Source organism: Pseudomonadota bacterium (assembly GCA_036339585.1).
Lineage (GTDB): Bacteria > Pseudomonadota > Alphaproteobacteria > UBA8366 > UBA8366 > UBA8366.
Genome location: JAYZAS010000004.1, coordinates 345,169 through 402,839, shown reverse-complemented (window position 1 = coordinate 402,839; position 57,671 = coordinate 345,169). Strand labels below are relative to the sequence as shown.

At 45.4% G+C, this 57,671-nt stretch carries 59 protein-coding genes (2 of these 59 only partly in view); 32 read left to right on the top strand and 27 right to left on the bottom strand.

Annotation, left to right across the window (positions count from 1 at the left end):
* Positions 1 to 342, bottom strand: the 5' portion of a protein-coding gene (locus VX941_04855; GenBank protein MEE2932737.1) for a YggS family pyridoxal phosphate-dependent enzyme. The gene continues 333 nt to the left of window position 1, outside the view; 342 of the gene's 675 nt are visible here — the first part of the coding sequence; it begins with the start codon at positions 340 to 342; its stop codon lies beyond the left edge, outside the window.
* Between the two features lie 107 nt (positions 343 to 449).
* On the opposite strand from VX941_04855, the gene VX941_04850 reads away from it, so the two are divergent.
* From VX941_04850 to holA, 4 genes are all read left to right on the top strand, one after another.
* Complete coding sequence (locus VX941_04850; protein ID MEE2932736.1) at positions 450 to 962, top strand: DUF3576 domain-containing protein; 513 nt, start codon at positions 450 to 452, stop codon at positions 960 to 962.
* A gap of 84 nt (positions 963 to 1,046) precedes the next feature.
* The gene (gene leuS / locus VX941_04845) at positions 1,047 to 3,605 is read left to right on the top strand and encodes a leucine--tRNA ligase (protein MEE2932735.1); all 2,559 of its coding nucleotides are present in this window, start codon (positions 1,047 to 1,049) and stop codon (positions 3,603 to 3,605) included.
* Positions 3,592 to 4,119, top strand: coding sequence for an LPS assembly lipoprotein LptE (lptE, locus tag VX941_04840; protein ID MEE2932734.1), 528 nt, complete (start codon positions 3,592 to 3,594; stop codon positions 4,117 to 4,119). Before leuS ends, lptE begins: the two co-directional genes overlap by 14 nt.
* A gap of 27 nt (positions 4,120 to 4,146) precedes the next feature.
* Positions 4,147 to 5,172 (top strand): DNA polymerase III subunit delta, encoded by a 1,026-nt coding sequence (gene holA / locus VX941_04835; protein ID MEE2932733.1) that lies wholly within the window; start codon positions 4,147 to 4,149, stop codon positions 5,170 to 5,172.
* A gap of 33 nt (positions 5,173 to 5,205) precedes the next feature.
* On the opposite strand, the gene VX941_04830 is transcribed toward holA, so the two are convergent.
* The 5 genes from VX941_04830 to mnmE form a co-directional block, all read right to left on the bottom strand.
* Positions 5,206 to 6,099, bottom strand: a complete 894-nt coding sequence (locus VX941_04830; GenBank protein MEE2932732.1) for a ParB/RepB/Spo0J family partition protein — start codon at positions 6,097 to 6,099, stop codon at positions 5,206 to 5,208.
* Positions 6,096 to 6,914: a ParA family protein gene (locus VX941_04825; protein MEE2932731.1), complete on the bottom strand. Its 819-nt coding sequence runs from the start codon at positions 6,912 to 6,914 to the stop codon at positions 6,096 to 6,098. Before VX941_04825 ends, VX941_04830 begins: the two co-directional genes overlap by 4 nt.
* Positions 6,907 to 7,521 (bottom strand): 16S rRNA (guanine(527)-N(7))-methyltransferase RsmG, encoded by a 615-nt coding sequence (gene rsmG, locus VX941_04820; protein ID MEE2932730.1) that lies wholly within the window; start codon positions 7,519 to 7,521, stop codon positions 6,907 to 6,909. The genes VX941_04825 and rsmG overlap by 8 nt, the downstream gene beginning before the upstream one ends.
* 4 nt (positions 7,522 to 7,525) lie before the next feature.
* Complete coding sequence (gene mnmG / locus VX941_04815) at positions 7,526 to 9,400, bottom strand: tRNA uridine-5-carboxymethylaminomethyl(34) synthesis enzyme MnmG (GenBank protein MEE2932729.1); 1,875 nt, start codon at positions 9,398 to 9,400, stop codon at positions 7,526 to 7,528.
* A gap of 151 nt (positions 9,401 to 9,551) precedes the next feature.
* Positions 9,552 to 10,892 (bottom strand): tRNA uridine-5-carboxymethylaminomethyl(34) synthesis GTPase MnmE, encoded by a 1,341-nt coding sequence (gene mnmE / locus VX941_04810; GenBank protein MEE2932728.1) that lies wholly within the window; start codon positions 10,890 to 10,892, stop codon positions 9,552 to 9,554.
* 89 nt (positions 10,893 to 10,981) lie between these two features.
* Here mnmE and VX941_04805 point away from each other — a divergent pair, with 89 nt between their 5' ends.
* Complete coding sequence (locus tag VX941_04805; protein ID MEE2932727.1) at positions 10,982 to 11,683, top strand: dienelactone hydrolase family protein; 702 nt, start codon at positions 10,982 to 10,984, stop codon at positions 11,681 to 11,683.
* 12 nt (positions 11,684 to 11,695) lie between these two features.
* Positions 11,696 to 12,667, top strand: a complete 972-nt coding sequence (locus tag VX941_04800) for a quinone oxidoreductase (protein ID MEE2932726.1) — start codon at positions 11,696 to 11,698, stop codon at positions 12,665 to 12,667.
* 80 nt (positions 12,668 to 12,747) lie between these two features.
* Here the strand turns inward: VX941_04800 and rho are convergent, their stop codons facing one another.
* Positions 12,748 to 14,004: a transcription termination factor Rho gene (gene rho, locus VX941_04795; GenBank protein ID MEE2932725.1), complete on the bottom strand. Its 1,257-nt coding sequence runs from the start codon at positions 14,002 to 14,004 to the stop codon at positions 12,748 to 12,750.
* Positions 14,005 to 14,278: 274 nt separating this feature from the next.
* Positions 14,279 to 15,337, bottom strand: a complete 1,059-nt coding sequence (hemE, locus tag VX941_04790) for a uroporphyrinogen decarboxylase (protein ID MEE2932724.1) — start codon at positions 15,335 to 15,337, stop codon at positions 14,279 to 14,281.
* 432 nt (positions 15,338 to 15,769) lie between these two features.
* On the opposite strand from hemE, the gene VX941_04785 reads away from it, so the two are divergent.
* From VX941_04785 to dnaQ, 5 genes are all read left to right on the top strand, one after another.
* Positions 15,770 to 16,582, top strand: a complete 813-nt coding sequence (locus tag VX941_04785) for a pyruvate, water dikinase regulatory protein (GenBank protein MEE2932723.1) — start codon at positions 15,770 to 15,772, stop codon at positions 16,580 to 16,582.
* Between the two features lie 8 nt (positions 16,583 to 16,590).
* Positions 16,591 to 17,196, top strand: a complete 606-nt coding sequence (locus VX941_04780; GenBank protein MEE2932722.1) for a nucleoside triphosphate pyrophosphatase — start codon at positions 16,591 to 16,593, stop codon at positions 17,194 to 17,196.
* A complete protein-coding gene (locus VX941_04775) occupies positions 17,193 to 18,029 on the top strand; it encodes a shikimate dehydrogenase (GenBank protein ID MEE2932721.1) in 837 nt (278 codons plus the stop codon). The genes VX941_04780 and VX941_04775 overlap by 4 nt, the downstream gene beginning before the upstream one ends.
* Positions 18,030 to 18,052: 23 nt before the next feature.
* Positions 18,053 to 18,643 carry a dephospho-CoA kinase gene (gene coaE / locus VX941_04770; GenBank protein MEE2932720.1) on the top strand — a complete coding sequence of 197 codons (591 nt, stop codon included), beginning with the start codon at positions 18,053 to 18,055 and terminating at the stop codon, positions 18,641 to 18,643.
* Positions 18,644 to 18,723: 80 nt separating this feature from the next.
* Positions 18,724 to 19,395: a DNA polymerase III subunit epsilon gene (gene dnaQ, locus VX941_04765; GenBank protein MEE2932719.1), complete on the top strand. Its 672-nt coding sequence runs from the start codon at positions 18,724 to 18,726 to the stop codon at positions 19,393 to 19,395.
* On the opposite strand, the gene secB is transcribed toward dnaQ, so the two are convergent.
* From secB to VX941_04750, 3 genes are read right to left on the bottom strand one after another with little or no spacing between them, the layout of a single operon-like run.
* Positions 19,392 to 19,895, bottom strand: a complete 504-nt coding sequence (gene secB / locus VX941_04760) for a protein-export chaperone SecB (protein ID MEE2932718.1) — start codon at positions 19,893 to 19,895, stop codon at positions 19,392 to 19,394. The genes dnaQ and secB overlap by 4 nt on opposite strands.
* Before the next feature lie 30 nt (positions 19,896 to 19,925).
* The gene (locus VX941_04755) at positions 19,926 to 20,492 is read right to left on the bottom strand and encodes a histidine phosphatase family protein (protein MEE2932717.1); all 567 of its coding nucleotides are present in this window, start codon (positions 20,490 to 20,492) and stop codon (positions 19,926 to 19,928) included.
* Between the two features lie 31 nt (positions 20,493 to 20,523).
* Positions 20,524 to 21,048, bottom strand: a complete 525-nt coding sequence (locus VX941_04750) for an FxsA family protein (GenBank protein ID MEE2932716.1) — start codon at positions 21,046 to 21,048, stop codon at positions 20,524 to 20,526.
* 201 nt (positions 21,049 to 21,249) lie between these two features.
* Between VX941_04750 and VX941_04745 the strand changes: the two genes are divergently transcribed.
* The 4 genes from VX941_04745 (at position 21,250) to VX941_04730 (ending at position 24,232) form a co-directional block, all read left to right on the top strand.
* Positions 21,250 to 21,924: a Tim44/TimA family putative adaptor protein gene (locus VX941_04745; protein ID MEE2932715.1), complete on the top strand. Its 675-nt coding sequence runs from the start codon at positions 21,250 to 21,252 to the stop codon at positions 21,922 to 21,924.
* A gap of 67 nt (positions 21,925 to 21,991) precedes the next feature.
* On the top strand, positions 21,992 to 23,089 hold the full coding sequence (locus VX941_04740) for an MltA domain-containing protein (GenBank protein ID MEE2932714.1): 1,098 nt from the start codon (positions 21,992 to 21,994) through the stop codon (positions 23,087 to 23,089).
* 210 nt (positions 23,090 to 23,299) lie between these two features.
* A complete protein-coding gene (locus tag VX941_04735; GenBank protein MEE2932713.1) occupies positions 23,300 to 23,875 on the top strand; it encodes a Smr/MutS family protein in 576 nt (191 codons plus the stop codon).
* 48 nt (positions 23,876 to 23,923) lie between these two features.
* Positions 23,924 to 24,232 carry a helix-turn-helix transcriptional regulator gene (locus VX941_04730; protein ID MEE2932712.1) on the top strand — a complete coding sequence of 103 codons (309 nt, stop codon included), beginning with the start codon at positions 23,924 to 23,926 and terminating at the stop codon, positions 24,230 to 24,232.
* A 79-nt stretch (positions 24,233 to 24,311) separates the two neighbouring features.
* Here VX941_04730 and hslU read toward each other — a convergent pair whose 3' ends face one another.
* Entirely contained in the window at positions 24,312 to 25,622 is a 1,311-nt protein-coding gene (gene hslU, locus VX941_04725) for an ATP-dependent protease ATPase subunit HslU (protein MEE2932711.1), read from the bottom strand.
* Entirely contained in the window at positions 25,619 to 26,161 is a 543-nt protein-coding gene (hslV, locus tag VX941_04720; protein MEE2932710.1) for an ATP-dependent protease subunit HslV, read from the bottom strand. The genes hslU and hslV overlap by 4 nt, the downstream gene beginning before the upstream one ends.
* A gap of 210 nt (positions 26,162 to 26,371) precedes the next feature.
* Here hslV and hisB point away from each other — a divergent pair, with 210 nt between their 5' ends.
* The 6 genes from hisB to VX941_04690 all read left to right on the top strand — a co-directional run bounded on the left by hisB (position 26,372) and on the right by VX941_04690 (position 30,178).
* Positions 26,372 to 26,971, top strand: coding sequence for an imidazoleglycerol-phosphate dehydratase HisB (gene hisB, locus VX941_04715; protein ID MEE2932709.1), 600 nt, complete (start codon positions 26,372 to 26,374; stop codon positions 26,969 to 26,971).
* Positions 26,972 to 26,993: 22 nt separating this feature from the next.
* Positions 26,994 to 27,632: an imidazole glycerol phosphate synthase subunit HisH gene (hisH, locus tag VX941_04710; protein MEE2932708.1), complete on the top strand. Its 639-nt coding sequence runs from the start codon at positions 26,994 to 26,996 to the stop codon at positions 27,630 to 27,632.
* A gap of 46 nt (positions 27,633 to 27,678) precedes the next feature.
* Complete coding sequence (locus VX941_04705) at positions 27,679 to 28,236, top strand: GNAT family N-acetyltransferase (protein MEE2932707.1); 558 nt, start codon at positions 27,679 to 27,681, stop codon at positions 28,234 to 28,236.
* A complete protein-coding gene (hisA, locus tag VX941_04700) occupies positions 28,233 to 28,976 on the top strand; it encodes a 1-(5-phosphoribosyl)-5-[(5-phosphoribosylamino)methylideneamino]imidazole-4-carboxamide isomerase (protein ID MEE2932706.1) in 744 nt (247 codons plus the stop codon). The genes VX941_04705 and hisA overlap by 4 nt, the downstream gene beginning before the upstream one ends.
* A complete protein-coding gene (gene hisF / locus VX941_04695; GenBank protein ID MEE2932705.1) occupies positions 28,969 to 29,748 on the top strand; it encodes an imidazole glycerol phosphate synthase subunit HisF in 780 nt (259 codons plus the stop codon). Before hisA ends, hisF begins: the two co-directional genes overlap by 8 nt.
* 73 nt (positions 29,749 to 29,821) lie before the next feature.
* Entirely contained in the window at positions 29,822 to 30,178 is a 357-nt protein-coding gene (locus tag VX941_04690; GenBank protein ID MEE2932704.1) for a histidine triad nucleotide-binding protein, read from the top strand.
* Between the two features lie 7 nt (positions 30,179 to 30,185).
* Here the strand turns inward: VX941_04690 and VX941_04685 are convergent, their stop codons facing one another.
* Positions 30,186 to 31,007: an ion transporter gene (locus VX941_04685; protein ID MEE2932703.1), complete on the bottom strand. Its 822-nt coding sequence runs from the start codon at positions 31,005 to 31,007 to the stop codon at positions 30,186 to 30,188.
* Positions 31,008 to 31,317: 310 nt separating this feature from the next.
* Here VX941_04685 and VX941_04680 point away from each other — a divergent pair, with 310 nt between their 5' ends.
* The gene (locus tag VX941_04680; GenBank protein ID MEE2932702.1) at positions 31,318 to 32,442 is read left to right on the top strand and encodes a hypothetical protein; all 1,125 of its coding nucleotides are present in this window, start codon (positions 31,318 to 31,320) and stop codon (positions 32,440 to 32,442) included.
* Between the two features lie 30 nt (positions 32,443 to 32,472).
* Here the strand turns inward: VX941_04680 and gshB are convergent, their stop codons facing one another.
* The 4 genes from gshB to rsmI form a co-directional block, all read right to left on the bottom strand.
* Positions 32,473 to 33,417, bottom strand: a complete 945-nt coding sequence (gene gshB / locus VX941_04675; protein ID MEE2932701.1) for a glutathione synthase — start codon at positions 33,415 to 33,417, stop codon at positions 32,473 to 32,475.
* A gap of 88 nt (positions 33,418 to 33,505) precedes the next feature.
* Positions 33,506 to 34,345, bottom strand: coding sequence for a transglutaminase-like domain-containing protein (locus VX941_04670; protein ID MEE2932700.1), 840 nt, complete (start codon positions 34,343 to 34,345; stop codon positions 33,506 to 33,508).
* On the bottom strand, positions 34,346 to 34,924 hold the full coding sequence (locus VX941_04665; protein ID MEE2932699.1) for a BON domain-containing protein: 579 nt from the start codon (positions 34,922 to 34,924) through the stop codon (positions 34,346 to 34,348).
* Positions 34,925 to 35,276: 352 nt separating this feature from the next.
* Positions 35,277 to 36,155, bottom strand: a complete 879-nt coding sequence (gene rsmI, locus VX941_04660) for a 16S rRNA (cytidine(1402)-2'-O)-methyltransferase (GenBank protein MEE2932698.1) — start codon at positions 36,153 to 36,155, stop codon at positions 35,277 to 35,279.
* Positions 36,156 to 36,179: 24 nt separating this feature from the next.
* Between rsmI and VX941_04655 the strand changes: the two genes are divergently transcribed.
* On the top strand, positions 36,180 to 37,586 hold the full coding sequence (locus VX941_04655) for a penicillin-binding protein activator (protein ID MEE2932697.1): 1,407 nt from the start codon (positions 36,180 to 36,182) through the stop codon (positions 37,584 to 37,586).
* Here VX941_04655 and hemW read toward each other — a convergent pair.
* The 3 genes from hemW to rph are packed head-to-tail and all read right to left on the bottom strand — an operon-like array spanning position 37,583 to position 40,070.
* Positions 37,583 to 38,755 carry a radical SAM family heme chaperone HemW gene (gene hemW, locus VX941_04650; GenBank protein MEE2932696.1) on the bottom strand — a complete coding sequence of 391 codons (1,173 nt, stop codon included), beginning with the start codon at positions 38,753 to 38,755 and terminating at the stop codon, positions 37,583 to 37,585. The genes VX941_04655 and hemW overlap by 4 nt on opposite strands.
* Complete coding sequence (gene rdgB, locus VX941_04645; GenBank protein ID MEE2932695.1) at positions 38,755 to 39,351, bottom strand: RdgB/HAM1 family non-canonical purine NTP pyrophosphatase; 597 nt, start codon at positions 39,349 to 39,351, stop codon at positions 38,755 to 38,757. Before rdgB ends, hemW begins: the two co-directional genes overlap by 1 nt.
* A gap of 8 nt (positions 39,352 to 39,359) precedes the next feature.
* Positions 39,360 to 40,070, bottom strand: a complete 711-nt coding sequence (rph, locus tag VX941_04640; protein ID MEE2932694.1) for a ribonuclease PH — start codon at positions 40,068 to 40,070, stop codon at positions 39,360 to 39,362.
* Positions 40,071 to 40,199: 129 nt separating this feature from the next.
* Between rph and hrcA the strand changes: the two genes are divergently transcribed.
* The 5 genes from hrcA (at position 40,200) to dapB (ending at position 46,319) form a co-directional block, all read left to right on the top strand.
* Positions 40,200 to 41,234 (top strand): heat-inducible transcriptional repressor HrcA, encoded by a 1,035-nt coding sequence (hrcA, locus tag VX941_04635; protein ID MEE2932693.1) that lies wholly within the window; start codon positions 40,200 to 40,202, stop codon positions 41,232 to 41,234.
* A 13-nt stretch (positions 41,235 to 41,247) separates the two neighbouring features.
* Positions 41,248 to 41,898, top strand: a complete 651-nt coding sequence (grpE, locus tag VX941_04630; GenBank protein MEE2932692.1) for a nucleotide exchange factor GrpE — start codon at positions 41,248 to 41,250, stop codon at positions 41,896 to 41,898.
* Positions 41,899 to 42,247: 349 nt separating this feature from the next.
* Positions 42,248 to 44,200 carry a molecular chaperone DnaK gene (gene dnaK, locus VX941_04625; GenBank protein MEE2932691.1) on the top strand — a complete coding sequence of 651 codons (1,953 nt, stop codon included), beginning with the start codon at positions 42,248 to 42,250 and terminating at the stop codon, positions 44,198 to 44,200.
* Positions 44,201 to 44,294: 94 nt separating this feature from the next.
* On the top strand, positions 44,295 to 45,428 hold the full coding sequence (gene dnaJ / locus VX941_04620; protein ID MEE2932690.1) for a molecular chaperone DnaJ: 1,134 nt from the start codon (positions 44,295 to 44,297) through the stop codon (positions 45,426 to 45,428).
* Positions 45,429 to 45,515: 87 nt separating this feature from the next.
* A complete protein-coding gene (gene dapB, locus VX941_04615; protein ID MEE2932689.1) occupies positions 45,516 to 46,319 on the top strand; it encodes a 4-hydroxy-tetrahydrodipicolinate reductase in 804 nt (267 codons plus the stop codon).
* 8 nt (positions 46,320 to 46,327) lie between these two features.
* On the opposite strand, the gene VX941_04610 is transcribed toward dapB, so the two are convergent.
* From VX941_04610 to VX941_04590, 5 genes are all read right to left on the bottom strand, one after another.
* Entirely contained in the window at positions 46,328 to 47,218 is an 891-nt protein-coding gene (locus VX941_04610; protein MEE2932688.1) for an EamA family transporter, read from the bottom strand.
* A gap of 12 nt (positions 47,219 to 47,230) precedes the next feature.
* On the bottom strand, positions 47,231 to 47,725 hold the full coding sequence (locus VX941_04605; protein MEE2932687.1) for a DUF2244 domain-containing protein: 495 nt from the start codon (positions 47,723 to 47,725) through the stop codon (positions 47,231 to 47,233).
* Between the two features lie 17 nt (positions 47,726 to 47,742).
* Entirely contained in the window at positions 47,743 to 48,315 is a 573-nt protein-coding gene (locus VX941_04600) for a hypothetical protein (protein ID MEE2932686.1), read from the bottom strand.
* Between the two features lie 10 nt (positions 48,316 to 48,325).
* The gene (locus VX941_04595) at positions 48,326 to 48,775 is read right to left on the bottom strand and encodes a polymer-forming cytoskeletal protein (GenBank protein MEE2932685.1); all 450 of its coding nucleotides are present in this window, start codon (positions 48,773 to 48,775) and stop codon (positions 48,326 to 48,328) included.
* Positions 48,776 to 48,883: 108 nt separating this feature from the next.
* The gene (locus VX941_04590) at positions 48,884 to 49,597 is read right to left on the bottom strand and encodes an EI24 domain-containing protein (protein ID MEE2932684.1); all 714 of its coding nucleotides are present in this window, start codon (positions 49,595 to 49,597) and stop codon (positions 48,884 to 48,886) included.
* Positions 49,598 to 49,729: 132 nt separating this feature from the next.
* Between VX941_04590 and VX941_04585 the strand changes: the two genes are divergently transcribed.
* Both VX941_04585 and VX941_04580 read left to right on the top strand, forming a co-directional pair.
* Complete coding sequence (locus VX941_04585; protein MEE2932683.1) at positions 49,730 to 50,716, top strand: adenosine kinase; 987 nt, start codon at positions 49,730 to 49,732, stop codon at positions 50,714 to 50,716.
* An 83-nt stretch (positions 50,717 to 50,799) separates the two neighbouring features.
* Positions 50,800 to 52,032, top strand: coding sequence for an MFS transporter (locus VX941_04580; GenBank protein MEE2932682.1), 1,233 nt, complete (start codon positions 50,800 to 50,802; stop codon positions 52,030 to 52,032).
* 94 nt (positions 52,033 to 52,126) lie between these two features.
* Here the strand turns inward: VX941_04580 and VX941_04575 are convergent, their stop codons facing one another.
* Positions 52,127 to 54,388 (bottom strand): NADP-dependent malic enzyme, encoded by a 2,262-nt coding sequence (locus tag VX941_04575; protein ID MEE2932681.1) that lies wholly within the window; start codon positions 54,386 to 54,388, stop codon positions 52,127 to 52,129.
* A 195-nt stretch (positions 54,389 to 54,583) separates the two neighbouring features.
* Between VX941_04575 and mutS the strand changes: the two genes are divergently transcribed.
* On the top strand, positions 54,584 to 57,307 hold the full coding sequence (mutS, locus tag VX941_04570; protein ID MEE2932680.1) for a DNA mismatch repair protein MutS: 2,724 nt from the start codon (positions 54,584 to 54,586) through the stop codon (positions 57,305 to 57,307).
* A gap of 58 nt (positions 57,308 to 57,365) precedes the next feature.
* Positions 57,366 to 57,671, top strand: the 5' portion of a protein-coding gene (locus VX941_04565; GenBank protein ID MEE2932679.1) for a [protein-PII] uridylyltransferase. Its footprint extends 2,478 nt past the window's final position; the window shows 306 of its 2,784 coding nt (coding positions 1–306); the start codon lies at positions 57,366 to 57,368; its stop codon lies beyond the right edge, outside the window.

The following is a 57,671-nucleotide window of genomic DNA, read 5'->3' as shown; positions in this document are numbered from 1 at the left end:
TAATACCCTTGCAAGCCGCGGTCGGTCTAACGTTTCAATAACGTCAAAGAGCTGAACCGCAGCTTTAACCTTATTAGTTTGAAGCCCCCCGATCAAATGCAACTCCACCCCACGAAATTTCTTCCTTATAGCCGGCCATTTTGATTGCGCCTCTTGTACCCGGTTCTCACCGAAGCACCTATGTCCAGCATGCAAAAGGGGCTCTATCCTATCCGCGCCGAAGGTCTTCCCGACGGCTATTAATTCTATGGAACTAAGCTCACGCTCCGCTATATTTGCCGCTTTTTCTATATTCTGCTTTACATTTTGAACATTAACACAAACGTCTTCAGATCGGCTCATAGAAATCTCCATAGAAAACCCAACAATGTGCTACAGAAATTAAAAGATTTTCGCACCGGTTCAAAATTTTATAGATTTCAGAGCCGATTTTCCTGCATATAGACATCATGACAAAGTATAACATACTAATTTTGTTTTTCATTGTTCTGGTTTTGGGCTCCTGCTCTAGCGATAATGGTGGCACTAGCACCAAGGAATCTGAACCACTACAAGCAGCCGGCGGTGATAGCAGCAAAAACGGCGGGTTGATTGAGGCGGTATTTGGGTCCAACGAGGGGACTAGATCCGAAACCTCGTCAATTTCAGTTAATGGTTATTTATGGCGAGCATCGCTTGATACAATTTCTTTCCTACCACTCAATACTGCCGATCCGTTCGGTGGTGTTATTATCACTGATTGGTATACCCCCCCTGAGTCTCCTAATGAGCGCTTTAAAGTGAATATTTATATCCTTGACAAGGCACTGCGTGCCGATGGTTTACGGGTCACTGTTTTTCGCCAGAGACAGACACCGGGAGGAAGTTGGATCGAAGCAAAAGTTAACCAAAAAACTGGTACAGATCTTGAGAATGCGATTTTAAAACGAGCTCGGCAAATGCGAATAAAGCTAGGTCAATAATAAAATTCAAGGCACCTAATACTACAAGTTCACTTTGTCCCAAGACAGAATTTAAATTCAAAACGCTCCGCATAGGTGAAACTAATGAGCCGCTATAACTTCAAAATCACGGAAGAGAAGTGGCAGCGCATTTGGGCCGAAAACAAATGCTTCGATGTGACCGAAGATCATACCCGTGAAAAATATTATGTGATGGAAATGTTTCCTTATCCATCTGGCCGCATACACATGGGTCATGTTCGCAATTATACTCTCGGTGACGTGGTAGCGCGTTACAAAAGATCCCGTGGTTTTAATGTATTGCATCCTATGGGCTGGGATGCATTTGGTTTGCCTGCAGAAAACGCAGCGTTCGAAAATAAAGTCCACCCAGCAGATTGGACGCGTGAAAATATCGCTGCTATGCGACAGCAGCTAAAAAAAATGGGTCTTTCTATCGATTGGTCCCGGGAAGTTGCCACTTGCGACCCTGAGTATTACAAGCAAGGGCAGAGGTTATTTCTGGCTTTAATGGAAGCTGGCCTCGCTTATAGAAAGGAGAGCTGGGTTAATTGGGACCCGGAGGAAAACTCTGTTTTAGCTAACGAACAGGTGATCGACGGTAAAGGTTGGCGAACTGGGGTTCCTGTCGAGAAAAAATTGCTCAATCAGTGGTTTTTTAGGACTACAGCATTTGCAGATTCTCTTTTGGAGGGGCTTGCTCATCTTGATCGATGGCCCGACAAAGTGCGTCTTATGCAAGAAAACTGGATTGGTCGATCAGAGGGTGCCCGGGTCAGTTTCGGTTTAAGTAATGGCGTTTCGCTTAAAGTATTTACGACGAGGCCGGATACTTTATTCGGTGCCTCGTTTTGCGCGATAGCTGCAACCCATCCGTTAGCGCAAGACCTCTCCACAACAGACAGCCGGATTGCAGCATTCATTGAGGATTGTAATCGAGTTGGAACTAGCGAAGCATCTGTCGAGAATGCAGAAAAGATAGGTATTGAAACTGGCCTTACCGCCCAACATCCATTTTTGAAAACTAAAACTCTTCCAGTATTCATCGCTAACTTTGTTCTAATGGATTACGGTACCGGGGCAATTTTCGGTTGCCCAGCACACGACCAACGCGATTTGGATTTCGCTCTGAAGTATGGCCTCGAGGTCAAGCCTGTGATACTGCCTGTTGACGAGTCCGAAAGTGATTTTCTGATCACCGATACGGCATATACAGGAACTGGAACTCTTATTAACTCGGACTTCCTTAACGGACTGGATACAAAACAAGCATTCAAACGTGTGTTGAAAGAACTAATGGTCCAAGGTCATGGAGAACCTGAGACCAGCTACCGATTGCGTGATTGGGGAGTGTCTAGGCAGAGGTATTGGGGCTGTCCCATTCCAGTAATTCATTGCTCCTCATGCGGCGTTGTACCTGTACCAGACAAAGATTTACCAGTGATTTTGCCCAGAGATGTTGTCTTCGATGGCCCAGGGAACCCCCTGGAAAAACACCCAACTTGGAAACATGTGACATGTCCTAAATGCAACCAACCAGCGCGACGGGAAACAGATACCTGCGATACATTTTTCGACTCCTCATGGTATTACGCACGCTATTGTTCTCCCCATCACACCGCCCAGCCCTTTAACAGAGAGGCATCTGATTACTGGATGCCCGTTGACCAATATATAGGGGGTATCGAACATGCCGTCCTGCATCTGCTATATTCACGGTTTTTCATCCGCGCCCTTAATGAAATAGATTTAATAAGCTGCGAGGAACCGTTTGCCGGCCTCTTCACACAGGGGATGGTATGCCACGAAACGTACAAAACCGTTAACGGGAGGTGGCTTTTTCCTTCCGAAGTTGTTCAAGACGACAACTTATGGAAGCATGCAAAAACTGGTGAAATTATAAATAAAGGTCGCTCCGAAAAGATGAGCAAATCAAAACGAAATGTGGTCGACCCTTCGGAAATCATCGATGCTTACGGTGCGGATACCGCGCGACTTTATATGTTGTCCGATAGTCCCCCTGATAGGGATTTAGAGTGGACCGAAGCTGGCATTCAAGGTTCGTGGCGATTTTTAAATAAAATCTGGCGCATGATCGAACAATTTTCAGACAAAGTCGATCACTCAGCTAGATCCGTACCCAAAAATTTTGATACCCTAGCCTCTCTTCACAAAGAAATGCACAAGACCATTGCAAACGTAACGGGCGATCTCGATAAATTTCATTTTAATCGCGCGGTAGCACGAATACGAGAATTTACTAATTCCGTATCTAATTTTCATATAAGAACCGAAGATGCTGATTGGATGAGGACACAGTGTTATAATACGATTGTACAGTTAATATATCCCATCGTTCCTCATATTGCTGAAGAGCTGTGGCAGAAGATGGGTAATGACAAGTGTTTGTATCAAACAACATGGCCTCAGTGGGACTCAACACTTTTAGAAGACGAGACCGTAATAATCGCAATTCAAGTAAATGGGCGTCTGAGAGGTAAGATAGAAATTCCACGAAATAGTGATAGGGAGCTTACCGAAGCGCGCGCTTTAGCAGATGAAAACGTCCAGCGGGCACTGTCAGGCAGAAAGCCGATTAAAGTAGTTGTAATACCTAATAAGGTGGTAAATGTTGTTATTTAAAAATATTCTGTTGGTCGCCGCCCTTTTCTTAACAAGCAGTTGTGGTTTTGAGCCTCTTTATCAAAAAAAGGCCGGCAGTGATGCAGTAAACGACGACCTCGCGCAAGTTGAAATACTTAATTTGCGCGACAAAGTTGACTACAAAGACAGACTGGGCCAAACGCTTAAAAATCTGCTTCTTGACCGGTTTAATCCCTATGGCCAACCGCAGTCACCCTTCTATAAACTGGATGTTAAACTTCAGTCCACCAAAACTGAGCTTGGGTTCAACATTGTTGACGAGGCCACTAGAGCAAAACTTACGCTCAACGCAGAATATGTACTGAGTGAGAGCAAAACAAACGCTGTTCTATTTCGCGGAAGCTCAAGGTCAATTAATAGCTATAACATAATCAGTTCTGATTTTGCTACTTTGAGTGCAGAGAAAAACGCCTTTGATAGAGGGACAAGAGAAATAGCTGATGACATTACCCTCAGGATAAGTACATTTTTTCATAACTTGCGTCGCAGCTAATAGAAAACCGATAGGCGGCAATTTATTTTGAAAGTTGATAACAGACATGCAAGCACCTTTATAAAAAACGGTGCCGAAAATTTCCATGCGGTATTGATTTACGGCCCTGACGCAGGACTTGTTCTAGAGCGAACAATGGATCTAGCTAAGCAAAACACCTCGGACCTCAACGATCCTTTCAATGTTTCGAGATTGTCTCAGAAAGATATTCTTGATGATGTAACGGTGCTTACTGACACCCTTAACACGCTATCGATCACCGGAGATCGGCGTTTAGTAATTATTGCCGATGCAAGTGAAAGATTATCGAACACTATTGAAGCTGCGCTTAACGATGCAAATCGCGACACCTTGCTAATTTTGAGGGCCGGCGACCTCAAACCTCGCAACAAGCTTAGACTTTTTTTCGAGAAATCGGATTCTGTGGCGGCGTTGGCCTGTTATGCGGATGACTTTCGTGGATTAGGGCACCTTATACGCACCATTTTCAATGAGAGGAACATTTCCTGTGATCCTACCGTACTTAATTTCATTGAGAATAGTTTAGGGAATGATCGTGCTATTTCGCGCTCTGAGCTCGAAAAACTTTCGCTTTTTGTCGGTAATGGAGGAGAAGTATCACTTAAAGATGCAGAAATGATGATCGGAGACAATTCCGCACTTACCCTGTTTGATTTAGCTCTCCACACAGCTGATGGAGATGCTTTGGCCATGGACAGAGCGATCAATAGATGCCTTAACGAAGACATCAGGCCTATAGCAATATTACGGGCTGTAGCGGGACACTTGGTAAGGTTACAGCTAGCTTTAGAGAAAATACAAGAGGGCGATTCTCCAGACCAAGCTATGCAAAAATTGCGCCCGCCGGTGTTTTTCAAAGCTAAGGGACAGTTTCGGTTACAATTGCTTTCTTGGACAAAATCCCGAGCGCTAAAAGCTCTGGGACTACTACTGAAAGCCGAGCAAGAATGTAAAAGAACAAACATCCCAGACACCGCTATTTGCGGCCGGACCCTACATCAAGTCGCTGCCCTTGCTCGAACTGCACGCTAAAAAATATTTGCAGCTTAGTTCAGAAACCTATTTTCAACTTCGAGTCAAAATTTGAAGCAAATCATCCAACTGTTCCAAACTTTGGAACTGCACAGATAACGTACCACCCTCTCCTTTTGTCTCAATCATAACCTTCAGACCAAGGCGATCACTTAAACTCCCCTCGAGCTCAACTGTATTTGGATCTTTAGAGCCGATTATCTTTTGATTTTTACCGATAGACCTTTTTGCTGCTCCATTCGTAGAACGTTGAATTAACTTTTCCAATTGTCGGACACTCAAACCCTTCGCCACAATCTCAGAAGCTAGCAGCTCTGGCTCTGAGAATGTAATTAGAGCACGAGCGTGTCCAGCGCTCAACCTGCCATCAAGAACCATATTTTTTACCGAGTCAGGAAGCGCGAGCAACCGGATCATATTTGCAACGTGGCTTCTACTTTTACCCACTGCCTTTGCTAATTGTTCTTGAGTATGGCCAAATTCTTCTAGCAGTCGGCTATATGCCTCAGCCTCTTCCAACGGAGAGAGGTCTGAGCGATGCAGATTTTCGATAAGCGCTACTTCCAGAGCTTCTCGATCATCCATCTGCTTAACCACCACGGGCACTTTATGTAACCCAGCCGCTTGAGCAGCTCGCCACCTGCGCTCGCCAGCAATGATCTCGTAGTTATCGGATGAATCATCTAGTGCCCGTACGAGAATGGGCTCCAAAACACCCTTGTCTTTTACAGAAGCAACAAGTGCTGCGTGAGCAGAATCGTCAAAATGCCGGCGAGGCTGAAATTTACCCGGCTTCAAAACGTGGATGGCCAGTTCTGAAGACCCAGACTTGATCTTGGTCGCTGTAGCATGCTCCTCCTCGCCAAAGAGTGCAGACAAACCGCGCCCGAGACCGCGACGAACCCTCTTTTCTTCGGTCGAAATCATGCTGCAGCCGCCCGCTCGCGTTTAAGCAACTCTCCGGCGAGATGTATGTATGCTCGGGCCCCAGCACAACTGTGATCATAAAGAAGAACAGGCTTACCGAACGACGGCGCCTCAGAAATGCGAACATTCCTTGGTATAATGGTACTATACACTTTATCGCCGAGATGATTGCGAACATCTTCAGCGACCATCTCCGAGAGATTATTGCGTTTATCAAACATCGTAAGAACCACCCCCTGAATGTCCAACCGGGGATTGAAAACACGACGAACACGTTCAATCGTACTAAGCAAATGGCTAAGACCTTCAAGCGCGTAAAACTCGACCTGCAATGGCACCAAAACCGCATCGGCAGCCGTTAAGGCATTAATTGTAAGAAGGTTTAAGGAAGGGGGTGAGTCTATCAAAATGTAATCAAAAGCCCCCACCCCCAATGTTTCTAGGGCATCTGCTAATCTATATTCTCTGCGCTCAGCATTTACCAACTCTACCTCGGCTCCCGCGAGATGCACCGAGGCCGGCACTATTGATAATCGGGGAATATCCGTTGCAAGGACCGCAGATTTAAACCCTGCACCCTCAATTAAAACATCGTAAGAAGAAGTCTTTATCTGAGATCGATCAAACCCAAGCCCGGTTGTAGCGTTCCCCTGTGGATCAAAATCGATAATGAGCACCCGTTTTTCAATGGCAACAAGTGCAGTTGCCAAGTTTACGGTTGTAGTAGTTTTTCCAACGCCACCTTTCTGATTGGCAACAACTAAAACTCTCGTTTTGGATTTTGACCCAATTTTTGTCTCGTCGACACTATTCACCTTGCTCAACTCCCAAAACTAATATTCTCCCGCGCGGATCGCTAATGCTGTCCAAAACACGTGCAAATTTTATAATGTCTGAATTTAACAGACCTAATTCCTTATCTATACCTTCTGTTTTATGAAAAATACATACTTTTTTCTCGTTAAATGCAGGTTCAACATACTTTAAAAGCTTTGGAAGAGGTGCAAGGGCCCTAGCCGTAAAAATATCTATGTGTGGTATTGTATCGATGACAGACTCGATGCGCTCCACATGTATACTAACCTTGCAATCCAGCTCCCTCGAAGCCTCCCGCAAGAAAGCGGATTTACGTTTGTCAGATTCGACCAAGTGCACATCGGCCCCCGGTAGCATCAAGGCAAGCACTAAGCCCGGCAATCCACCGCCGCTGCCCAAATCAACTATGCGCGCCTTTTTGTTCGGGATGTGACGGGCCAGCTGTGCACTGTCAAGGATATGGCGCCTCCAGGGGTCATCCAAGCTACGCGAGCTCACCAAGTTTATGGTTTTGTTCCATTTCTTAAGGAGAGTGATGTAAACCTCGAGCCGGTCAGCTGTTTCACGTGAAACAGGGACCAATTTGCAAAACATTTGGCGCGACATGAGGTCATGCACGGTCTGAAAAATTTCTGCGCCTTACATGTCGCAACAACGCTATTATTGCTGCGGGCGTAACACCAGAGAGGCGAGCGGCAGCCCCCAAGGTCGCAGGCTGTGCCGATTCGAGCTTCTGGCGGACCTCGGTAGAAAGGCTCCCCACCTCGGCGTAATCCAAATCACCGGGTATTTCAAGGGCCTCATCGCGTCTATACGCCTCGATATCAGCGTCTTGCCGCGCCAGATAGTGACTGTATTGTGCGTCTATCTCTAACTGTTCAGTCACCTCTGGCATCAGCTTCGACAGCTCGGGCCATAGCGAAAAAAGCGTCTGTATTTTTATTGCGGGTAAGGCTAAAATTTCTTCTACAGTGCGTCGCTTCCCATCTTTCGGAACATCAATTCCCTGCTTTGTAAGCTCCGACGGCGTAGCTGTTAATTTCTTGCTAAGCGAGCGCGCATAAGTTAATGCGTCTCTTTTCTTGTGCCACCGCTTGATCCGCTCGCAAGATAAACAGTTCAAGCCCTCTCCCAGGGGAGATAAACGCTGATCTGCATTATCAGCGCGTAATCTTAACCGATATTCTGCTCGAGAAGTGAACATTCTATAGGGCTCGTTGGTTCCCTTTGTGACCAAATCATCTATCATCACACCGATGTAAGCTTGTCCTCGATCCAGTGTAAAGGGATCCAAAGCTTGCACAGACCGAGAAGCATTGATGCCTGCCACTATACCTTGCGCCGCGGCCTCTTCGTATCCAGTTGTTCCATTAATCTGGCCCGCAAAATAGAGCCCGCTAATTCTTTTGGTCTCCATTGTGTGCTTCAACTGGCGTGGATCAACAAAATCGTATTCAATCGCATAGCCTGGACGCAGCATCGTCGCACGCTCTAAACCCGGAATTGTGGCCAGAAACATATGCTGCACATCTTCGGGCATAGAAGTTGAAATGCCGTTTGGGTAAACCGTAAAATCATCAAGCCCCTCCGGCTCAAGAAATATTTGGTGGCGAGCCTTGTCAGCAAAACGGATAACCTTGTCTTCTATTGATGGACAATAGCGCGGTCCGCGCGACTCAATTTGCCCGGAGAATATGGGTGCTCGGTCAATATTTTTTCGAATAACCTTATGCCCCTCCACGCCCGTATAGGTAATGTGGCAATCAACTTGAGGGGTTTGTATTTTGTCCGTCATAAATGAAAATGGTTGAGGCGGATTATCACCCTTCTGAGCCTCCAGCCCCGCCCAGTCTATTGTCCTTCCGTCCAAACGAGGCGGCGTGCCGGTTTTGAGCCGATCAATGGCAAAGCCGTAGCGTTCCAAAGTCGCAGACAAGCCATAAGTTGCGTCCTCACCGACACGTCCAGCTGGGATTTGCTTCTCACCGATGTGGATTATACCTCGAAGAAATGTGCCAGCTGTAAGTATTACAGTTTTCGTAAGAATTGTCTCGCCCCCCCAAGCAACAACACCAGCAACGCGATCAGAGCTGTCTACAAGAAGCCCCTCGATGGAAAGCTCCATGATGTGCAGCTTGGTTTGTCTCCGCAATATTTCTGCCGTTGCTTTACGGTAGAGCTTTCTATCTGCCTGCGCACGGGGGCCCCGAACAGCTGGGCCCTTGCTTTTATTCAACATACGAAATTGAATCCCGGCGGCGTCTGCGGCTTCAGCCATCACCCCACCGAGGGCGTCAATCTCCCGAACCAGATGCCCCTTGGCTAAGCCGCCGATTGCGGGATTACACGACATTTCGCCAATAGTATCGAGCCGGTGGGTGACCAAGAGAGTCTCGGCTCCACACCGAGCGGCAGCAGATGCAGCCTCACAACCCGCATGGCCGCCACCAATTACAACCACATCCCAATTTTTATCTGATAACATATTAAAACCTTACGAATAACATTAATAAAACCAGACTGTGCTGGGGTCCCACTTCCGCCCAATGGTTTTTTTATCCTACTTGTTTCACGTGAAACAGGCACGATGTTTCGGGTGGCCCGCTTGAGATTTTTCGTTGCTGTTATAGTACCGTTCATTTCCCTATGCAAAAGTCGTGGAAGACAGAATCTAGAATTTCCTCAATATCGACAGACCCCGTAATCCTTCCCAGAGCACGCATGGCTACTCTGAGATCTTCAACTCTTAACTCCAACAACGCTCCATCTTGGGACCTTTTCAATGCCTCGATACATTCGTGCAGCGCTTCTCGATGACGCGCACGACTGATGGCGGGCGAGTTGCCTATATTAATTCTTTTATCAACCGCGGCTACAATACCATCTAAGAGGCCCCTGAGACCAACCTTTTCCGCAATAGAAATTTCAAAAATAACCGCTCCGGTTGATGAGCACCTTTCCCTTATGTCGATGGCATTTGTCGCTCCAAGATCTGTTTTGTTGATCACGACGATTGTATCTTTATCTATCAATTGCTCGACCTCTAGGAACATTTCTGTTTCGTCAGCCGCAATCATGATTATTTTGAGATCAGATGTCAGGGCTCGATCAAAAGACTTCGCGATGCCAACAGACTCAATTCCCGAAGCCGTTGCCCGTATACCCGCTGTGTCTGCAAATACGACTGGATACCCGGCCAGATCGATATGTACTTCAATTACATCTCGCGTAGTTCCTGCGCACTCAGACACAATCGCAGCATCGCGGTTTACCAACCAATTTAAGAGGCTTGATTTGCCGGCGTTCGGTGGTCCCAGAATCGAAATGCGTATTCCTTCCCGCAATCTCTCGCCCCTTCCATCGTCATTTAGATGTTCTGAGATCTCTCCGACCAACTCTGCAATAGGGCCCCATATAGCCTCTTCCTTAATAGATAGATTTTCATCTGGAAAATCGATAAACGCCTCCGCGTGCGCCAAAGAAGAAAGCACGATCTTGCGCCAACCTTCGTAAACTTTCCCAAGGGCACCATGAGATTGCCGCAATGCTTGCCGCCTTTGGGCCTCTGTTTCAGCATCAATCAAGTCAATCATGCCCTCTGCAGCGGTAAGGTCTATTTTCCCCGAAAGCACAGCGCGGCGCGTAAACTCGCCAGGCTCGGAGAGGCGCAAAAACGGCTGAGAGCTGAATAATTCAAGCATACGTTTGCGAATTGCTGCGCCGCCATGCAGATGTAGTTCCACTACGTCCTCACCAGTGAAACTTTTGGGTGCGGGAAACCAAATGGCAATGCCATCGTCAATCTGATCACCTTTATCGGGATCATAGATCGTAGCGCGGACCACAGATCTCGGGGCTGGCGTAGGAGATCGTGATAGAACTTGAAGCGTCTGCTCAGCTTTCGGGCCCGAAATTCGATATACAGCCACACCAGCCCGTCCGGGCGCGCTCGCTAATGCAAAAATTGTTTCAATCATACCTGCTGCACTACATGGGTGACAATACCGTTAATCGCAACTATGCTTGTTTTGACTCTCGTTTTTTATAAACATTCTAGGTGAAATAGATGCCCGATATAACCATTAATTGCCCTGATGGGCAATTCACAGCTTATCTAGCAGTGCCGTCAAACAACGATTCTAAAGGCAACGGCGGTATCTTAGTTATCCAAGAAATTTTTGGCATTAACAAAGATATGCGTGCTCATTGTGATCGAATGGCCGTCATGGGATACTTTGCGCTATGTCCGGACCTTTTTTGGCGGCAAGAGCCGGGGATACAACTTACAGATCAATCTGATGCTGAATGGGCAAAAGCCTTTGAGCTATACAAAGGTTTTGACGTAGACAAAGGCATCACCGATTTATTAACTTCACTTAAACACTTGCGGGAAATCGATGGTTGTAATGGTAAAGTTGGCACTGTTGGTTTTTGCCTTGGGGGCTTCCTAGCGTACAAAATGGCAATAGAAAGCGATGCAGACTGCAATGTCAGTTACTATGGGGTTGGGATCGAAGATCACCTGCAGGATGCGGATAAAATTGTTGGGCCAACAATTTTGCACATTGCGGAAGAAGATAGCTTTGTGTCAAAAGAGGCACAATTCGATATCAATAAGCAATTAGCTACAAAAGATAACATTGATATCTACAACTATCCAATAGTAGATCACGCATTCGCGCGTCACGGTGGTATAAATTTTGATGAAGCAGCCTCGGAGATGGCAGATCGGCGTACCATGGAATGTTTCTCTGAGCATCTCAAATAAAGGATTATATGGATGCCTTATGCTATACAAATTCTCGAGACCGGGAGTCCTGAAGTTATGCATGCGGTTGACGTGCCGGAGGAATTGCCCGGCCCTAGGCAAGTTTTAATAGACCAAACTGCAATCGGCTTGAATTTTATAGACGTTTACCATCGTTCCGGTCTATATCCGGTTAATTTGCCTACAACAATCGGCATGGAAGCTGCCGGATCGGTGAGTAAGATTGGCGATGCTGTAACAGAATTCTCTATTGGGGATAGAGTTGCCTACGCAGGCGGCGGTCTAGGTGCCTACACAAACAGACGGGTTATCAATGCTAATGCGGTGGTAAAAATACCTGACGATGTTTCTGACGAAACTGCAGCGGCTATAATGCTTAAAGGGTTTACAGCTTCTTATCTATTGCATCGCACGCATCCTGTAAAAAAGGGCGATATTGTTCTATTCCATGCTATCGCCGGTGGAGTGGGGTTAATTGCGTGCCAGATTCTTAAACAACTTGGTGCTATCGTGGTGGGCACCGTGGGCAACAAAAAGAAAGCTGAACTTGCCCGTAAGTACGGTTGTGATTACCCAATCGTATATACAGAAGAGAGCTTCAAAACTGCTGTCATGGATATAACCGATGGGCTTGGCGTGCCTGTGGTCTATGATTCTGTAGGCGCATCAACCTTTGATGAAAGTATAGACTGCTTAGCTACATTCGGAACATTTGTATCATTTGGTAATGCATCGGGTCCTGTCCCGCCTTTCGAACCAGGCCTGCTTTCACAAAAAGGCTCTTTGTTTTTTACACGACCGACACTAATGAGCCATATTGGAACACCCGATCTGGTGAAAGAACTGGCCGGTTGGCTTTTCGAACATGTGGATAACGGACTAGAAGTTGAGATTAAGCAAACTTTTGCTCTCAAAGAGGCTGCTGATGCTCACCGCGCTCTTGAATCAAGAAACACTATGGGCTCTACAATTCTTATTCCCTAGCTCAAAGAGCTGCTACATATGTAGAGAATACTAAAATCCTTGAAATCACGCTCTCATTAGACTTAATGCATTCTTTTCCACTATTGATTCATAGAATCAAAGAAATCGGAGTTATTCTTCGAATGTTTTAATTTCTCTAGGAGAAACTCCATGGCATCGGTGACTCCCATGGGTAGCAGTATTCTTCTTAGAACCCACATTTTAGATAGTGTACCCTTTTCAACCAGTAGTTCCTCTTTCCGTGTTCCTGACTTTTGGATGTCGATTGATGGGAATACCCGTTTATCAGACAGCTTACGATCAAGTACTATCTCGGAATTACCCGTTCCTTTGAATTCCTCAAAAATCACCTCATCCATGCGACTGCCTGTGTCTATCAAAGCAGTTGAGATAATTGTCATAGACCCGCCCTCCTCAACGTTTCGCGCTGCACCGAAAAAGCGCTTGGGCCTCTGCAAGGCATTCGCATCTACACCACCAGTTAAGACCTTACCTGAGCTCGGAACCACCGTGTTATATGCTCTTGCAAGCCTGGTGATGGAATCTAACAATATTACTACATCCCTTTTATGCTCTACCAACCGCTTAGCTTTTTGAATAACCATCTCTGCAACTTGCACATGACGGGCAGCAGGTTCGTCAAAGGTGCTGCTAACAACCTCGCCGTTGACTGAACGAGCCATATCAGTAACTTCTTCTGGCCGCTCGTCTATAAGCAAAACGATGACGTAGACTTCGGGATGATTGCTTGTAATCGCATGCGCAATATTCTGCATGATAACTGTTTTACCCGTACGCGGCTGCGCCACGATCAGGCCGCGCTGACCTTTCCCTATGGGAGCAACGAGTTCGATCACTCGGCAAGTGAAATCCTTTGACTCGTCATTTTCAATTTCAAGATTTAACTTTTCCTCTGGATAAAGAGGTGTAAGGTTATCAAAATTTATTCTATGGCGCACAGCCTCGGGGTCGTCAAAGTTGACTTTTCCAACTTTGAGTAATGCGAAATAACGTTCCCCATCTTTTGGCGCGCGGATTTGACCCTCTACGGAATCGCCTGTCCTCAGTCCAAATCGTTTTACTTGACTCGGGCTTACGTAAATATCATCCGGTCCCGGCAGGTAATTCGACTGGGGAGATCTGAGAAACCCAAAACCGTCTTGTAACACTTCTAAGACGCCATCCCCCACTATGGGAACCGAATCAGCCGCTAACTGTTTCAAAATCCCAAACATCATATCTTGTTTTCTCAGATTGCTTGCGTTTTCGACCTCTAGTTGCTCTGCAAAGGCGAGAAGATCGCCAGGAGTTTTTTGTTTCAAATCATGGAGGCTAATTTCTTCCAATTTCATTGTTAACTCGATTTTTATAAAGGGTTTACCAGCAGCTTCTAATTTAATTTAACGGTAAATATGGGAATTTTACTTATCGGCTCTCTAAGCGATTTGGCAGGAAACCAACGTTGGAGCCAAGTGGAACATTATTATGTATGTGCAATATAACTGAACTACGAGCCGGAACAAGCGAAAAACCAGAAATATGGAAAATTTCCGGTTAAATTTTCTAGAAACTTAAAAAAATATATCGATCATCAAGCTAGAGACACTAGAGCTACATTTTTTTATGTGAACGCTTTTCATAGCTCCGAACAATCTCGACTAGTCGCTCCACTGATTTAGGATCCGTTTCCTTGTTTACTCCATGACCCAAATTGAAAACGAAGGGCCTATTAGAAAAAGCGGATAAGACTCTATTGACGTGGACATCGAGTGATTCTAAATCCCCCAACAAATAGATCGGGTCTAAGTTTCCTTGTACAGGATAGGTTTTAGATATTGCTGTAGTTGCCCAATTAAGCGGTACCGATTGATCTAAGCTGACGGCATCAACTTTTGTTTCTGATATATAATAAGGAATTTGAGCAGCAGCCCCCCGGGGAAATCCAATGATAGGTATGTGTGGATTTTTACGCTTAATTTTTTCAACAATTCTCCGGGTTGGCTTTATCACCCATTGGTTAAAGTTAAAGCAGTCTAGAATTCCTGCATGAGACTCGAAAATTTGTAAAACTTCAACGCCCGCATTTATCTGTGCTTCCAAGTGGATTATGGTGGCGTCGGTAAGAATGTCAACGAGCGCCTTAAAACTCGTTGGATAAGAAGTCGCCCAATGCCTAATCTTTTGAAAGTCACGGCTCGATCTTCCTTCCACCATATAAGTTGCAACAGTCCACGGTCCCCCAGCAAAACCAATCAGAGCACAGTCATTTTTTTTTGAAGCGGCAACGCGTTCAATTGTCTCGTAAACTGCGCCCAATTTATTATGAGCGGAGTTTTTTAGTTTATCCATCGCATTTGGCAGAATGGGTTCCTGTGGGGTAAGCGGTTCAAGAATTGGTCCTAAGCCTTCTTCGAATGAGACATGTTGCCCCAGCGCATCCGGAATGACTAAAATATCGGAAAACAAAATAGCAGCGTCAAATCCAAAACGCCGCACCGGTTGCAAAGTGATTTCGGCTGCAAGCTTGGGACTATAACACAAATCGAGAAATGACCCCGCACTACGCCTAATTTTTCTATACTCAGGTAAATACCGTCCCGCTTGTCGCATCAACCATATGGGAACAGACGATGTTTGTTTTCCTGATAGATTTTGCAAGACCAAACTCATGTTCGTGCAAATCTCCTCATTCTCTTGCATCAAAAAACAAATTAAATCTTAATTCAATAGGATGTTGTTGTTGTTTTACAGTGTATAACGTGGATTAAAATTATGCATATTATATCCATATGTAAGTGTGCATTAGCTTTACTCGCTGTGGATATAAACAGAAGAGGTGTTCGCGAATCCCTAGATTTCATAAGAAATCGCTCTTTACTCCATCAAAAAAGGGACAGTGATTAACGGGAATAAAACTTAATATGGCAGCTAGTTTCATTTTTATACATTTGGTGCAACAATGTTTTCCAGAATGGAAAACATTGTCTACACCTGTGGATTTTACCACATAAAAATGGAATTTATTAATGTGGTTGTGGATAAACACTTGTTCATCCACATTTGTCATTGATTAATACAAGACCCTAAAAGACCGGAATGAACATGGCCGAACGGTACGATCTTCACTTGGTATCAGACGCTACGGGGGAAACTATCCATAGTGTTGCTCGCGCGTGCCTTGCACAATTCGGCGCGGTTGAACCAGTAGAACATCACTGGTCGTTAGTGCGCACCACGGGGCAGATAGACAAAGTCCTTGACGGTATCTCAAAGAACCCGGGTGTAGTGATGTTTACAATAGTTAATAACGCGCTACGGATCAGGCTCCAAGATGGTTGCAGATCCCTCCGGGTGTCGTGCATACCTGTCTTGGATCCCACGATGGCAACCTTGGCTAACTACTTCGGAATAGAAAGTCGGGGTGAGTCGGGATTGCAACATGCACTGAATGCACAATATTTCGAGCGTATCGATGCAATGACCTACGCCATAGCAAATGATGACGGGCAATCTGTTTGGAATCTAAAGCATGCAGACTTAATACTCGTCGGGGTATCTCGGACCTCCAAAACACCAACCTGCATGTACTTAGCTAACAGAGGTATAAAAGCAGCAAATGTTCCATATGTTCCAGAGGTGGCCCTTCCTAAAGAGCTGTTTGAACTGAGGTCTGCGGATGCGCCACTTATCGTGGGTTTAACAAATTCTCCAGAACGTCTAATACAGTTACGCCGTAATCGATTGCGTTCACTGTCACAGCAAGACGAGACAGATTATGTCAGACTTGAGATAGTAAGACGGGAGGTGGCCGATGCGCGAAGAATTTTTGCGGAATATAATTGGCCAGTAATTGATGTTGCTCGAAGGTCGATTGAAGAGACAGCGGCAGCTGTCATGCAGCTAATGGAAAATTAAACTTGAATGTGAAAAGTGACACTCCACTTATTTTGGCGTCTGCAAGCAAATCCAGAGCTTCGATTCTCAAACAGGCTGGCGTGAATTTTCAGTGCATACCATCGTTTTGTGATGAAGATAAAATAAAATTAAACCTTAAGCGTCGAAATACTCCAACAGAAATGATTTCTATGAAACTTGCTGAAGCCAAGGCCAGTATAGTTAGCAGTAAGTACCCGGAATTTCATATTGTAGCTGCTGACCAAATACTTGAGTGTAATGGAATAGCCTACGATAAGCCTGTGAACTTGGAACAAGCGAGGCAACATTTATTAGATTTCCGAGGCAAAACTCACTTTCTATATACGGGGACAGTGATTTACAACGCATCCGAATGTGTATGGCACAAATCTGAGAAACTAGAGATGCAGATGCGTAATTATAGTGATGCATTTATCGATGAATATCTAAGTGTTTTGGGGACTTCAGTTTGTGAATCTGTTGGCGCGTATAAACTAGAAGGAATAGGCGCACAGCTTTTTGATAACGTTAAAGGCGATTATTTTTCAATTCTTGGGTTGCCTCTGCTTCCCCTCCTCCAATATTTGCGCCAAATAGGTTTTATTAAAAAATGATACCGAGTCATAAAACGAAAATCGCGGGAGTTATAGGGTGGCCAATAAATCACTCGAAATCTCCAAAAGTCCACGGCTTTTGGCTTAAAAAATACAATATAGATGGAGTTTATCATGCGCTATCTGTATCACCGAATAGATTATCCCAAGCACTTAAGGGTGCTGCCGCAATGGGATTTAGGGGCGTAAATCTTACGATACCGCATAAAATGGAAGCAATGGCGCTGTGCGATAGAATTGATGATACAGCCAAAAGAATAGGTGCTGTAAATACGGTGACAATTTGTAAAGACGGTTTACTTTCAGGGACTAATAGTGACGCATACGGCTTTATCGAGAACTTATATAATAAATCCTCTTGGACTGCTTCGCAAGGTCCTGCTGTAATATTGGGGGCTGGAGGTGCCGCGCGTGCCGTTGCAGTTGCTTTATCCGACGCAGGGGTGGATCAGATTCGGATTATCAATCGTACCCGGGAACATGCAGAGGCTCTAATTGTCGACACCAAAATAAAAAACGCGGTAGCTGAAAGTTGGAAATATAGGCATGAAGCGCTGGAAGGCGCTGGTTTGCTTGTAAATTCAACTAACTTGGGTATGGCAGGGTGTGAGCCGCTCGATATAAATCTATCTATGCTACCACAATCAGCGACTGTGAACGATATTGTCTACGTACCTTTACTTACGGAACTGCTTAAGGCCTCAAAAAACAGAGGCAATGAAGTAGTTGACGGCCTAGACATGCTTTTATACCAAGCCAAAGTTGGTTTTCGCCTTTGGTATGGAGTTAGTCCTGATGTAACGAGCGACCAGCGAACATACGTTCTTAGGTAAAAGACAGTTGGAAAAGTAAATTAATGCGTATTATTGGCCTCACAGGTTCAATTGGTATGGGGAAATCTACAGCAAGCCGTATGATAAAAGGTTTTGGTATCCCAGTGCACGACTCCGATCAAGCGGTTCACAAGGTTTTAAAATCTGATGGTCCAGCTCTAAAGGCCATCAGGCAACGTTTTCCGGAGGCTTATCAAGGTGGATTTATTAACAGACAGGTACTTGGACAGCTTGTTTTCAATGACGATGACGCTATAGCGGACTTAGAACGCATTCTTCACCCAGCAGTAAAACATGATCGCCACCGTTTTTTTAGGCGATACAGAGCACGGCGAGTATCGTTGGTAGTCATAGATGTGCCACTGCTTTTTGAGACTAATACATATCAGGAGTGCTACCAGACTATTGTAATTTCAGCTCCATCTTCGGTACAAGCTAGACGGGTATTATCTCGTTCCGGCATGACTTTTGAAAAATTTCAATGCGTCAAATCCAGACAAATGCCGGATAATGAAAAACGTAAGCTCGGAGATATCGTTATTCCTAGCCACCTGGGCCGTCGCTTTACAATGAACAAGTTAAAAAAATACTTTTATAGCTTGCGGTTTTGGTAGGGTATCCCAATCGGATCATAAATTGGAGAAACGCAAGTGTTTAAACAAGTATAACCTCAAGGAGCTCAAAACGCATGGCAATGTTCGAAATAGTGTTGGATACCGAAACTACCGGTCTTGATGCTACTGGGAAAGATAGAATTGTGGAAATCGGGTGCGTAGAACTCGAAAATCACGTGCCTACGGGAAGAACCTACCATCAGCATATCAACCCTGAACGTGATATGCCAGAAGAGGCTTTTAAGGTACATGGACTTTCCGAAGCTTTTTTGTCTCAAAAGCCTATATTTCGTGAAATCGCGCAAAAATTTCTTGAGTTTATTGATGATCGGCCATTGGTGATACATAATGCAGAATTTGACATGGCCTTTATAAATGCAGAACTGAAAAGAATTAACCTGCCGGAGGTCGCAGTAGTACGAGCTATAGATACATTAAAAATTGCGAGAGAACGGTTTCCCGGCGCGCCCGCTAGTTTAGATGCTTTGTGTAGGCGCTTTGGAGTCAATAATACTGCTAGAACACAACACGGGGCGCTACTAGACTCACAGATATTAGCTGAAGTTTATTTGGAGCTTGTTGGCGGCAGGCAACAAGCCCTCACCCTCAAGGCGAGGGTGGAGAAATCGAAAAAAGCAAACGTCACGAAGCTAAAGCGTCTTGCCGCACGTCCCCATAGCGCTAGCGATACTGAGCTTGCAGCTCACACGAGCCTGATTGACAACATCCCAAAAGCTATATGGCGCCGTTAGTCAGATTTTTCTTGTTCGTCTTCGGTGGCTACAGCAGTGCCTTGGGCATAAATATCCATGAAATCAACTGGATTTAGCAGCAAGGGAGGGAAACCACCGCTCCGAACGGTATCAGATAGAATTTGCCGTGCAAATGGGAACAATAAACGAGGTGCCTCTATTAATAAAAGCGGCTGAATGTGTTCGTCGTCTACGTCGCCAATCACAACGTGTCCGCCGTACTGTAACTCAACTAGAAATACAACCTCTTCATCATGACGGGCGCTGGCTTCAAGGAGAAGTATGACCTCAAAGCGTCGATCGCCAAGCGGTTTGGATTTTGCATTTATATGCAGCGCAATCTCTGGTGTTGCATCTGCTTCTACTATAAAACGTGGAGACTGTGGATTTTCAAAAGACAGATCTTTTATATATTGATGGGTGATGTCGAGTGGGGCGTCTTCTATCGTAATGTCGTCTATCTCTTCATTTGTAATTGGTGTTTCGTCGCGGTCAGCCATGTGTAAGTCCTTAAATTTACTTGGCGGTGGCTAACACGGATCGCAGTTAGATACAACCGTAGCACCACCCGGGTGCTGACTGGTGGTATTAAAATGAAGGATTCCGCAATTTTTTGCCCGGATATTAGTTAGACAACGAATGAAACCCCAGTGACTAACAACAACTGTATTTACATCATAATTACTCGCGAGACGACGAAACTCTTTGCATCTTCGGTTTAGTGAAAGTGTGTCTTCTTCTAGATCTGGCCACCAATTTTCTGTAACGGGATCTAAAAAGTTTACGTGGGGGAAGTCGACGCAAAGCGTACTTTTGGGTGATCCTATGTCACAGTTAAAAACCGCGTGTTCCCCTATTAGTGGCGTTGCTGTGATGTTAAGGTCTAAATGACGGGCAACGATTGTTGCTGTTTCTAAAGCACGTCGGTACGGGCTCGACAAGATTTCTTTTAGGCCTAATCGTTCCAGAGATATTGCGGCATGAAGGGCTTGATTTTTGCCTAGAGGGGTCAACTTTGGGTCTCGAATTCCGGGATCCTTGCGGGTTTTACCGTAGATCACATTAAATTCTGATTGGCCGTGCCGCAATAGATACATAAGATGCACACATAGACAAACTGGTTAGTGTTTAAGACAAATCAGAGGTTTTATTATTTTTGGGAACCTCTTGATCCTGATTATTTAAAGCCGGATTATCAATTTCGTGAAATTCCCCATCAATCACAGTCGCATTTCGTTCGTCGGTATCGCTGTTGTGGCGCGTTTTTTCATTTGATGGCCATACCCGCGAGTAACTTTGGCTCTTTATTTGAGCGAATATTGTGTTGCCAAGAAATAAACGAAATCTTGGGATCAGTAAAAAAAACCCTATGCAATCAGTCAAGAACCCTGGTGTTAATAAAAGTACGCTGGCAAATAACAAACAGAGGCCGGTCAGGACTTCCTTTACGGGCAATTCATTCCTATGTAATGCCTCCTGCGTATTCCTGAGCGCTCGAAGCCCTTGATGCCTTAGCATTGCTGAGCCAATGATTGCTGTAATTAAAATTAAAGCAATTGTCGTCCAAATCCCGAAAAAATGCCCTGCCTCAATGAAAATCGCTATTTCAGCAATCGGAACTCCAACAAAAATAAAAAGAATCAGAAGCCTCATACTTGTCCTTTGGCTCTGCTGACCGTATGTAAGGTTATGGGAATAGTGTCCAAGCCATAGCAACGGTTGCGTCGACAACCACCTTAACCTAAGGTCCCTAATAACTTTGCGCAAGATATACACTATTTGGTTTTGGATAAAAATTACTGGGCTCAGTGTTTAGGCTGATTTGAGCCTTGAACAAAAGAAAGGCCTTATATAATGGGCGGCGACTACGTTGATGTAATCATCTTTGCAGCTATAGCTGCATTTCTCGTATTTCGCTTGATCAGTGTGCTTGGCAAGCGCACAGGTCAAGAAGGATCACGTGATCCGTTCGGCATTGCTCGTAGTGCTGACATTACAGACCGAGAGGAAAATCCTGAAAACTCTGGAGCAGCAAGCGGACTAGACGCTCGGGTTGATAACGTAGGTATGTCAACACCTCTCGAGTCCGGTTTAGAAAAAATAAAGATTGCAGATAGGCAATTTGATGTGGCTGAATTCCAAACAGGTGCCCGTAATGCCTTTGAAATGATAATCACGGCATTTGCGCTCGGTGATACCGGTACGCTTAAATCGCTTCTGAGTGAGGCCGTTTTTGCAAACTTTGACCATGCTATTACCCACCGGAAGCGAGCAGGTGAGACACAAGAAACGACGCTTGTGGGGATCGACTCTGTGGAGGTGATTGAGGCTTGTCTGCTTCATTCTACCGCGCAGGTAACAGTCAAATTTGTAAGTAAACAAGTTAGTGTTCGTCGTGACCAATCTGGTGTTGTTATTGATGGAGATCCAGAAGCAGTTAATCAAGTGACTGATATTTGGACCTTTGCACGAGATATTCGCGGGAAAGATCCGAACTGGTTGTTAGTAGAGACACGAAGCTCAAATTAGAAAATCTCGGTTCACGACTTTGTATTCACACCCTTTAAGAATGCTCATTTTATTAGTGGCGCTTGGTGTGATTAGTTGCTCCCCTGCGCTGGAGAAGAAAAAACCTTTTAAATTAGACCCAGTGAATTTCAAAAGCCTTCCAGGCTGGGGCGATGATAACCATTCAGAGGCTTTAGGCGTATTTCGCGGATCCTGCCAAAAGTTTCTGGCCGGAAACAGTGGTAGTCCGTCCAATAGATTAGGTCTAAAACTCGATTCTTGGCGGAGAGTTTGTTCGTCATTACCTGCCGGTGATGTCAACGACGATCAGGCGCAAGATTATTTTGAAAAATGGTTCCAACCCTATTTAGTTTTTGGTCCACATGGGCCGGAAGGGCTTTTCACTGGATACTTTGAGGCTGAGCTTACAGGCAGTTTGCGCCGTGAGAACCCCTCTCAGACGCCTATCTACGGTGTTCCAAATGATCATATTACCGTTGATCTTGCTCGTTTTGACTCAAAACTAGCGGGCAAAAAGCTGGTGGGAATGGCAAAAGAAAATCAGCTCATTCCATACCACACACGGGAGGATATTGCTGCAGGTGCGCTGAAAGGCAAAGCTAAACAAATAGCTTGGGCCGACGACTTGATCGATCTTTATATTCTACATGTGCAGGGGTCTGGACGGGTGCGGTTGCGCGATGGATCGGTCATGAGAATCGGTTTTGCTGCGCACAATGGATATGATTATCGTTCTATTGGACAGGTACTGATAGAACGCGGTCAACTTGGACGCAATCAAGCTTCCTGGCCACATATTCGGCGCTGGATTGAAAAAAACCGAGATCAGGCTCGGGCATTGTTGTCTGAAAATGCACGGTTTATATTTTTTCGTATTACGGGTAGCAGAGGGCCAATTGGTGCACAGGGTGTTCCATTGACGGCTGGAAGAAGTATGGCGGTTGATAAGCGCTATATTCCAATTGGTGCCCCCGTATGGATCGTTACTCATTGGCCGACTGATAAATCGCGCCCACTTAGGAAATTATTGGTAGCGCAAGATACAGGCGCCGCAATTAAGGGCCCTGTGCGTGGCGATTATTTTTGGGGCTTCGGTAGAAAAGCGCTCAAGCTTGCAGGTACCATGAAGAGTGCCGGACGTTATTTTGTTTTGCTTCCACGATGATACGGCTGGAACGCTCCCTACGCGATTGTGTGATTAGCAAATTATTTCTGAAGTAAAGAAATTAAAAAGTGTTACGTTGAACTGGTTGTAGAACTTTTCTTAAAAATATATTCTGAGTTAATTACTCTAGTATTCACCTCCAAAACCGGGATTGATTGTTTGTAGCTGAAAAACAACTCGGGGGAAGGGAATCAGTATTCCCAGAAAAAGATGGAAAAAAAGAAGCAACAGATTAGAGCCACAGCAACGACATCAAGCTGTGATGAAGGTATTGGTCTTTGGCGCCAAGCTGTCTCTGATGTAACCCCCTTGAAGAAAAATTCTGCTACAGCATTTGCTGCTGGAACAGAATGTGACAGTAATTTACAAACGGGCAGCAAGACAAGTTGTCATTCCCCTAGAAGTGATTTTGTTAAAGTTAAAGGACCACTGGTTCCACTCTCGCATGGCACGCTCGTAGGCCTAGATAAACGCACAGGAGAGCGTTTGAAGCGCGGCAAGTTGGAAGTTGAGGGACGTCTCGATATGCACGGTATGAGCCAAGCTACGGCATATAGAGCGTTGAAAAGGTTTTTATTGGATAAACAAGCCGCAGGAAAGAGGTGTGTGGTAGTGATCACAGGCAAAGGAAGCCGTGATGGCGGAACGGGCGTGCTGAAGGAAGCGGTTCCTCGCTGGTTAAATGAGCCCTCTTTGCGTAAGCATGTGTTAGGGTTTGATTACGCATTACCGCGCCTTGGCGGTACTGGCGCTCTGTATATTCTATTGAGGCGCAAACGTTTGTAAAAACTCAAATTTCTGCAACAGATCCTTACAAAAAAACCGTTATTGTCGATGACACCATTTGGCCGGGAAATTAGAAAAATGCGTTCCGAAAGAGGGGTCACACTCTCTCACATGGCAGAGGCATTACAGGTTTCGCCATCGTATTTGTCTGACCTAGAGCATGGAAAACGAGGTAAGCCAAGTGTCCCAATGGTCAATCAAATTTGTTCATATTTTAATATTATTTGGGATGATGCTGAAAAAAATCAGAAGTTAGCCGCGATTTCAAGGCCGCGTGTGGTTGTTGACACTAGGGATTTATCATCAGATGCCACCTTATTAGCTAATTTATTGGCCAAAGGCATACACACTGTCTGAAGATAAAATAAGATTTCTCATAAGCTACCTTAGCTCAAAAATCAGATCATAAGCCCGAGAAAAGATAATATTGAAGAAATCAAAGGATGAATTTAGATAGGTCGGCGTCTTTCGCTAAGTTCTCCACCCTGCTTCGCACGTAGTCGCAATCGATCTGTATCTCTTCATTAGGCCTGTCCGTGGCAGAGAAACTAATTTCTTCTAGAAGTTTCTCCATAACGGTATGAAGACGCCGAGCGCCAATATTTTCGACGTTCTCATTAATTTCGGCAGCCAATTTGGCTAATTCTGTTATGGCTTCATCTTGAAAAACAAGTGTCACTTTCTCGGTTTTAAGCAATGCTTCATACTGGCGAATGAGGCTATTCTCAGGTTCCTGTAAGATGCGTTCGAAATCACTTCGAGTAAGAGCCTTCAGTTCAACTCGGATTGGAAGTCTCCCCTGAAGCTCCGGCAATAAATCAGATGGTTTTGCTAGGTGAAATGCACCAGAAGCAATGAAGAGGATATGATCGGTATTTATTGGCCCATGTTTTGTGGACACAGTCGTTCCTTCAATTAAGGGGAGAAGGTCACGCTGCACTCCTTCACGGCTTACATCGGCTCCATTACGCTCCGCGCGCGCGCATACTTTATCAATCTCATCAATGAAAACAATCCCATTTTGAGCAACATTTTCCAAGGCAGCGCGCACAACTTTGTCTTCGTCGACTAGTTTGTCTCCTTCTTCTGTAACAAGCACACTAAAGGAATCCGCCACAGTCATGGTCTGCTTGCGTGTACGTTCTCCAAAAGCTTTGCCCATTATGTCATTAAGGTTAATCATGCCCATCTGTGCGCCAGGCATACCAGGTATATCGAAGGTGGGCATACCGCCTCCGCCGCTATCTATGAGCTCGAGCTCAATTTCTCGATCGTCGAGCTCACCATTTCGTAGTTTTTGTCTGAAAGAACTGCGAGTGTTTGCACTTGCATTCTCGCCAACAAGAGCGTCAAGGACCCGTTCTTCTGCCATCAACTCTGCTTTTGCAACAACTTCCTTGCGATGAATTTCTCGTGTCATGTGAATTGCATTGTCTACTAAATCACGCACGATTTGCTCCACGTCCCTACCAACGTATCCGACCTCGGTAAACTTTGTAGCCTCAACCTTTAAAAATGGCGCATCCGCTAATTTTGCGAGACGGCGCGCAATCTCTGTTTTACCCACGCCTGTTGGGCCTATCATCAGGATGTTTTTTGGCAAGACTTCGTCGCGCATTTCATCTGGGACATTTTGTCGCCTCCAACGATTTCTCAATGCCACAGCTACAGCACGCTTGGCCTCATTTTGGCCTATGATGTAACGGTCGAGTTCGGAGACGGTCTCGCGGGGTGTAAGTGCTGTCATAATTTCTCAATTAGTATGTTTTCGTTTGTGTAGACGCATATGCCCGCAGCAATTTGTAATGCTTGCTTGGCGATATCTTCAGCCCCAAGTTCGCTTGAGTGTACAAGGCCGCGAGCAGCCGCCAGCGCAAATGGTCCGCCCGATCCAATACCTATCAGTCCATCTTCAGGCTCTAAAACGTCACCATTTCCCGTAAGCGTTAATGAAACGGACTTATCTGCAACCGCCATCATGGCCTCTAACCGCCGCAGATACCGGTCTGTACGCCAATCCTTAGCAAGCTCAACGCATGCCCGCGTAAGTTGACTCGGATACTGCTCAAGCTTTCCTTCCAGCCGTTCAAAAAGCGTAAAAGCATCAGCAGTAGCGCCTGCAAACCCAGCAATAACATTGCCATCGCCTAAGCGGCGCACTTTGCGGGCATTGGCTTTTATGATAGTCTGGCCAAAACTCACTTGTCCGTCACCTGCCATAACAATCTCGTTTTTTCGGCGTATTGCAAGTATTGTTGTCCCATGCAAAATGGACTGATCTGGCATAGCTCTACTCTACCTTTAAAGACTGCGATATCGTCATATCATCCTACCATGTGGTAATTTGTGCCTCAGGATCAAGAGAAGATTTATGCGAACCAATCTCAATCTTAAATTTCTTTTATTCTCTTTGCAGCGTTATTTCTAGAAAGACCGCCATTTTGTCTTTACATAGTTGTACAACAATTAACCCATTTTACGGTTGAGGAAAAACTTATGCGCATAGCCACCGTTGAACGTAAAACCAAAGAAACAGAAATTTGTGTTGAAATTAACCTCGATGGCAATGGTGAGTACAACGTATCCACTGGAATAGGATTTCTTGATCATATGCTAGAGCAACTTGCGCGGCACAGTTTGATTGATGTTTCTCTCAAGGCACACGGCGACCTGCATATCGATTTCCACCATACTACTGAGGATACGGGATACGCAATTGGTGAGGCGGTAGCAAAAGCGCTTGGTGACCGCAGAGGAATAAATCGCTATGGTAGCAGTTTAATACCCATGGATGAGACGCTAACACGTGTAGCGCTTGATTGTTCAAATAGGCCGTTTTTGGTGTGGCGAGTTAACCTATCACGGCCGAAGCTTGGTGATATGGACACCGAATTATTTAATGAGTGGTTTCAAGCATTTTCGCAATCAGCAGGAATTACTTTACATATCGAGAATTTCTATGGAGATAATAATCACCACATCGTTGAGTCTTGTTATAAAGGGCTTGCGCGTGCGCTCAAGCAGGCAATAAGCGTTGACCCACGTCAGGCGAATTCAATTCCCTCAACAAAAGGTGTGCTGGGCGGCTCACTATGAGTTGTTTGTGTTAGGATAGCTTATGACCGTTGCAATTGTTGACTACGGATCGGGTAATTTACATTCTGTTGCAAAAGCGTTCGAATGCCAAACGATCAAAAAGAAAGGGGCATGCGTGCGAGTGACTGATAAGCCTGATGAGGTGGCATCTGCAGACCGAGTGGTTTTGCCGGGAGTCGGCTCATATGGTCAGTGTAAAGAAGGATTGTCGGCTATCGATGGCCTAATCGAAGCCCTTGAATTTGCTGTTCTTGCGAGGGGCCAGCCATTTTTAGGGATTTGTGTAGGAATGCAGCTAATGTCCACCACTGGGCTAGAGCATTGTCAAAACAAGGGCCTCAATTGGATTCCTGGCGTCGTGCGGCCGATCAGTGTTTTAGATAAATCACTCAAGATACCCCATATGGGTTGGAACGGTTTGGAAACGGCAGTTGATCATCCGGTCTTCGACGATCTAGAGCCCGAGGCAGATGTTTATTTTGTTCACAGTTACCATTTTGAACCAGAAAACGATACTGATTTGCTAGCAACTGTTAAGTATGGCGAATCAGTCACGGCGGCGGTAGGAAGGGACAATTTGATCGGTACACAATTTCATCCGGAAAAAAGTCAGGGAGCAGGCCTCACTGTTATAAATAATTTTATGCGATGGTACCCCTAAAAGTCCTGAAATGGTTGGAAAATATAAAAACCCTATTAAGCAGCCAATGAATTTTAAAAGGGGCGATCTCGCTCCCAAAATGTTGGTTGAGCAAGTAACCGAAATTAATGAATTCGACTTGCAGGACTTGTGTGAGGCAACAGAACAATCCATTCTAGAGGGTGGCGGCTTTGGGTGGTTAGCTACGCCGGCTCGCAGTGGGCTAGAAAAATTTTGGCGCGGGGTAATACAGGTACCAGAGCGTTCGCTTTTTATTGGGCGCATGGACGGTGTCGTAGCTGGCGCAACCCAGTTTGTGCGGCCTACTCGTAATAATGAAGCACAGTCAGAAGCCGCCAAACTTACGACGAATTTTGTTGCTCCTTGGGCAAGAGGATATGGTTTGGCTCGCAACTTGGCCGTGGCGGTCGAAGATGCAGCAGTTGATGAGGGTTTTCTAGTGCTTAATCTCGATGTTCGAGAGACTCAAACCGCTGCTATAGCATTCTACGAAAGCCGGGGTTTTGTCCGATGGGGAAAGCACCCCCGCTATGCAAAGGTCGATGGCAACTGGATCGCCGGATATCATTACTTTAAGGATTTGCGGAAAACGGAGGCCCAATGATTATTTACCCGGCCATAGATCTAAAAGATGGCAAGTGTGTTCGCTTGGAACAAGGCGACATGAAGCGCGCAACTATTTTTAATGAAAGTCCAGCAGAGCAGGCGCGCACATTTGCACATGCCGGCGCAGAATGGATCCATATCGTTGACCTAAATGGAGCATTTGCTGGGAGATCTGTTAACACGGATGCTGTGACCGCAATTGTCGATGCGGTCGATATTCCAGTTCAGCTAGGCGGTGGGATTCGTGACGAAGAAACGATTGAGTTCTGGCTTAATAGAGGTGTTTCGCGTGTTATTTTAGGCACCGTGACTGTGAAAAACCCCAGTTTAGTTAGGAGAGCGTGTTCGAGGTGGTCCAGCAGGATTGTGTTGGGCATCGACGCCATTGAAGGGAGAGCTGCGGTAGAGGGTTGGGCAGAGGTTTCTAATATCACTTCAGAAGAGCTGGCGAAGGACTTTGAAGAGGCCGGTGCTGCGGCGATTATATATACAGATATTAGTAGGGATGGCCTTCTCAAAGGACCCAATATTGATTCGACCATGAAACTTGCCAAATGTGTTGCAACCCCAATAATAGCAAGTGGCGGTATATCGGGCATTGAAGATATAAGACGTATTTGTGCATCTCCTCCAATTTCAGGGGTAATTGTAGGGCGCGCCTTGTATGACAAGAAAATCGTGTTAGAGACCGCCTTGGAAATTGTCTCACAGGAAGCAGATGGAGCAAAGCTTGCTTAAAGTGCGTATTATTCCTTGTCTTGACGTGTGCGCTGGTCGCGTTGTCAAAGGCGTCAACTTCGTAAGTTTAGTTGATGCAGGAGATCCTATAGAGCAAGCAAAAGTTTATGATAAAGCCGGGGCTGATGAACTATGCTTCCTAGACATAACAGCATCCCACGAGAATAGAGACACAATTTATGATGTTGTTAGCGGTACATCGGAGCAATGCTTTATGCCGCTTACGGTTGGAGGAGGCATTCGCAATACTCAGGACATAAGAAAATTATTACTTGCCGGAGCAGACAAGGTTTCAATAAACACGGCAGCCGTAAATAACCCGTCTCTTGTGAGTGAAGCGGCCGAATGCTTCGGCGCACAATGCATAGTGGTGGCGATAGACGCAAAACAGACCGAAGAAGGTACGTGGGAAATATTTACGCACGGGGGTCGAACTCCTACCGGAATCGATGCTGTTCAGTGGGCCAAGAATATGGCTACGCGCGGAGCGGGTGAAATACTATTAACCTCAATGGATAAAGATGGCACTCGCGAGGGTTTTGATATTCACCTGACGCGTAAGGTTGCAGATAGTGTAAATATTCCTGTTATCGCTAGTGGTGGTGTTGGCTCTCTTGACCACATGGTAGATGGTATTCGGATGGGTCACGCATCCGCTGTTCTAGCGGCATCTATTTTCCATTTTGGCGAATTCACAATTGGTGACGCCAAAAAACATTTATCAAAAGCTGGCATTTTGGTTCGTGTGCCTCACAAAGGACCAAGTTTTTAATTATTTCATAAGATATTAAAATCAAAAAATAGACCGCTACTGCGCTGATAGACCAATTTAAGAGGGCCTTACTATGTCATATGACGACAATAATATCTTCGCGAAAATCCTTCGTGGAGAACTACCATGTGAAAAAGTTTTAGAGAATGATTATGCTCTTGCGTTCCATGACATAGCGCCGCAGGCCCCGGTACATATTTTAGTGATTCCTAAGCGACCATACGAATCGGCCAGCCAATTTTTACAGAATGCTGCTGATCAGGAACTGGTTGCATTCCAAAGACTAGTTGGTGAAGTGGTATCGCTGACGGAAATTCATGGTAACGGGTATAGGCTGATTTCAAATACTAATCGTAACGGACGTCAAGAGGTTCCTCATTATCACGTGCATGTGCTTGGAGGACGAGATTTGGGACGGATGGTCATTTAGCTGTATGTCACATTCTTTTTTTTAGGCGCATCATTTCATTCCGAAGTTTTTTCAATTCTAAGGCAATATCTTCAGTTGAATTCGCACCATTGTTTTCGGTTTTTTGCACGTCATCCATGGCATTTACAATTATTGCAATAAAAAGGTTCAGAACTGCAAAGGATGTACAAAGGATAAACGGCACAAAAAACATCCAAGCATAAGGGAATACTTCCATAACTGGTCGCACTATGCCCATTGACCAGGACTCTAACGTCATTATTTGAAATAATGAATATAGGGATGCGCCTATGGACCCAAACCAATCGTGAAATTGTTCTCCGAATAGAACCGTCGCCATTACAGCACCCACGTAGAAGACAAGTGCTAATAGAGCAACCACCGAAGCCATGCCTGGAATGGCGTTCAACATGGCCTGGATCACTAACCGCATTGATGGTACAGCTGACATGAGGCGGAAAGCCCTCATAATTCTAAGAGCTCGAAGCACTGAAGTACCGTCGCCAGCTGGAAGAAGGGCTGCTGAGACAATAAAAAAATCAAAAAGATTCCAGCCGTCTTTAAAAAAACCGACGCGATAGACTACTAACTTGATAGCGATTTCCGAAATAAAAATTCCGATAGCGATTTTGTCTAGTACTGCCAGTAGGCCACCAGCGTGCTTGACCGCGTTGTCAGAAGTCTCGAGTCCTAGCACTATCGCATTCACTATAATAACCCCGAGAATGAAATTCTGTGTTTTTGCAGACTCAATAAAGGCCTTTAGGCTTTTTTCAGCGGTTTGTTCCCGGTGTTGTGATCTCCTTTTCACTTTAGAAGCGTGCACCATCTCACTTTTGCGCGGACTTTTTATTTTTCGACCCAAGTTTGCCATTTTAAATCACCTAGCAGAGTGTTCGTAGAGAACGATATGCGGTTTCGGGGTTAATCATCTAGAGAACATATAGTCGCGGGGAGGAAGTTACGGAATGGCAAACTGAAAATCATGCCTCGTTTTTTTGTCTGCAGCGTCATAACTGGGGTTAAACCCCGCTACAATCGAACTGTTGAAAACAGTACAAATTAGTATATAATACAAAGGGTTAGTAGGCAATATTTGCCTGGTTATGAATGTTCACGATTAACCGGAAATTTTGGTTATGAGTATATTTGGCGGTAGCAATATTGGATCAAACAGTTTAGTCGGAAGTCTTCCAACGGCAGCTACTGGTTTATTTGCTATACTGCCCGATGCAGCTGCAGCCCGCGGCCTGCAATCGGCAGCAAGAGCCTCGGCAGCGGTAGCTCGTGATAAGGCGTTAGACTTGGATGCGCGGAGTATTGAAGCTAAGGCTCGTACTGCAAAAAGAGAGGCGCAAAACCTTGGTAGAATAACAAATAAGCTAAATCGTGCGGTGAAGACTATCGAAAAAGCCCTCGACAGATTAATTGAAATTAAAAAAAATATTTCTGATATGCGTCGTCAAGTAGTTACAGCAAGCGATGCATCGGTTTCCATCGATGAAAGGCGGGTGTTTGGTGATCGGTTTGATCGATTTCTAGGAGACCTGAATATTCGTATTAAAGGGGCTGGCTTTTTGGGCACAAATATTGTTGGCACATCTATTCGTGATGATTTTGATCCCGATCAAATAATTTACCAGATCAAACCAGACAGCCCCGTAAGCAAGACTTTGGAGGGTATATTTTCTCAGAGTGATTTCTTCATTACAGATGAAAGTGGTGATAATTTTTACCCTGATATATATGGATCTATTTTGACAAAATTTCCCAATCCAGCTGCAGAGGATGGAAAGGTCGTATATCACGACGATACCGTGAATTATAACACCAATACCGGGGAAATTTCACTCACGCATAATAATGAAGGAACACCATATCTGCAAGGCACGCTTGTACGGAAGGGGCTCGGAATACTTTTCTCTTTTCTTTACAATAATTTTGAAGATGACAGCAGTCTTGAAACCGCTCTATCCGATGTGGATGCCGCATCAGCTACCCTTCGGTTTAACATTGGTTTCTTAGAGGGTGAGTTAGCAAAAATTCGTTCAGCGCAAACGCTCGTTGAAGGAAAGATTAGGGAGCGTTTTGATTTTGCTGCTGGTGTGGAGGCTAAAGCAATGGCTGAGAAACACCGAGCGGCGTTTGTGGAGCAACGCCAAGACCTTCTTTTTCAGTCGGCCGTGCAAAATACCCTCGCTTTCAATAACCAGGGAGGCGCGCTGACGCTAACAACTCCATCGGTTTTTGATCTTTCTATATGATAATTTTCCGTTAATGCGGCTTCTCGACCCTCATTTGCCTAGCTGAGATTCTATCGCGTCCCAAATTCGGGATTCCAAATGGATACCGTCAAGGGCGTTGATTTCTTGGATGCCAGTTGGGGAGGTTACGTTTATCTCCGTCAGATAATCGCCAATCACATCTATGCCAACGAACATAAGCCCCTTTTGCCTTAAAACGGGGCCGATTTCCGCACATATGGCGATTTCTCTTTCTGTAAGGTGCGTCTTTATGCCAGAACCGCCTGCATGGAAGTTTGCACGCGCATCCCCTTTGAGTGGTACTCTATTCACAGCTCCCATAGGATGGCCGTTTACTAATATAATGCGTTTGTCCCCGTTTCGGACTTCAGGTAAATACTGCTGAACGATGATGGGCTCAGCTTTGGCTTCTGTAAACATTTCAACTAGAGATTGGAGGTTTTCGTCATCCGGTTTGATATGAAAAACGCCAGCCCCACCGCATCCGTAAATCGGTTTTAAAATTATATCAGAATGTTCGGCGCGGAATGCCATGATTTCATCAAGATTTCGTGTTATCAAGGTTGGTGGCGTCAGACTACGAAAAAGTGTAACAAAAAGCTTCTCTGGTGCATTACGTACTTCTGCTGGATTATTGACAACCAAGGTTTTTGGATGAATGTGTTCGAGAAAATGAGTAGCCGTGATGTAGGACATATCAAAAGGGGGGTCCTGACGCATAAGGATTACATCCACCTCAGCTAGGTCGATTCTTTTTTTTGGCCCCACCTTAAAGTGATCACCCTTCCGGCGCATCACTTTCATGTTACAACCTATGGCGTAGGGATTACCCTCGTGCAACGACAAGTCTTCAGGAAGGTAATGGTATAAAGTGTGACCCCTGACCTGTGCCTCTAAAGCCAGCATGAAAGTGCTGTCAGTATCTATGTCAATATTCTCTAAGGGGTCCATTTGAATTGCACAGACTAAGCTCACTAAATTATCTCCCCTTTTAAAATCCAAATTACGTACATTTACCAGATGCCTAGTAATTTTCCCTGATTAGTTAGGCCTTATTAAAATATCAGTTCATCCGTTTCTTGATGTACTCCATCAAATTTATAGCCCGAGACCGTTTGATTTTACTCGAATCTAGCCGGATAAAATTTTCTAAAGCGCTGTATGCGGCGCTTAGGTTTTCCATCTCGGCGTTTAACATTGCTGCATCCCACCAAAGATCAGGCATTTTGGGAGCGATTAAAAGCATCTCTTCCACAGTTTTCAGTGCGGCAACTTCATTACGCAACTGCATGTGTCGGAATTTCACGTTATTTTGCAAACGAAGAAGGATCACCCTGTCACTTACTGGGGCGTAGTCACGCGGCTGTAATTCACGATCTACTCCAGATATTGTTTTGACCATTCCTCGCAGATCGCTTGGGTCAAGGATACGACCTTCGGTGAAGGGATCCATGATAACGCGCTGACCTCCTATTTCTAGTTGCACTAAAAAATGGCCAGGAAAAGACAGCCCTCTCATTTTCAATCCTAACCGTCGCCCTATGTCGATATAGATAATGCCAAGCGCGACAGGCAGGCCGCGGCGTCGATCTATCACTCGAAAGAGATCGGCATTCTGCAAATCATCGTAGGTTTCCACGTCACCCGTGTAGCAATATTTTAAGGCTATTATGTTTTTTAGGTGCTTGGCTGCACCCTTCGCACTTATTGATGGCCACATGCTTGGAATAGCAGCAGCACATGCCATTTGCGACATGTGCTCTATATATTTATTTGCTGAAATTCTGGGTCTGTTTAGCGCAGCGAAATAAAAGGCACCAGCCAGAAGATCAAAACTATCGTCGGCACTATCTCCAATTTTGCGGAGCATTTTTCTAGCATGTTTTTCGTGTGAGATGCTCATTTAAGGTGACCCTCTATCATTATTCTTGTTTTTTACACGAACGTAACTGACAATTTTCCGAACATGTCTAATTGAGCGTGCGTACGCGAACACTCTTTTCAATTCACTCGCGGAAGTTGCGACCCCCATAAGATATAGATGCCTATTAACTGTATCTATGCTGTAGTTAATTGAACGGATTTTCCTGTCGAGTGTCAGCTTAAAACGCAATTTTGCTGAAATCCATTTGTCCCTTGCCACATCTAAAAGAGAGCTACGATCATAAATTTGAATTTCATTTTTTATTTCGCGAATCCCGTCGGACTGCCATGCAATTCTGACGGCTTGTATTCTTAATTCGGGTGTAGGAACCGATCCTGTTAAAAATACTGATCTCTCCTTAACCGTTACGTTTACATCAACGAAAAGGTTGGTTGAAAAGTTAAACAAATTCCCTTTAATTTGTGTTTCAATCGAAGCATCGTCTAAAATAGTACCATAACTTCGTTCCTCCATCGTTGCTGAACCTACCTCAGCGCCAGCGCCAATTAGCATGCTGGTTGGGCTGCAAGTTGTAGTCAATGGAAATAGAGTTGCCATTATAGTTACCGTGTAAAACTTGGACTGGAACAAGGTGTAATAGTTCTTTAAAAGATTGAACACGCTAACATTTTCCTATAACGATCGGCAAAACCAAAACCGGCGAGTTTATCAGATAAAATATTTTCGGCGAAAGAGCCAGGCATTAGCACTAAGGGGAAAAGCGAGGGTAAACGCCTAATGTATGACAGTTATATCTCGGGCAAAGTAGCCGGGTATATCTCGGGCAAAGTAGCCGGGTAAGAATTATTACCGCCAAAAAACACAACCTACGTATGTCGAAAATTTCTTATGTAATTTAAAGCTCGACAAAATAATATGATATTTGCTTGAAGTTGACGAATTATATTACCTATATCTCTTCGTTCTTTAATTCCAAAGCTCTGCGATATACCGAGCGGCGGGGCAAGCCTAGCGCTTTTGACACTGCTGAAGAAGCCTCTTTCACTCCGGTCTTTTTAAGTTTCGCGTTAAGCGCTCTATCAACCTGAATATCTGTCACAATTTTTGGTAAGGGAGGGCCGATAATTACTACTATCTCCCCTCTTAATGCTGACTTGCCCCTTAAATTCTTAGCCAAGCTGGATAAGGTACTTCGCTCAATTTCTTCAAACCGTTTTGTGAGCTCACGCGCCACCGCTGCTGGCCGCTCGCCAAACACATTCCACATGTCTTGAATCGAGGCAGTTAGCCGCTTAGGTGACTCGAAAAAAATTAGGCTCGCAGGACAGGAAACGAATTCAGTTAAAAACCTTCTCCGTGCATGTGCTCGTGGTGGTGGAAAACCAGCAAACAAAAACCTATTAGTCGGCAAGCCAGATGCTAAGATGCCTGTGAGAACTGCACTTGCGCCGGGTAGTGCCGTCACATAGTAACCGGCTTGGGTTGCTGCTTGAACAAGTTTGTAACCTGGGTCTGAAATAAGCGGCGTTCCTGAGTCGCAGACTAAACAAACAATTTTACCAGTTGCCAAAATGTCAAGAATACGGGGGCGCTGTCTTTGTGCATTGTGTTCATGATAAGCAATCACACGTGGGCGTAAATTATAGGCATTAAGCAAACGCCTCGTTATCCTCGTGTCTTCGCAAGCAACAATGTTAGCCGAGGCAAGAATATCGATTGCTCGAAGTGTAATATCGCGTAAATTGCCAATCGGGGTTGGTACTATATACAAACCACCAAGGGGTTGGGCTTCGCCACCTCCAATCTTGAGATCGTAATTTAAATTCATACTTGGATGTCCTAGCAAAAAACAATGATCTTATCAAAATTACAAAGCCACGGTTTTTATCATCATAGACGTTGGTCGAAATGTAAATCGGCGGTTTTTCAGATTCTATTAGTTCCGATTCTTTCATTTTTTGTTATTTCAGCGATTGATACCGCGCACAGTTCTGAAGCACCAATGTTTCCGCCACTTTTACCTCATGTGCCACCAAAAGAAGAGATTCCTAATGAAACTAATTTTGGTAGTAAAATTGGCATTCAAACAATTTTACTCAGTCCTCTCCCCTCGCCTCCCAGTGACATAAGAGTGGCATTGTTGTTGCCCCTTTCTGGTGCACAAGCTGCACTGGGTAATGCAATGCTTGAGGCTTCTCAGCTGGCAATGTTTGAAATGGCTACCGAGCAATTCACCGTTTTTTCTTTAGATACAAAAGGCACACCCGAGGGCGCTCGCTTGGCCGCGGAGCAAGCCTTACGAAATGGCGCAGGTTTGATTCTGGGACCATTGCTTGCGCAATCGGTGCAAGCGGTCTCGTCAGTCGTTGGTGGTTCTGGAATTAATATAGTTGCCTTCTCAAATTCACGCGCTGTGGCAGGTCAAAACGTTTTTATTATGGGTTTTGTGCCACGCCAACAAGTGAACACTATAGTGGAATACGCGGCAAGGCGAGGGCTGAGGCGGCTTGCCCTTATGGCACCTGATAACTTATATGGAAAAACTGTATTCCGTACTCTTCAAAATATCACATCTGTTCAGGGACTTGAAATAGTCCAATCTGCTTTTTACAAGCCTGGAGCGAACGATTTTAGCAATGAGATCAGATCAATTTCCGATTACGATTCCAGGCGGAAGGCGCTTCTTAAGCAACGGTCTATGCTTGAGGGCAAAGATGATGAAGTTTCAAAGCAAGCATTAAAGCGTCTGGAGAACCTCGACACTATCGGAGAGGTAAACTTTGACGCAATCCTTTTGCCAGATACAGGTCCTTCAATGAGCGTTCTTGCGGCTCAATTGGCCTTTTTTGATGTAGATCAGCCGGCAGTGAGATACCTAGGGCTCAGAAACTGGGACCAAATTCCCAATATTGAGCGCGAGCCTGCTCTCCATCGAGCTTGGTTCGTGGCGCCCTCAATGCAAGAGCGACGTTCCTTTGTAGAGCGTTTCTCGCGCATTTTTGGGAAGCCGCCGCCACGGCTAGTTTCTCTTGCGTATGATGCTACTGCGTTAGCTGCTGTTTTGGCGCGTTCGCCCCGCGGTCCTGATTTTTCCCGGCGTGCCCTTACGAATCCAAACGGGTTTGATGGGGTTGATGGACTTTTCCGATTAGGTGAGGATGGGATTGCTGAGCGCGCATTCTCGATTCTTGAGGTTCGCGAGAGCGGATTTCGCAGATTGAAACGTTCGCCGCGTACATTCCAAGAATTTGGTCGCTAAGTTAATTTCGCAAGCAATTTCGAGGTTATGGAGTCTAAACGAAGGAACCCTTTCTGCGTGGCTTGGAGTTTGTTCTCTGTGGTAACAAGAAGGCCCTCGTCAATCAGTACCGTCAGGATATCTGGGTGGACCCAATTTTGAATGGAATTGCCTGTTTGTTTTTTTACGTCTTCCAAATCGAGGCCTTCACTTAATCTCAGTCCCATAAATACCATTTCCTGTAGAACCTCTCTGGGCGCGAGCTTGGTTTTTTTTTGCAGCCCAGTGCCCGTTCTTTCGGTTTGTAGAAGCCATTTCTCCGGATTTGAGATCCGGTGATATGCTAATTTATCTTTACCGTCACTTATCCTCCCGTGAGCGCCGGGCCCAATGCCTGCATAATCTCCATAACGCCAATATGTAAGATTGTGTTGGCATTCTTCGCCGGGAATTGCGTGGTTTGATACCTCATAAGGGAACAACCCAGCACAGGATAGAACATCCCGCGTGTACTCATATTGATCGGCAGCAGTATCCTCATTTGGCATTCTGAACTGTTTGTTTCTGTAACTAGAAAAAAATGGAGTCCCGCGTTCTATGGTAAGTTGGTATAGCGACAAATGACTATTGGTAAACTCTAACGCAAATGTAAGTTCTTCTTTCCAAGAATTCATACTTTGTCTTGGTCGACCATATATAAGGTCAAAAGAATACCGAGGGAATGTGGTACGTGCTAGATCTAGTGCCTCTACAACTTCACGCGCGTTGTGCGTCCGGCCTAGGAATTTCAAAGCATTGTCATCAAATGATTGAGCGCCTATTGAGAGCCGATTTACACCAGCCGACCGGAAATTCTTAAATCGAGTTTTTTCAACTGAGCTGGGATTTGCTTCGAGCGTTATTTCCACATTATCTTCCAAGCCCCAATATTGGTCTACTGCTTGCAGAAGTGCCGCAATTGTGTCGGGCTCCATAAGCGATGGTGTACCGCCGCCGAAAAAGAGGCTAGAGATCCTGCGGTCTGGATAAAGGTAGAACTCCGTAGCAATTTCGCTTATCAGAGCTCTCTTCCACCTCTGTTGGTTTATTTCTGGTCGAACATGGCTATTAAAATCGCAATATGGGCATTTTTTCTCGCAAAATGGCCAGTGAATATATAGAGAGAGGGTTGGTTTTGACCTACTAGTCATCAACCAAAATGGGAAACAGTCAAAAGCCGGAAGGCAGCAGCGCGGTGACTGATTTTGTGTTTCAATTCAGGGTTAATCTCGCTGAATGTTTGGTTATAACCTTCTGGTTCAAAGATTGGATCATAACCGAATCCAAGGTCACCCCTAGGAGGCCAAACAAGTTGTCCATGCACCTCACCTTCATATGTGTAACAAGTACCGTCTGGTCGGGCGAGTGATAGGGCACAGACGAAGTATGCATGACGATTGTCCCCGGGTTGCAATTTGTCTTCCACCAGTTTCATTGCTGAGTAAAAGTCTTTTTGTGGCCCGGCCCAACGTGCTGAATAGATTCCTGGAGCTCCACCCAAAGCAGGCACGACTAACCCAGAGTCGTCTGCCAACGACAGCAGCCCGCTTTTTTCAGCGCATGTTTTAGCCTTGATTTCGGCATTCGCCATGAATGTTTTCCCGTCCTCCACCGGTTCTGGAAGGTTTAGCTCCTTCGCGGAGAGAACTTCCAAATCCGTAAAGCTCAATAGCACCCGTATTTCTTCGACTTTACCTTCATTATGACTAGCTATAACGATCTTTTCACCAGATTGACTTAACTGCATTTTATTTCCTAGGCCTGCAAGGCTTGCTTTTGTATTTCACAAAGCTCGCCGATTCCCTTCATGGCAAGTGCAAGCATCTCGTTAAATTTTTCTCTGTCGAACGGATCTTTTTCCGCTGTTCCCTGTATTTCAATGATTTTGCCATTTTCAGTGAGAACAAAATTAGCATCAGCATCAGCTGTGGAGTCTTCCGAGTAATCGAGATCTAATATCGATTCGCCTCTCCAGATCCCGCAGGAGACAGCGGCAACCGGGCTATTTGTCGGCACCTCATTCACCAGACCGATGGATTTTAGATGCTGGAAAGCGAGCTGCAATGCTACGTACCCGCCGGTAATCGACGCTGTGCGGGTGCCTCCGTCGGCCTGTAAGACATCGCAATCGACAATAATTTGCAACTCGCCAAATCCCTCAAGATTTGTGATGGCCCGTAAGCTCCGGCCTATTAAGCGTTGGATTTCCTGAGTTCGGCCTGATTGGGCTGTACGTCGCCTGTTAGAACGAGAATTGGTTGCTCGCGGTAACATATTATATTCAGCAGTTATCCAACCACGGCCTGAATTCTGAAGAAATGGCGGAACTTTCTCTTCGACGCTGGCAGTGCATAAAACGTGTGTTTCGCCAAATTTAATAATGCAAGAACCCTCAGCATATTTTGAAACACCGGTCTCAATATTAACTGGTCGCATTTGGTTGAATAATCGTTTAGACGGGCGCATGTATTCTCCATGAGTTGTTTGTGGGAAGCTATCCTGATAAAAGGCCTACCGTAAAGCTGCTTGTTCGGATTATTCAAAAAAATACACCCAGATTGACGCCTCTATGGCACGTAATTAGATACCAATAGTATGATTGAAGACTTAAATGAGCGTGCACGGACTGTTTTACAGCATGTGGTCGAAGCGTATGTAGAAACAGGGTCGCCGATTGGATCGCGTACAATTTCGAGGTTATCAGAATTGTCGCTGTCGGCAGCGTCAATACGCAACGTGATGGCAGAGTTAGAGGACTTGGGTCTCCTTTATTCACCTCATACATCTGCTGGAAGGCTGCCGACAGAGCAGGGATTAAGGCTCTTCGTTGACGGGCTGCTTGAGGTCGGTAACCTTAGCTCTGAAGATCGCAACGATATAGAGGCCAAATGTGTCGGAGCTGGACGAAGTGTTAACCAAGTACTTGAGGAGGCATCTTCATTTCTTGGCGGACTTTCAAATTGTGCCGGATTAGTTTTGGCGCCGAAATCAGAGGAAAACCTAAGACATGTGGAATTTGTAAGGCTAGGCCCGGGCCATGCATTGGTAGTAATGGTATTTGACAACGGCACCGTAGAGAATCGTATTATTGATTTGCCGCTTGGGTTGCCTGCGTCTAGCTTGATAGAAGCATCTAATTATCTTTCCGCGAAATTTATTGGGCGTAACCTCTCGCAAGCAGCTAACGATGTGGCATTGGAAATCAAAACTCAGCGTGCCGAGATTGATACGCTGTCACAAAAAGTTGTTGAGGCGGGTTTGGCAACATGGTCCGGTGATAGTGAGGATGGAGTATTAATTGTTCGAGGGCAAGCAAAACTCCTTAAAGATGTAACGGCACTCGATGAATTAGAAAAAATACGTGCATTATTTGAGGCTCTGGAGACTAAAGAGGCACTACTCCGTCTCATAGAGGCTGCTGACGATGCAGAAGGGGTGCAAATTTTCATAGGTGCAGAAAACGAGTTGTTTTCACTGGCTGGTTGTTCCATGGTAATCGCTCCATACAAAAACCGGAACGAGGCAATAATTGGTGCAATCGGAGTTGTGGGCCCAACACGGATAAATTACGCGAGAATCATACCGATGGTAGACTACACCGCCAAAATTGTGAGTCGGTTGATCGGATAGCATAGGAGAAGTTATGGCAAAAACAAGGGAACCTTCAGAAAGTAAAGAAAATTCCATCTCTGAAGAGGAGAGTGATCAGGCCGACAATAATTCGGCAAACCTCGATGCTGTGGAAGAGAAGCTTATTAAATCTGAAGATCAAGGTTTGGAGGGGCGCATCTCCGAATTAGAGGGAGAATTAGCTGATCTTAAAGATCGCAGCTTACGTGCACTCGCTGATGCTGAAAATACCCGGCGTCGTTCAGAGCGCGAAGTGATGGACGCAAGGAAATATGGCTCTAGTAATTTGGTTAAGGACTTGCTGAATGTTTCTGACAATTTGCATCGGGCCCTGGAAGCAGTCGGTGAGGATGTCAAAGAATTAGATGAGACAGTTAAGAACCTCGTGGTCGGAGTGCAAATGGTTGAAAAAGAAATGTTAGATGTCTTCGAGAAACATGGAGTAACAAAGTTACAGCCAATGGGTGAGAAATTTAATCATGATTTTCATCAGGCAATGTATGAAGTCGAGGACACAGGTCAGCCAACAGGCACCATCGTTGAATTACTTCAACCTGGATATGTCATGCACGACCGGCTGCTACGTCCGGCAATGGTTGCTGTCTCAAAAGAGACCTCTGAGGATCCATCCGATAAGGCTGATCGAGTTGATACCAGTGCATAACCGATTACTGGTGGTATATATATTTAGCAAAACTATCTGAGGTAAAAGAATAAGTCACACAATCTGATTTAAAAACACCTGTTTCTGCCCGAGTGGTGTTAGAGGCAAAAGTCTCGTTGGTTGCCCCTGCTTGGTGTGTTTCTAATTTATAATGGCAAGAACATGATTTTCTTTATGGTGGAAGGTTGCAGTAGACCAGACACATACCTATATGTGGCCCAGACGCAATTAATTCACTAAGCAACCAACTTTTGGGACTGATTAGGTCTAAATGGGATTAGGTAAACATTAGCGTAGTATTGCGAATATGCACTAGATAACGCTGTTATCGTAAATAAACGAGGGTCGAATGGGTAAAGTTATTGGCATTGATTTGGGCACCACGAATTCGTGTGTGGCAGTGATGGAAGGAAAACAAGCAAAAGTCATTGAAAATGCTGAGGGGTTCCGCACGACGCCATCGATGGTAGCATTTACTGACTCTGGGGAGCGGCTCGTGGGACAAGCGGCAAAAAGACAAGCCGTATCAAACCCTGAGAACACCTTTTTTTCTATCAAGAGACTCATTGGAAGGCGATTTACGGATGCTGAGGTAAAAAAAGATAGAGATTTGGCGCCATTTAGTATCGTTGATGGTGAGAATGGTGATGCTTGGGTAGAATGTAGTGGAGAAAAATATGCACCGAGCCAAATAAGCGCTTTTGTTCTTCAGAAAATGAAAGATACAGCTGAGGCTTACTTAGGCGAGAAGGTCGAGCAGGCGGTAATCACTGTACCGGCTTATTTTAATGATTCTCAACGTCAGGCAACAAAGGATGCGGGCAAGATCGCCGGTTTAGAAGTCTTACGTATTATAAATGAACCTACAGCGGCATCACTGGCATACGGTTTAGATAAAAAGGGTGCTGGCACCATAGCAGTGTATGACCTAGGTGGCGGTACCTTTGATGTTTCTGTTCTTGAGATTGGTGATGGTGTTTTTGAGGTTAAATCTACCAACGGTGATACTTTTTTAGGTGGGGAGGATTTCGATCAGCGTGTTGTTGATTATCTTGCCGATGAGTTCAAAAAAGAACATGGCATTGATTTGCGGGACGACAAATTAGCCTTGCAACGGCTCAAGGAAGCGGGGGAAAAATCTAAGGTTGAGCTTTCAAGTGCAGTTGAAACGGATGTGAACCTTCCGTTCATCACTGCAGACCAATCCGGTCCAAAACATCTCAACATAAAGCTCAGCAGAGCTAAACTTGAGGCTCTTGTCGATGATTTAATCCAACGTACAATCAAACCGTGTGAGCAGGCATTAAAGGATGCTGGGTTGAAACCCAGCGAGGTAGATGAAGTCATTCTTGTAGGGGGAATGACACGTATGCCGAAAGTGGGTGAGACAGTTAAGAAGTTTTTTGGCAAGGATCCAAGCCACGGTGTAAATCCAGATGAGGTTGTTGCTATTGGCGCAGCAATCCAAGCGGGTGTTTTGCAGGGCGATGTAAAAGATGTTCTACTATTGGATGTAACACCGTTATCCCTTGGGATAGAAACTTTGGGTGGTGTTTTCACCCGTTTAATAGATCGAAATACCACAATACCAACCAAAAAAAGCCAAGTATTTTCGACAGCTGAAGACAATCAAACTGCGGTTACGATTCGTGTTTTCCAAGGAGAACGCGAAATGGCTTCTGATAACAAGGTTCTTGGCCAGTTCGATCTGGTGGGCATTCCATCCGCTCCGCGCGGAATGCCACAAATTGAGGTGACGTTTGACATTGATGCGAACGGCATTGTCAACGTGTCGGCAAAAGACAAGGCTACCGGAAAGGAGCAGCAGATTCGCATCCAAGCTTCTGGCGGCCTTTCAGATGACGACATAGAGAAAATGGTAAGCGAGGCAGAGGAACACGCAGGCGAGGACAAAAAACGACGGGAACTCACCGAAGCGAAAAATAATGCCGACAGTCTCGTTTACTCGACGGAAAAAAGCTTGGAGGAATTCGGTGAGCAGATAGGTAAGTCTGAAAAAGAAACCATTGAGCAGGATGTATCTGTTCTCAAGGAGGCGCTTGAAGCCGACGACGTAGATGCCATAACAAAAGGGGTTGAGGCTTTAACTCAATCTTCGATGAAGCTCGGCGAGGCGATGTATAAGGCAAGCCAAGAAGAAGCGGCAGCATCTTCTAATAGTTCTGGCGAGGGTTCGGAAGGCGCCGGCGGTGAAGGTCCCAAGGCTGATGATGTAGTTGATGTTGATTTCGAGGAGGTCGATGAGAAAGTAGAAGGAAAAGAGAAAAAGACTGGGTCCTGATGGTTATCTCCAGAGCCCTTGGACAAGATGGTATGTTGCTTAAGCAAGCATCCTTTTCTGGTTTTTCCCCTCGGTCTATCGGTGGTTGAGCGCGATGGATAAGAGTGACTATTACGAATTGCTTGGCGTACAACGTGATTGTGACCCAGATGGTCTCAAAAGGGCCTATCGGAAACTCGCAATGCAATATCACCCTGATCGAAATCCTGGAGATAGAGAGGCCGAAACAAAATTTAAGGAAATAAACGAAGCGTACGAAGTCCTCAAAGATGGCGATAAGCGGGCAGCGTATGATAGGTTCGGTCATGCGGCATTTGATGGCCGCGGTCCCGGAGGCAGCGGACCCGAGTTTTCCGGCGGGTTCTCCGATATTTTCGATGAGATGTTCGGAGATTTTATGGGCGGTGGTCGCCGGGGCGGCCGGCAAGGATCTGGAGCGCGTGGAGCCGATTTAAGATACAACCTCTCAATATCTTTAGAAGATGCTTTTAACGGTCGCCAAGTTGAAATTGGTGTTCCGACGACCGTCCATTGCGAGCTGTGCGGAGGCTCGGGGGCAGCTGAAGGCTCCCAACCAATAGTTTGTAATACTTGCGGTGGCGTCGGAAAAGTCAGGAGCCAGCAAGGCTTTTTTACTGTTGAACGCACGTGCCCACAATGCCAAGGACGAGGCCAAGTTATAGAAAAACCTTGTGGCAACTGCGGAGGTTCAGGCAGGGTTCATAAGGATAAAAAGCTATCCGTTAATATACCGCCCGGGGTCGAAGATGGGACTCGTATACGCCTATCTGGCGAAGGCGAGGCGGGGCTTCAGGGTTCACCAGCAGGAGATTTGTATGTATTTCTGAGTGTGGACAGCCACCGTATTTTTGAGCGGGAGGGTGCAGATGTATTTTGCCGTATCCCAATTCCAATGACTACTGGGGCTATCGGTGGATCTATAGAGGTTCCAACGATTAATGGTAATAAGGCTAAGATGAATATACCCGACGGTACTCAGACCGGACAACAATTTCGGCTCAAAGGCAAGGGCATGACCATTCTAAATGGAAAAGGGCGTGGGGATATGTACGTCGAGATAACAGTTGAGACACCTGTCAATCTCACAAAGAGACAAAAAGAATTGTTAGAAGAGTTTGAGGGGTCGGGAGAAAAAGCTACGCAAAGCCCCATGTCAGAGGGTTTTCTTAGTAAAGTAAAAGAAATTTGGGACGACCTAACCGATTAAATAATGTTTATTTTTCAAATACCGTTGTAAGAACTTCACCCACGGCATCATTACCGAAAAAATGTGAGGTCAAAAATGGTTGATGACATGAAAATAGGCATTGTAGGAGCCGCCGGCCGCATGGGTCAGATGTGTGTGCGGCAAGTATCTGAGTGGCAAGGGTGCTCAGTCAGTGGGGCTACAGAGGTTTCTGGTCACTCGGCACTAGGACATGATGCTGGCGAGGTGTCGGGTATCGGTAATATCGGCGTACCTTTGACAGCAGATTCCGAAAAGCTTGTGGCGGATGCCGATGCAGTCATCGACTTCACTTCACCGGCCGTGACTGTGTCCCACGCGAATTTGTGTATGAGAGCGGGTACCGCATTAATTGCGGGAACAACAGGTCTCAGTGATGGCGATGAGGTCGCACTATTGGAGGCATCAGCCAAGACCGTGATAGTCCGTGCTCCAAATATGAGTGTGGGTGTAACTTTATTACTCGCTCTCACTGAGCGTGTCGCCGGTATGTTGGATGATGAATTTGATATTGAGATTGTAGAAATGCACCATCGGCATAAGGTCGACGCACCATCAGGAACTGCATTAGGGCTTGGTGAGGCTGCTGCTGCTGGCCGTTCTGTTCGTCTGAGTGATGTAAAAAAGACGATAAGAGATGGGCACACTGGTCCGCGTACTTCAGGCGAAATTGGCTTTGCCTCCCTACGTGGAGGTGATGTAGTCGGCGACCATACTGTAGTTTTCTCTGGAGCTGGTGAGCGCATAGAGCTTACGCACAAAGCGGCATCTAGAGTAATATTCGCTGCTGGGGCAGTGCGCGCTGCTCTTTGGAGCCGAGGGAAACCACCCGGGTTGTACTCTATGAAGGCCGTTCTAGGCTTTGAAGATTAAAAACTCAGTCAGCGCCTCGATTTCGACGGCCCAACAAGCCAAGTTCCAAGCAACACCATAGATAATGCTATAAAACTCTGCCAGGAGGGCTTTTCGCCCAAAAAAAGTGCACCCCAAAAAACTCCAGCTATTGGAACTAGATAATTGCTCATTGCAAGCAAGCCCGTTCCTGATTTCAGGACGACATAAAAATAAAGCAACGTTGCGAGGCCAGTTGGAAATATGCCAAGCCAGACCAATGCTAAAAGGGCCGGAATATCCGGTGTAAAGTTTAAGGGCCAGTCGAGAATTAATGCAACAGGCAATGAAAAAATTGCTGATGCGATCATGATTCCTGTGCTTAAAGACGGAATAGGCAATTCTGGAGCTCTTCGAGTAATAATTGCTGCGAACGCAAAGCAGATTGCACCACAGACAACGGCCAGTTCCGCAATGGTTTTTTCACCTAATCTCGTTAGCGTAGACGGGCCAAGTAATAGCAAAATGGCAGTGAAACCTATGCCCACTCCAATGCTTTTGCGGAGTGTCAACTGCTCTGTTTGATCAGAGAAAAAGTGCGCTAATACGACCGTTATAACCGGCATTATGCCCATGAGAATCGCGCCGACCCCAGATTCGATATGTCTAATACCGTAAAGTACAAGAGTAAATGGTAAAACGTTAGCTATTATGCCTAATACTGACAAATATTGCCAATGTTCCGATATTTCTGGCAAGCGTTCTCCCCTTAGCCGCATTATCGCCCACAAAAGCGTAGCGGCAATTACGATCCTAATGAAAGCGGCACTAGCTGGTGGGACGGTTATGACTGATATTTTTAGCATAACAAAAGCTAAGCTCCAGAATAATACCAAAGCTAAAAGCGCACTAAGGGTAGATTTTTTGAGACTGAACGTCATCGATTGGAAGCTTTATCGTCTGTGCCAACGATCTAAAGCACAACGTAGAGCGCGAGCTAGCTGTAATCGCTCCTCTGGGGTCAAAAAGGCACCTATCTCGATGGATCGTCCTTGACTTGCCAAATGAAGCTTACTGTCATGCTGCAGGGGCTCATCAATTTTAACCCGCAGCCATGTGGGTTCGAAACGCCAATGTAAGACGTGGCCTAAAGGAGAAATTTTCCTTATCTCTAAGATATTTTCGGTGAGTTCTACTTCCTCGCTTTTTTGGCCGCTAATATAATTGAAATGAAAAGCTATGTAGAGAATCAAAATCTCAAGGCCGCAAAACCCGAGAACAGGCCATGCACCCATCTGCATAAAGCTTATTCCCACCACTAACGCTGACAAGGAGACAACCACAAAAAGGACCCAAAAACCAAAACGGCTCAAACTGCGATTAGGCGTGAGGGAGGCCGAAAAAAAAATGCCTTTCGTGGGCTTTAGATTAGATACAGAAGGGAGCATCCCAAGTTTTTAAAATTTTAGATTGTTTTAATCAAGACGGGTGGACTTTTTGACGCAAGTCCACCGAAACAATCCTTGGGAACTTTATCAATTGAGCCAACTTTTTTCGTTGGTACAACGAGGGCATACTTTTGTTTTACTTTGCTGATGATGAGGTTGGTGACACAACTGTCGCTTGGGAATGTGCCGACGGTGCGCCCGCGTGTTTCCAAGTGAATTATCTTGAGGTTTTTCTGCGGTCCGTGGATGAACATATCTAGGATGCAGCCGCTCGAACGGTATTGCCAGATTTGTGTCTTCCCGTCCCGTCTAATAAAATCAGGGCTGCCGAGAATTCTAAGAATAGCGTCTGGATGTTTGTTTTTCAGAGCCGGAAATCCGATTTTCCAGGGTTTCTTTTTTCCGAGCATGCTTCTTAATTCTTGTATGTCACTGGCGCTAAGGCGTATCTCGCGGCTGTTAGCGGTACTGTCACCTGCTAAAAAGTTTATGCCAAATACACTGGCGTGCTCTCTTTCAGTGGCCAAATCACACGAAACCGTAATAAGCGCTAGGAATGTATAGGTTGCTAATGAGCCCGTAATTTTCACCTGAAACAGCCTATGTATCCTCCGTACTTTCCTTGGGCGAGTCTTCCCCGGTCTCAGGCAGAAATTCCACTGAGCCAGAAATTTTACCGCCTTGTTCGATTTCCAATTCACGATACCGGATATTGCCAGTTGCAAATCCCGAGCGGCGGATAATCAGACGCGAATTTGCTACTAATTCACCCTCAAATTTTCCTCTGATTTCTGCGATCTCAATTTCTACTTTGCCTTTAAAATCACCGCATTCTGCAACTTCAAATACTCTGCTATCCTTTAAGGATGCTTCTACCTGCCCTTCAACAACGAGCGTATCGCAGGCAGTTATTTCACCAGATAGGCAAATATCTTTCCCCACAACTAATTTTTTGCCGGTTTCCGAGGTGGCTATTTGCCCTGGTATGCTTACTACTCGCTTAGCAAAACCATCTGGCAATCCTGATGGTGACTTGATATTTGCAGCCATGAATAACGCCCAATCGTATAAGTTTTTGATTGAATATTAAGTATAACAAGTTTCCAGTAATTTAATGCACGACAGCAATGTGTCAACTAAACCTCAATGCAGGTATATTTATAGCTGGCCATTGAACTTTGGTGAATTGTAAAGGTGAACCATAAAGACAGTTGCAATAACCGGTGCCAGCAAATTTACGAGTGGTATCGTCATAAGGAAGACGATTAACATTCCAGCAACTTGGACTTGGCTTCGATTGCATTTGCGTAGCATGGTAACCTCGACGGGTTGGTGGCGCGATAGACCTACAAGCTCAAAATATTCGCGTCCGGTCAAATACCCATTAACTACATAAAAAAGAATCAGATTCATTGGTGGGAAAAATATCAAGAGAATATAGAGTGGGAGTGCTACGATGTTAACAATCAAAGTTATGCAGGCGAACTTTAGTGTGGAAACTGTAACCTCTCCAAATGATTGATGTCGTCGAGGTGGCAATCCCGGATAATATTTTGCTTCCACCGAACTAATAATCTCATCGAAAAAAAACCCTAAGGTTAATGAAACAACACCAGGAAACAGGAGGAATGTCAGTACTCCCACTAAACCTGCAAAAAACGAACTAGAAAGCCAGTTGAACCAAATACCCATCCATTCACGGACTTGAATAAGGTATGGGATACTCTCTAGCGGAATTTGACTTAGAAGTAACCAAATGCCAATTGCTAAGAATCCCATTATTATTAGGGACCCTAAAATGCTCAAATAGATAATTCGTCTGAGCAGTGGATCTGTTAGTTGAGTAGTTGCTTCAAAAAGGGTCCTAATCATGCTGGATAACTACAGACAACAAATATTCTAAGCAAGGCAAACAATAGGTCAGCTTGCTGCTTTGCGGAAGGTCGGTATACTGATGCTCTGTTAAGGCTGCAAGTTAGTCTTCTAATGGGCTGAGAGGGAACTATGGCTAAATATGAATTGTTAGGTGTTGGAAACGCTTTGGTCGATGTACTCTGCAACGTAGATGACCACTTCTTGCACGAGCATGGCCTTGTCAAGGGAAGTATGCAATTGGTAGATGAGAGTCAGGCGAATAATTTGGTCAGCACCATGAGCACGCCACACAGAGCTTCGGGTGGTTCATGCGCAAATTCAATGGCTGGTTTTGCATCACTTGGAGGTAGAGGCGCTTTTATCGGGAAACTTAAAAATGACAGCGCCGGCAAAGCATTTCAGGCTGACATGAAAATGCTTGGTTGCTCATTTGCAGCTGCTCCTTCGGAGCAGGGCCTGCCAACTGGAATGTGTTTAGTTTTTGTTACACCAGATGCGCAACGCACAATGTGTACTTATTTAGGTACTGCAGCTCTGTTGGCGCCTGAGGACCTCAATGAAGTCGTTATTTCTAAAAGTAAGATAATATACTTGGAAGGCTATCTTTTTGATCAGCCGGTAGCACAAGAAGCAATGGTGCGGGCGGCAGGCGTGGCCAATAAATCTGGCGGTAAAGTTGCCTTAACATTATCAGATACTTTTTGTGTTGAGCGCCACCGAGATTCCTTCATAGAGCTTATCGAGCGCAATACAGACATCTTATTTGCCAACGAAGATGAATTTATAAGCCTTTATCAGGCAGAGAATCTTGAACAGGCTATCGAGTTGAATAGTGGTAAATGTGAGTTAGCATGTGTTACCCGGGGGGAAAAGGGAGCAGTTATTTTGAGCGAGACCGAAAGAATTGAGGTAAAACCAGAAGCTGTTGATAGCTTGATCGATACTACAGGAGCTGGAGATCAGTTTGCTGCCGGGTTTTTATTTGGGCTTTGTAAAGAGGAAGACATTACAAAGTGTGCACGGATCGGGGCAATTACTGCTGCTGAAGTTATAAGTCATTATGGAGCACGTCCTGAAAAGGATCTAGCAGCATTAGTGGCAGGTAGGTTAGGCTGACACACCTTAGCGACGAAAAACCCCCCAAACGAAGTTGGAAAACGTCCATTGCGGTTTTTTGTCAGGGGCAAGTCCTTGCACTTTTGTTTTTGGGATTCTCTGCGGGTTTGCCGTTCCTTCTAGTGTTTTCAACATTTTCTATTTGGCTTCGTGAATTAGGGCTTAGTCGAACAACAATCGGTTTAATAAGTTGGATTGGCATTACCTATTCTATAAAGGTGATTTGGGCGCCAGTGATTGATTGCGCTTCCCTATTCGGCTTGAATTCTATTTTCGGTCGTCGTCGTTCTTGGATGCTAATATCAATGGTTGGCATTGCTTTCGGCCTATTAGGAATGGCTTTTGTTGATCCAGTTAAATCAACGCACTTGTTGATAATTTTTGCTTTCGTCACTGCACTTTTTTCAGCCACACAGGACGTTTCTATTGATGCCTTCCGGATTGAAAGCGCGCCGGCTGAAATGCAAGGGGCATTGGCCGCAGCGTATCAACTTGGTTATCGTATAGCCCTGTTGGTTGCTGGGGCCGGTGTGCTTTACATTTCAGAGTATGCTGGTTGGGCGTGGAGTTACTGCATAATGGCAGCGCTGATGGGGGTGGGAATCACTACTGTTCTGATTGTCTCAGAGCCTGTTAGTGAAAATGATCTGCCAAAGGCGGTAAAGATTAATGAGTGGTTAAGTGGCTCGTTTTTGAGGCCATTCAGCAATTTTTTCGGGAGGTTCGGAAGGCTTGCCATCCCCATACTCCTATTTGTTGCTGTTTACAGAATTAGTGACATATCGATGGGTGTGATGGCCAATCCTTTTTACGTTGACCTCGGATTTACGAAAACTGAGATTGCAAATGTTATAAAGATATTTGGCTTTACTATGACCATTACCGGAACCATCTTGGGTGGCTTGTTAGTCACTCATTACGGTATTATGGGGCCGCTGCTCGCCGGAGCGGTTCTTGTATGTTTGACTAATCTTGTGTTTGCTTTCATGGCGCTTATTGGGCCCGATATAAACCTCCTCATTGCGGTGGTTAGTGCTGACAATGTGAGTGGTGGTCTTGCTGGGTCCGCATTTATTGCATATTTATCGAACCTAACCCGATCTCCATACACAGCCACACAGTATGCGCTGTTAAGCTCGCTTATGACACTTCCAGGAAAGCTTATTGGTGGATTTTCAGGGATGGTTGTCGATGGTGTAGGGTATATGGTTTTTTTCGGGTATGTAGCATCGCTCGGATTGCCGGCAATATTTCTTTGTATTTATTTAGCGGAGCTGACCCAGACAAAAAATGGAAATAAAAAATGTTGGAAATAGCCGCACTACACCATTGCATCGGTAAATATCGGACAATCGGCCTTATGAAGCTATCTAGGGTCGAAATTTTTTGGATAGTTTTTGTGCTAAAACCTCATGCAATTGCATCGTACGCTGCAATAGCTCCGGCATTAATGAGATCACTTACTCGTGAACCCAACTGGACAATTTGGACCGGCTTTGAAAGTCCTTCTAGAATAGGGCCAATAACGCCCCCATCACCTTGCGCATGTAGAAGTTTGGAGGAAATACTGGCACTATGTAAGTCCGGCATCACTAGCACGTTTGCGGGCCCAGTTAATCTACAAAACGGGTAAATGCGTTGCATTAAATCAAAGTCGAGAGCGGTATCGGTGGTCATTTCGCCGTCATACTCAAAATCGACTTTGCGATCGTCCAATAGTGTTACGGCCCTTCTGACACGTTCCATTTGACGACGTTTCGGTTGACCGAAGTTCGAAAAAGATAGGATTGCTACGCGCGGTTCTTGACCCAACTTCCGGGCATAAGTTGCTGCTCCACAGGCAATATCTGCCAAATTCTCACTTGTAGGAAGCTCATGTACGCCGCTGTCAGCTATCAGTATCGTGCGTTTTTGTGCCATCACCATAGTTATTCCCATGGGACACTCCCCTTTTTTTGTGTCTATCACACGTGTAACCTCTGAGTAGGCTACCGCGAAAGGCCGAGTCACCCCTGTTACCATGCCGTCTGCATCACCACATGCAACCATGCAGGAACCGAAAATATTACGGTCTTGATTAACCAACCTTTGACAATCGCGAAATAGAAACCCACGTCTCTGAAGCCGGTTATAAAGATAATCCGAATATGTGGTTTTATCAGAGCTGAGAGCTGCGTTGTGTATTTCAAGGTCTGCTGTTCCTGCAATACCGAGACTACTCATAGTCTTTTCCACGTGTTCGGCACGCCCTAAAAGAATAGGTTCGCCGTAGCCTGCGTTGCGGAAGGCGATCGCCGCGCGGATAACTCTTTCGTCTTCACCCTCTGCAAAAACGATACGCTTATTTTCCGATTGTACACGTTGAAAAATAAATTGTAATTTTGCAGCGGCAGGGTCAAGGCGAGCGGATAATTGTTGCCGATATGCATCCGTGTCTTTTACGGGTTTGCGCGCAACATTACTGGCTACAGCCGCTTTTGCTACCGCGGGTGGGATCGCAGATATCAAGCGTGGGTCAAATGGTGCTGGGATTATGTAATTTGGACCGTATTGAAGGCGTTTGCCTCCGTATGCAGCATCCACTTCATCGGGCACATCCTCTCGCGCGAGTTCGGCAAGGGCATAAGCTGCAGCAGATTTCATCTCATCATTAATAGTCGAAGCACGAACATCTAGCGCGCCGCGGAAAATATATGGAAAGCCGAGTACATTATTAATTTGATTTGGATAATCTGAGCGGCCCGTCGCAACAATCGCGTCACTTCTGATGGCCGCAACTTCCTCTGGGGTTATTTCTGGGTCTGGGTTGGCCATTGCGAAAATAATAGGGTTTGCACGCATAGACTTTATCATGCTTCCAGAAACGGCTCCTTTAACCGATAAGCCAAATAAGACGTCGGCGCCTTTTACAGCGTCTTTTAATGATCGGTCATTGGTGGATATTGCGTGAGCTGACTTCCATTGGTTCATCCCTTCTTCACGGCCTCTGTATATAACACCCTTAGAATCGCAAAGTGTGATTTGGTCATGCGGCACACCCATTGATTTGATAAGCTCAATACAAGCAATTGCTGACGCGCCAGCACCGTTGACTACCATTTTGATGTCAGCCATTTTTCGATTTGTTAGCTCGAGGGCATTTATCATTCCAGCTGCAGAAATAATTGCAGTGCCGTGTTGGTCGTCATGAAATACTGGAACATCCAATATTTCGCGCAGTTTTTGTTCAATAATGAAACATTCTGGAGCTTTGATGTCCTCGAGGTTAATTCCACCGAATCCGTTGCCAATCGCACGAACGCATGAAATGAATTCATCCACGTCCTCAGTTTCTACCTCTAAATCGAAACTATCTATGTCAGCAAATCTTTTGAAAAGGACTGCTTTGCCTTCCATGACTGGTTTTGAAGCCAACGCGCCAATGTTACCCAAACCGAGGACTGCAGTTCCATTAGATATCACCGCAACCATGTTACCTTTGGAGGTGTAGTCATAAGCAGTGTCAGGCGCATTCTCGATTTCGAGGCAGGGATAAGCGACACCCGGAGAATAGGCAAGCGATAGATCTCGCTGGGTATTGAGCGGTTTTGTTGCTCGTAGTGCGATCTTTCCTGGTTGACCACTAACATGGAAATCCAGCGCATCTTGCTGACTAATCTTAGTTTTGGACATTATGCTGAAATCCCCCTAACGAAACGATTTTTCCTTTATGCCGCGTTGGTAAAGCAAAAAAACTTCTAATTAGTTTGACATGAAGTGAGACACATGACCAGCTTGGGAAGTATTTTATTTTTGTTTAAAATATTTGAAGCATTGCTAATTATGACAACAGGCGCGTTATAAAGTGATCGTCAAGAAGAAATAATAATGCCAACACAGAAAACAACTAACCCAATGGCTAAGCCAGGGAACCGTGATGAACTGATAAAAACATCTCGAGGGGTCAAGTTTAACGCCGGGTTCCGCATAGGCGCTACGCCAATGATGGCGCAATACCTTGAAATAAAAGAAGCGTACCCAGACTGTTTGTTGTTTTATCGTATGGGAGATTTTTATGAGATGTTCTTTGATGACGCCATTATGGCAGCTGAAGCCCTTGATATAACGCTTACAAAACGTGGAAAGCACAAAGGAGCGGACGTGGCCATGTGTGGGGTTCCGGCACATACGGCTGACGTATATTTGGCTCGTTTGATAAAAAAGGGGTTTCGAGTAGCAATATGTGAGCAGCTAGAAAATCCTGCAGAAGCTAAGAAACGCGACGGTTCCCGAAGTCTTGTTAAACGGGATGTAGTGCGACTTGTAACGCCAGGTACTCTGACTGAGGAGACCTTGTTGCACTCTCGTTGCAATAACTTTCTCGCCGCTATCAGCGGTGTTTCCGGAGATTGTGCGATTGCCTGGCTAGACATATCTACAGGAGAATTTTTCCTTCAATGTATGTGTCCCTATACACCAGGGTCTGTGGCCGCTGTATTGGCACGCATAGAGCCGGGCGAGATTTTACTGCCGGAAAAATTACATCTTAGTCAAGAATTTCAGCAGGTTTGTGGTGAATGGGTACAGGAATTGGTGCCTTTGCCGGATATTCGGTTTGACCCAACAAATTCCCGCAAACGGTTGGAAGCATTTTTTGGCGTAGCAACGATGGATGGGGCCGGGTCTTTCACCAACGCCGAGTTTTCTGCAGCCGGGGCATTAATCGACTACATCGAGCTTACCCAAGTTGGCAATATGCCGCATTTGGATCGACCTCGGCAGATTTCTGACAGTACATTTTTAGAGATTGATGCTGCCACCAGACGCAACCTTGAATTAACACGAACGTTGTCTGGTGAGACAAAGGGCAGTCTCTTAGCGACAATCGATCGGACTGTGAGTGCGTCAGGCGCTAGACTTCTAGCTTCCCGTCTAAACTCTCCATCAACGGAAGTGCAAAAAATAAGGGCTCGACTCGACTCGATCGAATACTTCGTTGCGGAATCAGCTTCACGAGCACGGGTACGGGAGGTTTTGCGCGAGTGCCCAGACTTCGAGCGAGCATTATCAAGATTGACGCTGAATCGTTGCGGCCCCCGTGACGTGGCTTCGGTCCGTGATGGTCTAGCGGTTGCAAAAGAAATTAAGACAATTCTAGCGAAGAAAGGAGAACTACTGCCACAAGCTATCAATTCCGCGATCACTCTACTCGACTGCCATGAGATTTTGGCAAAACTTTTAGGTCGAGCATTGAACGATGAGTTGCCAGCTAATGCCCGGGATGGCGGTTTTCTTAGGGAGGGCTATTCGCGCCAATTAGATGAGCTTAGGCAATCGGGCGGCGAAAGTCGGAAACTTATAGCGAGCCTAGAGTCAAAATACAAAACTTCAACTGGTGCTGAGACCCTTAAAATCAAACAAAACAATGTTCTGGGGTACTTCGTTGAAGTTTCTGTAAGGCAGTCGGACAGACTTGATGACCATTTTATTCATAGGCAAACTATGACCAATGCTGTGCGGTTTTCCACGCCCGAACTTGCAAGGTTTGCAAGACAGGCGTCAGAATGCGGACAGCTTGCTTTAGATTTGGAGTTAAGACTGTTTCAAGATTTAATAAATGAGATTACCAAACAAAGTGATACCATCAATCGTGAGGCAGTTGCGTTGGCCGAGGTAGATGTTGCTTCAGGCTTGGCCGAATTGGCTGACGAGCAACAATACTGTAGGCCAACCGTCGTCGATGAGAGTGTTTTTTCGATTATTGGGGGCAGACACCCAGTTGTCGAGACTGCATTAGGGCTATCGGAAAATCGACCGTTTGTCTCGAACGATTGTAAACTCAGTGAAGATCAACGAATTTGGCTGGTTACAGGTCCAAATATGGCAGGTAAAAGCACTTTTCTGCGCCAGAATGCACTTATTCTAATTTTGGCGCAGATTGGAAGCTTTGTTCCCGCATCGGAAGCTCAAATCGGCATTGTGGATCGACTATTCAGCCGAGTTGGCGCCGCGGACGACTTGGCGCGCGGCCGCTCCACTTTTATGGTCGAAATGGTTGAAACGGCTTCAATTTTAAATCAAGCGACTGAGCGCTCCTTCGTTATATTGGATGAAATTGGCCGTGGCACAGCGACTTTCGACGGCTTGTCAATCGCATGGGCTGCGATTGAACATTTGCACGACAAAAATTGCTGCAGAGCATTATTCGCGAGCCATTACCATGAGTTGGTTTCACTAGAGACACGTTTGGTCTCATTAAAACCCTTCACGATGAGGGTAAAAGAGTGGCAGGGTGATGTAGTTTTCTTGCACGAGATTGTCGCAGGCGCTGCTGATCGATCATATGGAATTCATGTCGCCAAGCTGGCCGGCTTACCATCCGCGGTTATTGCTCGCGCAGAGGAGGTCCTTTCGATTTTAGAGCAAGGGGAGCAATCTTGTTCTTTAACGGGATTAGCAGACAATTTGCCCCTTTTTGATAAAGCTAATAACAAGCCGCCCTCAAAAATTGTATCGCCTACAGAGTCGGCTTTAAGTGATATTGATCCGGATCAGATAACGCCGCGTGAGGCGCTGGAACTAATATATCAATTGAAAAGGGATCTCCACTAAATGTTTTTGGACGTAGTTTTTCTTGCAATGAAGATGGTGTAAGCGCACATCTTTCATTATGGATGAAGTTAAAAGGTACTCGAAGATAATCAGCCGCAACTCCCTTCTGAAAAGGGCCCGGACGGTTGTGCACAAAAATGGAACGGGTGAACAAGCTCGGAAATCTTTGCTTGGGCTTTACAGAAAAGAGATCGAGCGTGGCTCTGGAGAAATTGAGAGTCAGTTCAACAAAAGCCAAGATGGCGCCCTTGCAGTGCAGGGTTATTGTTTTCTGATAGACCAGCTTATTCGAGTGATATATGATATAGGAGTCGAATATTTTTATCCGGCTCCCAATCCAACAGCGGCGGATCACCTTTGTATA

Excerpts from the sequence above, each read along its gene's own strand:
- VX941_04850 (MEE2932736.1), top strand. The coding sequence starts at position 450 with ATGACAAAGTATAACATACTAATTTTGTTTTTCATTGTTCTGGTTTTG.
- leuS (MEE2932735.1), top strand. The coding sequence starts at position 1,047 with ATGAGCCGCTATAACTTCAAAATCACGGAAGAGAAGTGGCAGCGCATT.
- lptE (MEE2932734.1), top strand. The coding sequence starts at position 3,592 with ATGTTGTTATTTAAAAATATTCTGTTGGTCGCCGCCCTTTTCTTAACA.
- VX941_04830 (MEE2932732.1), bottom strand. The coding sequence starts at position 6,099 with ATGATTTCGACCGAAGAAAAGAGGGTTCGTCGCGGTCTCGGGCGCGGT.
- rsmG (MEE2932730.1), bottom strand. The coding sequence starts at position 7,521 with ATGTCGCGCCAAATGTTTTGCAAATTGGTCCCTGTTTCACGTGAAACA.
- mnmG (MEE2932729.1), bottom strand. The coding sequence starts at position 9,400 with ATGTTATCAGATAAAAATTGGGATGTGGTTGTAATTGGTGGCGGCCAT.
- mnmE (MEE2932728.1), bottom strand. The coding sequence starts at position 10,892 with ATGATTGAAACAATTTTTGCATTAGCGAGCGCGCCCGGACGGGCTGGT.
- VX941_04805 (MEE2932727.1), top strand. The coding sequence starts at position 10,982 with ATGCCCGATATAACCATTAATTGCCCTGATGGGCAATTCACAGCTTAT.
- VX941_04800 (MEE2932726.1), top strand. The coding sequence starts at position 11,696 with ATGCCTTATGCTATACAAATTCTCGAGACCGGGAGTCCTGAAGTTATG.
- hemE (MEE2932724.1), bottom strand. The coding sequence starts at position 15,337 with ATGAGTTTGGTCTTGCAAAATCTATCAGGAAAACAAACATCGTCTGTT.
- VX941_04785 (MEE2932723.1), top strand. The coding sequence starts at position 15,770 with ATGGCCGAACGGTACGATCTTCACTTGGTATCAGACGCTACGGGGGAA.
- VX941_04775 (MEE2932721.1), top strand. The coding sequence starts at position 17,193 with ATGATACCGAGTCATAAAACGAAAATCGCGGGAGTTATAGGGTGGCCA.
- coaE (MEE2932720.1), top strand. The coding sequence starts at position 18,053 with ATGCGTATTATTGGCCTCACAGGTTCAATTGGTATGGGGAAATCTACA.
- dnaQ (MEE2932719.1), top strand. The coding sequence starts at position 18,724 with ATGTTCGAAATAGTGTTGGATACCGAAACTACCGGTCTTGATGCTACT.
- secB (MEE2932718.1), bottom strand. The coding sequence starts at position 19,895 with ATGGCTGACCGCGACGAAACACCAATTACAAATGAAGAGATAGACGAC.
- VX941_04755 (MEE2932717.1), bottom strand. The coding sequence starts at position 20,492 with ATGTATCTATTGCGGCACGGCCAATCAGAATTTAATGTGATCTACGGT.
- VX941_04750 (MEE2932716.1), bottom strand. The coding sequence starts at position 21,048 with ATGAGGCTTCTGATTCTTTTTATTTTTGTTGGAGTTCCGATTGCTGAA.
- VX941_04745 (MEE2932715.1), top strand. The coding sequence starts at position 21,250 with ATGGGCGGCGACTACGTTGATGTAATCATCTTTGCAGCTATAGCTGCA.
- VX941_04735 (MEE2932713.1), top strand. The coding sequence starts at position 23,300 with ATGGAAAAAAAGAAGCAACAGATTAGAGCCACAGCAACGACATCAAGC.
- VX941_04730 (MEE2932712.1), top strand. The coding sequence starts at position 23,924 with ATGACACCATTTGGCCGGGAAATTAGAAAAATGCGTTCCGAAAGAGGG.
- hslU (MEE2932711.1), bottom strand. The coding sequence starts at position 25,622 with ATGACAGCACTTACACCCCGCGAGACCGTCTCCGAACTCGACCGTTAC.
- hslV (MEE2932710.1), bottom strand. The coding sequence starts at position 26,161 with ATGCCAGATCAGTCCATTTTGCATGGGACAACAATACTTGCAATACGC.
- hisB (MEE2932709.1), top strand. The coding sequence starts at position 26,372 with ATGCGCATAGCCACCGTTGAACGTAAAACCAAAGAAACAGAAATTTGT.
- hisH (MEE2932708.1), top strand. The coding sequence starts at position 26,994 with ATGACCGTTGCAATTGTTGACTACGGATCGGGTAATTTACATTCTGTT.
- VX941_04705 (MEE2932707.1), top strand. The coding sequence starts at position 27,679 with ATGAATTTTAAAAGGGGCGATCTCGCTCCCAAAATGTTGGTTGAGCAA.
- hisA (MEE2932706.1), top strand. The coding sequence starts at position 28,233 with ATGATTATTTACCCGGCCATAGATCTAAAAGATGGCAAGTGTGTTCGC.
- VX941_04690 (MEE2932704.1), top strand. The coding sequence starts at position 29,822 with ATGTCATATGACGACAATAATATCTTCGCGAAAATCCTTCGTGGAGAA.
- VX941_04685 (MEE2932703.1), bottom strand. The coding sequence starts at position 31,007 with ATGGTGCACGCTTCTAAAGTGAAAAGGAGATCACAACACCGGGAACAA.
- VX941_04680 (MEE2932702.1), top strand. The coding sequence starts at position 31,318 with ATGAGTATATTTGGCGGTAGCAATATTGGATCAAACAGTTTAGTCGGA.
- VX941_04670 (MEE2932700.1), bottom strand. The coding sequence starts at position 34,345 with ATGAGCATCTCACACGAAAAACATGCTAGAAAAATGCTCCGCAAAATT.
- VX941_04665 (MEE2932699.1), bottom strand. The coding sequence starts at position 34,924 with ATGGCAACTCTATTTCCATTGACTACAACTTGCAGCCCAACCAGCATG.
- rsmI (MEE2932698.1), bottom strand. The coding sequence starts at position 36,155 with ATGAATTTAAATTACGATCTCAAGATTGGAGGTGGCGAAGCCCAACCC.
- VX941_04655 (MEE2932697.1), top strand. The coding sequence starts at position 36,180 with ATGATCTTATCAAAATTACAAAGCCACGGTTTTTATCATCATAGACGT.
- hemW (MEE2932696.1), bottom strand. The coding sequence starts at position 38,755 with ATGACTAGTAGGTCAAAACCAACCCTCTCTCTATATATTCACTGGCCA.
- rdgB (MEE2932695.1), bottom strand. The coding sequence starts at position 39,351 with ATGCAGTTAAGTCAATCTGGTGAAAAGATCGTTATAGCTAGTCATAAT.
- rph (MEE2932694.1), bottom strand. The coding sequence starts at position 40,070 with ATGCGCCCGTCTAAACGATTATTCAACCAAATGCGACCAGTTAATATT.
- hrcA (MEE2932693.1), top strand. The coding sequence starts at position 40,200 with ATGATTGAAGACTTAAATGAGCGTGCACGGACTGTTTTACAGCATGTG.
- grpE (MEE2932692.1), top strand. The coding sequence starts at position 41,248 with ATGGCAAAAACAAGGGAACCTTCAGAAAGTAAAGAAAATTCCATCTCT.
- dnaK (MEE2932691.1), top strand. The coding sequence starts at position 42,248 with ATGGGTAAAGTTATTGGCATTGATTTGGGCACCACGAATTCGTGTGTG.
- dnaJ (MEE2932690.1), top strand. The coding sequence starts at position 44,295 with ATGGATAAGAGTGACTATTACGAATTGCTTGGCGTACAACGTGATTGT.
- dapB (MEE2932689.1), top strand. The coding sequence starts at position 45,516 with ATGAAAATAGGCATTGTAGGAGCCGCCGGCCGCATGGGTCAGATGTGT.
- VX941_04610 (MEE2932688.1), bottom strand. The coding sequence starts at position 47,218 with ATGACGTTCAGTCTCAAAAAATCTACCCTTAGTGCGCTTTTAGCTTTG.
- VX941_04605 (MEE2932687.1), bottom strand. The coding sequence starts at position 47,725 with ATGCTCCCTTCTGTATCTAATCTAAAGCCCACGAAAGGCATTTTTTTT.
- VX941_04595 (MEE2932685.1), bottom strand. The coding sequence starts at position 48,775 with ATGGCTGCAAATATCAAGTCACCATCAGGATTGCCAGATGGTTTTGCT.
- VX941_04590 (MEE2932684.1), bottom strand. The coding sequence starts at position 49,597 with ATGATTAGGACCCTTTTTGAAGCAACTACTCAACTAACAGATCCACTG.
- VX941_04585 (MEE2932683.1), top strand. The coding sequence starts at position 49,730 with ATGGCTAAATATGAATTGTTAGGTGTTGGAAACGCTTTGGTCGATGTA.
- VX941_04575 (MEE2932681.1), bottom strand. The coding sequence starts at position 54,388 with ATGTCCAAAACTAAGATTAGTCAGCAAGATGCGCTGGATTTCCATGTT.
- mutS (MEE2932680.1), top strand. The coding sequence starts at position 54,584 with ATGCCAACACAGAAAACAACTAACCCAATGGCTAAGCCAGGGAACCGT.